Annotated in this window: 53 protein-coding genes (1 of these 53 cut by a window edge); 20 read left to right on the forward strand and 33 right to left on the reverse strand. The window is 69.6% G+C overall.

Annotated features, from left to right (window positions below; all coding sequences use genetic code 11):
• Positions 1–159: 159 nt before the first annotated feature.
• Positions 160–783 carry a bifunctional 4-hydroxy-2-oxoglutarate aldolase/2-dehydro-3-deoxy-phosphogluconate aldolase gene (gene eda, locus ACWCO2_RS16195; protein ID WP_450128527.1) on the forward strand — a complete coding sequence of 208 codons (624 nt, stop codon included), beginning with the start codon at positions 160–162 and terminating at the stop codon, positions 781–783.
• Positions 784–926: 143 nt separating this feature from the next.
• Positions 927–2276: a polysaccharide deacetylase family protein gene (locus ACWCO2_RS16200; protein ID WP_450128528.1), complete on the forward strand. Its 1350-nt coding sequence runs from the start codon at positions 927–929 to the stop codon at positions 2274–2276.
• 13 nt (positions 2277–2289) lie between these two features.
• On the opposite strand, the gene ACWCO2_RS16205 is transcribed toward ACWCO2_RS16200, so the two are convergent.
• Positions 2290–2946 carry an HAD family hydrolase gene (locus ACWCO2_RS16205; protein ID WP_450128529.1) on the reverse strand — a complete coding sequence of 219 codons (657 nt, stop codon included), beginning with the start codon at positions 2944–2946 and terminating at the stop codon, positions 2290–2292.
• A 71-nt stretch (positions 2947–3017) separates the two neighbouring features.
• The gene (locus tag ACWCO2_RS16210; RefSeq protein ID WP_450128530.1) at positions 3018–3668 is read right to left on the reverse strand and encodes a hypothetical protein; all 651 of its coding nucleotides are present in this window, start codon (positions 3666–3668) and stop codon (positions 3018–3020) included.
• Positions 3669–3734: 66 nt separating this feature from the next.
• On the opposite strand from ACWCO2_RS16210, the gene ACWCO2_RS16215 reads away from it, so the two are divergent.
• Positions 3735–4367 carry a TetR/AcrR family transcriptional regulator gene (locus ACWCO2_RS16215; protein ID WP_450128531.1) on the forward strand — a complete coding sequence of 211 codons (633 nt, stop codon included), beginning with the start codon at positions 3735–3737 and terminating at the stop codon, positions 4365–4367.
• Between the two features lie 61 nt (positions 4368–4428).
• Here the strand turns inward: ACWCO2_RS16215 and ACWCO2_RS16220 are convergent, their stop codons facing one another.
• Positions 4429–5037: a regulatory protein RecX gene (locus ACWCO2_RS16220; RefSeq protein WP_450128617.1), complete on the reverse strand. Its 609-nt coding sequence runs from the start codon at positions 5035–5037 to the stop codon at positions 4429–4431.
• Positions 5038–5055: 18 nt separating this feature from the next.
• Positions 5056–6099, reverse strand: a complete 1044-nt coding sequence (gene recA / locus ACWCO2_RS16225) for a recombinase RecA (RefSeq protein WP_450128532.1) — start codon at positions 6097–6099, stop codon at positions 5056–5058.
• Positions 6100–6357: 258 nt separating this feature from the next.
• Between recA and ACWCO2_RS16230 the strand changes: the two genes are divergently transcribed.
• Complete coding sequence (locus ACWCO2_RS16230) at positions 6358–7107, forward strand: DUF4383 domain-containing protein (protein ID WP_450128533.1); 750 nt, start codon at positions 6358–6360, stop codon at positions 7105–7107.
• Positions 7108–7332: 225 nt separating this feature from the next.
• Here the strand turns inward: ACWCO2_RS16230 and ACWCO2_RS16235 are convergent, their stop codons facing one another.
• Positions 7333–7527 (reverse strand): DUF3046 domain-containing protein, encoded by a 195-nt coding sequence (locus ACWCO2_RS16235; RefSeq protein WP_270953040.1) that lies wholly within the window; start codon positions 7525–7527, stop codon positions 7333–7335.
• Between the two features lie 37 nt (positions 7528–7564).
• Here ACWCO2_RS16235 and ACWCO2_RS16240 point away from each other — a divergent pair, with 37 nt between their 5' ends.
• A complete protein-coding gene (locus ACWCO2_RS16240) occupies positions 7565–7696 on the forward strand; it encodes a hypothetical protein (protein WP_450128534.1) in 132 nt (43 codons plus the stop codon).
• A gap of 9 nt (positions 7697–7705) precedes the next feature.
• On the opposite strand, the gene ACWCO2_RS16245 is transcribed toward ACWCO2_RS16240, so the two are convergent.
• The gene (locus ACWCO2_RS16245; RefSeq protein ID WP_450128535.1) at positions 7706–9514 is read right to left on the reverse strand and encodes an Hsp70 family protein; all 1809 of its coding nucleotides are present in this window, start codon (positions 9512–9514) and stop codon (positions 7706–7708) included.
• Positions 9515–9696: 182 nt separating this feature from the next.
• Between ACWCO2_RS16245 and ACWCO2_RS16250 the strand changes: the two genes are divergently transcribed.
• Positions 9697–14247, forward strand: coding sequence for an ATP-dependent helicase (locus tag ACWCO2_RS16250; protein WP_450128536.1), 4551 nt, complete (start codon positions 9697–9699; stop codon positions 14245–14247).
• A gap of 47 nt (positions 14248–14294) precedes the next feature.
• On the opposite strand, the gene ACWCO2_RS16255 is transcribed toward ACWCO2_RS16250, so the two are convergent.
• The 3 genes from ACWCO2_RS16255 to ACWCO2_RS16265 are packed head-to-tail and all read right to left on the reverse strand — an operon-like array spanning position 14295 to position 16082.
• A complete protein-coding gene (locus tag ACWCO2_RS16255) occupies positions 14295–14813 on the reverse strand; it encodes a GNAT family N-acetyltransferase (protein ID WP_450128537.1) in 519 nt (172 codons plus the stop codon).
• A 55-nt stretch (positions 14814–14868) separates the two neighbouring features.
• Positions 14869–15639, reverse strand: a complete 771-nt coding sequence (locus ACWCO2_RS16260; RefSeq protein WP_450128538.1) for a maleylpyruvate isomerase N-terminal domain-containing protein — start codon at positions 15637–15639, stop codon at positions 14869–14871.
• The gene (locus tag ACWCO2_RS16265) at positions 15636–16082 is read right to left on the reverse strand and encodes an SAV_6107 family HEPN domain-containing protein (RefSeq protein ID WP_450128539.1); all 447 of its coding nucleotides are present in this window, start codon (positions 16080–16082) and stop codon (positions 15636–15638) included. The genes ACWCO2_RS16260 and ACWCO2_RS16265 overlap by 4 nt, the downstream gene beginning before the upstream one ends.
• A gap of 356 nt (positions 16083–16438) precedes the next feature.
• Here ACWCO2_RS16265 and ACWCO2_RS16270 point away from each other — a divergent pair, with 356 nt between their 5' ends.
• Positions 16439–17020: a GNAT family N-acetyltransferase gene (locus ACWCO2_RS16270; protein WP_450128540.1), complete on the forward strand. Its 582-nt coding sequence runs from the start codon at positions 16439–16441 to the stop codon at positions 17018–17020.
• An 86-nt stretch (positions 17021–17106) separates the two neighbouring features.
• Here the strand turns inward: ACWCO2_RS16270 and ACWCO2_RS16275 are convergent, their stop codons facing one another.
• On the reverse strand, positions 17107–18789 hold the full coding sequence (locus tag ACWCO2_RS16275) for a DUF885 domain-containing protein (protein WP_450128541.1): 1683 nt from the start codon (positions 18787–18789) through the stop codon (positions 17107–17109).
• 98 nt (positions 18790–18887) lie between these two features.
• On the opposite strand from ACWCO2_RS16275, the gene ACWCO2_RS16280 reads away from it, so the two are divergent.
• Positions 18888–19556 (forward strand): DUF3153 domain-containing protein, encoded by a 669-nt coding sequence (locus ACWCO2_RS16280; RefSeq protein WP_450128542.1) that lies wholly within the window; start codon positions 18888–18890, stop codon positions 19554–19556.
• Between the two features lie 9 nt (positions 19557–19565).
• On the opposite strand, the gene metF is transcribed toward ACWCO2_RS16280, so the two are convergent.
• Positions 19566–20435: a methylenetetrahydrofolate reductase [NAD(P)H] gene (metF, locus tag ACWCO2_RS16285; protein ID WP_450128543.1), complete on the reverse strand. Its 870-nt coding sequence runs from the start codon at positions 20433–20435 to the stop codon at positions 19566–19568.
• A gap of 110 nt (positions 20436–20545) precedes the next feature.
• Between metF and ACWCO2_RS16290 the strand changes: the two genes are divergently transcribed.
• Together ACWCO2_RS16290 and crtI are read left to right on the forward strand one after the other, a co-directional pair.
• Positions 20546–21673, forward strand: a complete 1128-nt coding sequence (locus ACWCO2_RS16290; RefSeq protein WP_450128544.1) for a polyprenyl synthetase family protein — start codon at positions 20546–20548, stop codon at positions 21671–21673.
• Positions 21673–23139, forward strand: coding sequence for a phytoene desaturase family protein (gene crtI, locus ACWCO2_RS16295; protein ID WP_450128545.1), 1467 nt, complete (start codon positions 21673–21675; stop codon positions 23137–23139). The genes ACWCO2_RS16290 and crtI overlap by 1 nt, the downstream gene beginning before the upstream one ends.
• 43 nt (positions 23140–23182) lie before the next feature.
• On the opposite strand, the gene ACWCO2_RS16300 is transcribed toward crtI, so the two are convergent.
• Positions 23183–23548, reverse strand: a complete 366-nt coding sequence (locus ACWCO2_RS16300) for an Rv2175c family DNA-binding protein (RefSeq protein ID WP_450128546.1) — start codon at positions 23546–23548, stop codon at positions 23183–23185.
• A gap of 169 nt (positions 23549–23717) precedes the next feature.
• Here ACWCO2_RS16300 and pknB point away from each other — a divergent pair, with 169 nt between their 5' ends.
• Both pknB and mptB read left to right on the forward strand, forming a co-directional pair.
• Positions 23718–25697, forward strand: a complete 1980-nt coding sequence (gene pknB / locus ACWCO2_RS16305; RefSeq protein ID WP_450128547.1) for a Stk1 family PASTA domain-containing Ser/Thr kinase — start codon at positions 23718–23720, stop codon at positions 25695–25697.
• A 162-nt stretch (positions 25698–25859) separates the two neighbouring features.
• Positions 25860–27422: a polyprenol phosphomannose-dependent alpha 1,6 mannosyltransferase MptB gene (mptB, locus tag ACWCO2_RS16310; protein ID WP_450128548.1), complete on the forward strand. Its 1563-nt coding sequence runs from the start codon at positions 25860–25862 to the stop codon at positions 27420–27422.
• A gap of 191 nt (positions 27423–27613) precedes the next feature.
• Here mptB and ACWCO2_RS16315 read toward each other — a convergent pair whose 3' ends face one another.
• The 5 genes from ACWCO2_RS16315 to ACWCO2_RS16335 form a co-directional block, all read right to left on the reverse strand.
• Positions 27614–29002: a class II 3-deoxy-7-phosphoheptulonate synthase gene (locus ACWCO2_RS16315; protein WP_450128549.1), complete on the reverse strand. Its 1389-nt coding sequence runs from the start codon at positions 29000–29002 to the stop codon at positions 27614–27616.
• 167 nt (positions 29003–29169) lie between these two features.
• Positions 29170–30642, reverse strand: coding sequence for an MFS transporter (locus ACWCO2_RS16320; protein ID WP_450128550.1), 1473 nt, complete (start codon positions 30640–30642; stop codon positions 29170–29172).
• 263 nt (positions 30643–30905) lie between these two features.
• The gene (locus tag ACWCO2_RS16325; RefSeq protein ID WP_450128618.1) at positions 30906–31931 is read right to left on the reverse strand and encodes a 6-phosphofructokinase; all 1026 of its coding nucleotides are present in this window, start codon (positions 31929–31931) and stop codon (positions 30906–30908) included.
• A 388-nt stretch (positions 31932–32319) separates the two neighbouring features.
• A complete protein-coding gene (locus tag ACWCO2_RS16330) occupies positions 32320–32820 on the reverse strand; it encodes a polyadenylate-specific 3'-exoribonuclease AS (protein WP_450128551.1) in 501 nt (166 codons plus the stop codon).
• A gap of 42 nt (positions 32821–32862) precedes the next feature.
• Positions 32863–33612: a lysophospholipid acyltransferase family protein gene (locus tag ACWCO2_RS16335; protein ID WP_450128552.1), complete on the reverse strand. Its 750-nt coding sequence runs from the start codon at positions 33610–33612 to the stop codon at positions 32863–32865.
• A gap of 183 nt (positions 33613–33795) precedes the next feature.
• On the opposite strand from ACWCO2_RS16335, the gene ACWCO2_RS16340 reads away from it, so the two are divergent.
• Entirely contained in the window at positions 33796–34563 is a 768-nt protein-coding gene (locus ACWCO2_RS16340) for an alpha/beta hydrolase (protein ID WP_450128553.1), read from the forward strand.
• Positions 34560–35039: a DUF308 domain-containing protein gene (locus ACWCO2_RS16345; protein WP_450128554.1), complete on the forward strand. Its 480-nt coding sequence runs from the start codon at positions 34560–34562 to the stop codon at positions 35037–35039. The genes ACWCO2_RS16340 and ACWCO2_RS16345 overlap by 4 nt, the downstream gene beginning before the upstream one ends.
• A 100-nt stretch (positions 35040–35139) precedes the next feature.
• Here ACWCO2_RS16345 and ACWCO2_RS16350 read toward each other — a convergent pair whose 3' ends face one another.
• From ACWCO2_RS16350 to ACWCO2_RS16370, 5 genes are all read right to left on the reverse strand, one after another.
• Positions 35140–36096: an ROK family protein gene (locus ACWCO2_RS16350; protein ID WP_450128555.1), complete on the reverse strand. Its 957-nt coding sequence runs from the start codon at positions 36094–36096 to the stop codon at positions 35140–35142.
• On the reverse strand, positions 36090–36470 hold the full coding sequence (locus ACWCO2_RS16355; RefSeq protein ID WP_450128556.1) for a hypothetical protein: 381 nt from the start codon (positions 36468–36470) through the stop codon (positions 36090–36092). The genes ACWCO2_RS16350 and ACWCO2_RS16355 overlap by 7 nt, the downstream gene beginning before the upstream one ends.
• Positions 36467–37684: an ArsA family ATPase gene (locus ACWCO2_RS16360; RefSeq protein WP_450128557.1), complete on the reverse strand. Its 1218-nt coding sequence runs from the start codon at positions 37682–37684 to the stop codon at positions 36467–36469. The genes ACWCO2_RS16355 and ACWCO2_RS16360 overlap by 4 nt, the downstream gene beginning before the upstream one ends.
• Before the next feature lie 4 nt (positions 37685–37688).
• On the reverse strand, positions 37689–38132 hold the full coding sequence (locus ACWCO2_RS16365; protein ID WP_450128558.1) for an SRPBCC family protein: 444 nt from the start codon (positions 38130–38132) through the stop codon (positions 37689–37691).
• A gap of 258 nt (positions 38133–38390) precedes the next feature.
• Entirely contained in the window at positions 38391–39179 is a 789-nt protein-coding gene (locus ACWCO2_RS16370) for a metallophosphoesterase family protein (RefSeq protein WP_450128559.1), read from the reverse strand.
• A gap of 232 nt (positions 39180–39411) precedes the next feature.
• Here ACWCO2_RS16370 and ACWCO2_RS16375 point away from each other — a divergent pair, with 232 nt between their 5' ends.
• Positions 39412–41220, forward strand: a complete 1809-nt coding sequence (locus tag ACWCO2_RS16375) for an AMP-dependent synthetase/ligase (RefSeq protein ID WP_450128560.1) — start codon at positions 39412–39414, stop codon at positions 41218–41220.
• Between the two features lie 77 nt (positions 41221–41297).
• On the opposite strand, the gene ACWCO2_RS16380 is transcribed toward ACWCO2_RS16375, so the two are convergent.
• From ACWCO2_RS16380 to ACWCO2_RS16390, 3 genes are all read right to left on the reverse strand, one after another.
• Positions 41298–42566 (reverse strand): basic secretory protein-like protein, encoded by a 1269-nt coding sequence (locus tag ACWCO2_RS16380; protein ID WP_450128561.1) that lies wholly within the window; start codon positions 42564–42566, stop codon positions 41298–41300.
• 107 nt (positions 42567–42673) lie between these two features.
• Entirely contained in the window at positions 42674–43645 is a 972-nt protein-coding gene (locus tag ACWCO2_RS16385; protein ID WP_450128562.1) for an NlpC/P60 family protein, read from the reverse strand.
• Positions 43646–44097: 452 nt separating this feature from the next.
• Positions 44098–45414, reverse strand: coding sequence for an NYN domain-containing protein (locus tag ACWCO2_RS16390; protein ID WP_450128563.1), 1317 nt, complete (start codon positions 45412–45414; stop codon positions 44098–44100).
• A gap of 131 nt (positions 45415–45545) precedes the next feature.
• Here ACWCO2_RS16390 and ACWCO2_RS16395 point away from each other — a divergent pair, with 131 nt between their 5' ends.
• Complete coding sequence (locus tag ACWCO2_RS16395) at positions 45546–47264, forward strand: DEDD exonuclease domain-containing protein (RefSeq protein ID WP_450128564.1); 1719 nt, start codon at positions 45546–45548, stop codon at positions 47262–47264.
• Positions 47265–47444: 180 nt separating this feature from the next.
• On the opposite strand, the gene ACWCO2_RS16400 is transcribed toward ACWCO2_RS16395, so the two are convergent.
• The 5 genes from ACWCO2_RS16400 to ctaE all read right to left on the reverse strand — a co-directional run bounded on the left by ACWCO2_RS16400 (position 47445) and on the right by ctaE (position 52266).
• Positions 47445–47870, reverse strand: coding sequence for a PPOX class F420-dependent oxidoreductase (locus ACWCO2_RS16400; protein WP_450128565.1), 426 nt, complete (start codon positions 47868–47870; stop codon positions 47445–47447).
• Positions 47871–47968: 98 nt separating this feature from the next.
• A complete protein-coding gene (qcrB, locus tag ACWCO2_RS16405; protein WP_450128566.1) occupies positions 47969–49645 on the reverse strand; it encodes a cytochrome bc1 complex cytochrome b subunit in 1677 nt (558 codons plus the stop codon).
• Positions 49642–50763, reverse strand: a complete 1122-nt coding sequence (gene qcrA / locus ACWCO2_RS16410; RefSeq protein ID WP_450128567.1) for a cytochrome bc1 complex Rieske iron-sulfur subunit — start codon at positions 50761–50763, stop codon at positions 49642–49644. Before qcrA ends, qcrB begins: the two co-directional genes overlap by 4 nt.
• Positions 50760–51566, reverse strand: a complete 807-nt coding sequence (gene qcrC / locus ACWCO2_RS16415) for a cytochrome bc1 complex diheme cytochrome c subunit (protein WP_450128568.1) — start codon at positions 51564–51566, stop codon at positions 50760–50762. The genes qcrA and qcrC overlap by 4 nt, the downstream gene beginning before the upstream one ends.
• Positions 51567–51654: 88 nt before the next feature.
• The gene (ctaE, locus tag ACWCO2_RS16420) at positions 51655–52266 is read right to left on the reverse strand and encodes an aa3-type cytochrome oxidase subunit III (RefSeq protein ID WP_450128569.1); all 612 of its coding nucleotides are present in this window, start codon (positions 52264–52266) and stop codon (positions 51655–51657) included.
• A gap of 95 nt (positions 52267–52361) precedes the next feature.
• On the opposite strand from ctaE, the gene ACWCO2_RS16425 reads away from it, so the two are divergent.
• The 3 genes from ACWCO2_RS16425 to trpD all read left to right on the forward strand — a co-directional run bounded on the left by ACWCO2_RS16425 (position 52362) and on the right by trpD (position 54547).
• On the forward strand, positions 52362–52799 hold the full coding sequence (locus ACWCO2_RS16425; RefSeq protein ID WP_450128619.1) for a hypothetical protein: 438 nt from the start codon (positions 52362–52364) through the stop codon (positions 52797–52799).
• 114 nt (positions 52800–52913) lie between these two features.
• Positions 52914–53321, forward strand: coding sequence for a hypothetical protein (locus tag ACWCO2_RS16430; RefSeq protein WP_450128570.1), 408 nt, complete (start codon positions 52914–52916; stop codon positions 53319–53321).
• A gap of 179 nt (positions 53322–53500) precedes the next feature.
• Positions 53501–54547 (forward strand): anthranilate phosphoribosyltransferase, encoded by a 1047-nt coding sequence (trpD, locus tag ACWCO2_RS16435; RefSeq protein WP_450128620.1) that lies wholly within the window; start codon positions 53501–53503, stop codon positions 54545–54547.
• 9 nt (positions 54548–54556) lie between these two features.
• Here the strand turns inward: trpD and ACWCO2_RS16440 are convergent, their stop codons facing one another.
• From ACWCO2_RS16440 to ctaC, 3 genes are all read right to left on the reverse strand, one after another.
• A complete protein-coding gene (locus ACWCO2_RS16440; RefSeq protein WP_270949448.1) occupies positions 54557–54841 on the reverse strand; it encodes an Lrp/AsnC family transcriptional regulator in 285 nt (94 codons plus the stop codon).
• A gap of 95 nt (positions 54842–54936) precedes the next feature.
• Positions 54937–55335: a cytochrome c oxidase subunit 4 gene (locus ACWCO2_RS16445; RefSeq protein ID WP_450128571.1), complete on the reverse strand. Its 399-nt coding sequence runs from the start codon at positions 55333–55335 to the stop codon at positions 54937–54939.
• A gap of 42 nt (positions 55336–55377) precedes the next feature.
• A complete protein-coding gene (gene ctaC / locus ACWCO2_RS16450; RefSeq protein ID WP_450128572.1) occupies positions 55378–56334 on the reverse strand; it encodes an aa3-type cytochrome oxidase subunit II in 957 nt (318 codons plus the stop codon).
• Between the two features lie 406 nt (positions 56335–56740).
• Here ctaC and asnB point away from each other — a divergent pair, with 406 nt between their 5' ends.
• Positions 56741–57112, forward strand: the beginning of a protein-coding gene (gene asnB, locus ACWCO2_RS16455) for an asparagine synthase (glutamine-hydrolyzing) (protein WP_450128573.1). The gene runs 1557 nt beyond the window's last position; 372 of the gene's 1929 nt are visible here — the first part of the coding sequence; it begins with the start codon at positions 56741–56743; the stop codon falls past the right edge of the window.

Below are 57112 nucleotides of genomic sequence, written 5' to 3' on the forward strand. Positions count from 1 at the left end.
GTCGTGAGTGCGTAACGGTCTTCGAGCACTGTTACGCACTCACGACCCCACCGCCTCACAGCGAGGTGCCGCAAATTCAACGGAAACTGGATGTCTGATTTCCATTGAAATTGCGTGCCACGAGCCCCCGGCAAGCACCGAGAACGGATGAACTACCTGATGAACACTGCAGCTGACGTGCTCGAACTCTCGCCAGTGGTGCCGGTCGTGGCGCTGGACGACGTCGAGCACGCGGTTCCGCTGGCCGAAGCACTGCTGCGCGGCGGGATCCGGACCATCGAGGTCACCCTGCGCACCGCGGCCGGGCTGCCCGCGATCGAGCGGATCGCCGCCGAGGTCCCCGAGATGGTCGCCGGGGCGGGCACCATCACCGAGCTCGGCCAGGCCAAGCGGGCCGCCGACGCCGGGGCGCGCTACCTGGTCACCCCGGGCACCACGGACCGGCTGCTCGACGACGTCAATGCCTCCGGTGTGCCTTACCTAGCCGGGGCGGGCACCGTGTCCGAGGCGATGCGGCTGGCCGAGCGCGGGGTGACCGCGATGAAGTTCTTCCCCGCCGAGCCCAGCGGCGGCGTGCCGTTCCTCAAGGCGATCGCCGGGCCGCTCCCGCAGCTGCGGTTCTGCCCGACCGGCGGGATCAGCCCGCAGACCGCGCCGAACTACCTCGCGCTGCCGAACGTGGGTTGCGTCGGCGGCTCGTGGCTCGCCCCGAAGGACCTGCTCGCCGCGGGCGACTGGGCGAAGGTCGAGCAGCTGGCCCGCGAGGCCGCTGCCCTGGGTTGATCTGCCGCGCGGAGGTGGTGGCCGCCCATCACCTCCGCACGACGGAGTACCCCCTCCACCTCAAGCGCTGGATCCAGCACGTCCGCCACCAGCCGTAACGTGCCGGGAGTCAGGTCGATCGACCCCCGTTTGGCGGTCAGGTGATGGATGCGCGGAAGCTGCTGAGCCTAGCTCTCACCTGCACCGGGGTCGTGCTGCTGGTGCTGTTCCTCAGCGCCCCGGCCAACGCCGCACCGACGCCCCGGACCGTGGTCAGCTTCACCGTCGACGACGGCACCGCCTCGCAAACCGCCGGCGCCCGAATCCTCAGCCAGCACCGGATGCGCGGCACCTTCTACGTGGTCTCCGGTTCCATCGGCCAGCCCGGCTACCTCAGCCTCGACGACCTGCGCGGCATGGCCGCCGCCGGCCACGAGATCGGTGGGCACACGGTCACCCACCCGGGCCTCGGCACCATCGGCCCGGACGAGCTCCGGCGCGAGATCTGCCAGGACCGCGCCAACCTCACCCGTTGGGGATTCCGCACGACCTCGTTCGCCTACCCCTTCGGCATCGCCAACCAGGCCGATGAGCAGGCCGTGCAGGACTGCGGCTACAACAGCGCCCGCATCACCGGGAGCATCCGGACCGCGCGCGGCTGCGACAACTGCCCGTCGGCCGAGAGCATTCCGCCGCGGAACCCGATGGCCGTGCGCGGCACCGGCATGATCGATCCGAGCTGGACGTTGGAGGAGCTCCAACAGGTCGTGCTGAACGCCGAGGCCGACGGTGGCGGCTGGGTTCCCGTTGTGCTGCACCAGATCTGCGACTTCTGCGGCCCGCTGTCCATCAGCCCCAGGGTGCTGGACCAGTTCGCGTCGTGGCTGGCCACCCGGGAGGCCAACGGCACGGTGGTGCGCACCGTCGACCAGGTGATGGGCGGTGAATCCGCACCGCTGGTCCGTCCGCCCGCACCTGCACCGCGCACCGGGTTGGTGAACGCATCGTTGGAGGAACCCGGACCGCGAGGCTGGGTGCCGAGCAGCTGGGGACGGAACAGTCCGAAGTGGACTCAGGTGCCGGACGCGCACAGCGGGCAGTCGGCGCAGCGGCTCGACCTGGCGGACTACATCAACGGCGACGCCAAGCTCCTGCAGCGGATGGACCAGGGCGAGGTGTCACCGGTCGCGCACGAGAACAACACCTACACGCTCAACGCCTGGTACAAGTCGACCGCGCGGACTCAGTTCGCCGTCTACTACCGCGACCGGGCCGGGGCCTGGCACTACTGGACGACCAGCCCGTTCTTCTCCCCCACCGCCGAGTGGACCGCGGCGACGTGGACGACCCCGGCAGCCCCGCCCGGCACGACAGGACTGAGCTTCGGACTCGCCCTGTCGGCGCCAGGTTCGCTGACCACCGACGACTACGATCTGCAGGAACACCCCAAGGTCAGCTACGAGCGCCTGTGCACCCATCTGCCTTGGGTGTCCCTGGTCAGCTGGCTGTGCTGACCGGCCAGGCGAGCTAGTTGAGGAGGGCCAGGGCTTCGGGAATCGAGTCGACGACCGGGCGGCCGGTCTTCTCCAGGGCCTCGCGGCTGGTTATGCCGGTGGTGACCAGCACGCAGCGCGTTCCGGCTTGCTCCGCCGCGTGGGCGTCGTCGAGGACATCACCGATGAGGACCGCGTCCCGGGCGTCGAGTTCCTGCGCTGCCAGGTGGCGGCGCAGGTGTTCGGCCTTCGAACCCCCGCCGACCTCCGCGCGCAAGCCGTCGACGCGCGCGAACATCTCGTACAAGCCTCGGTCCGTCACCAGCTCGACGAGCTCGCCGTGGAACCACATGGACAGCAGGGACTGGCTGCGGCCGGGTTTCGCCCAGTCCTGCAAGGCGTTCGGCACGCCCTTCGCCAAACCGCAGGTGTCCAGCAGCTTTCGGTACGCATCGTGGTAGAGCATGTCGATGCGGGCCCAGTCCCGGTCGTCCAGCGACCTCCGCAGCAGGCGCTCGTAGCACTGCAGCAGCGGTCGTCCGAACACCGCGCGCCACTCGTCGATGTCGATGTGCTCGCGGTCGAATTCCGCGCAGACGGTGTTCACCGCTGATACCACGGCGTGGTTGTCGTCCAGGAGAGTTCCGTTCCAGTCCCACACGATGTGCCGAGTGTCCGCGAGAGTCGTCATGACTGGCGACTCTACGAGCCCGCACCGACTTTCCGGTACCGCCGTCCCCGGTTGAGAGACCTGGCCGACACTCAGCTGGCTCCCAGCAGGATCACGCTGCAGACGACGATCCAGGCTGCCCAGCCGAGCCAGCCGATCAGGCCGGTCACCGCGATGCGGTTCGTGCCGTCGGTGTTGTAGGGGCTGGTCGACGACGAGACGAACAGCAGCGCTGCGCTGAGATAACCGAGCCAGGCATGCCATTCGGGGATGAACCCGACACCCACACCGGCGACGCTGAATCCGATCAGGGCCAGCGCCAGGAAGACCTGGTTGAATCCGAACAGGACGTTGTTCACCGTCCACAGCCCGACGATCGAGTCCCGGTTCTGGGCAGCGGCCGCCATTCCGAACCGCAACGCCTCCACCACCATGAACGTGGCGTTCTGCATGAGGACACCGGCGAAGCCGACGAGCGCCCACGCATCTGTTCCCGGTTCACCGCGCCACAACTCCGCGAGCAGTCCGGCGGCGAACACCGTGGTGAACAGCCAGGTAGCCGGCGCGACCACCGAGGGTTTCTTCAACCGACCGCCTAGCGCGGCCAGCGAGTCGGCTACCTCCGACGGGGACTGGCCCGAGTTCGGCATCGGGAGCCCGATGCGGATGTAGATGGCGTTGATGGCGAGGGCCAACAGGACGAACCCGATGCCTCCCACTCCCGCAAGACTGGCGACGGTCATCGCGCACCCCAATTAACTTAACTTAGTTTATAATCAATATAGGTCACGTTAGACGAAGGGGTGGTCATGGCGGAAGAGACCGGGCGGCGCCGGTACAACTCGCTGCGCCGCATGACGCAGGCGCACCAGACCAGGGCCGAGATCGCCGACGCCGCGCGTCGGCTGTTCGTCGCGCGGGGCTGGGCGGCCACCACCGTGCGAGATGTCGCCCGCGAGGCGGGGGTTTCCGCGCCGACCGTCTACGCGGCCTACCAGAACAAGACCGGATTGGTCTGGGCGCTGGCCGAAGCAGCCGACATCGCTGCTGACCTGCCACGGCAGATCGACGAGCTGGAAGCCACCACCTACCCTCGACAGCACCTGGCCGCGATGGCCGGCTACGACCGACGCGTGTTCGAGCGCGCCGGCGACCTCATCGCGCTGATCCGCGAAGCCGGTCGAACCGAACCCGAGCTCGCGAACTTCTACCGGCAGGCGCGAGAAGTGGCCGACCGGACTCGTTTTCAGACATTCACTTCCTGGCCCGAGGGCACGCTCCGCCCGGACCTGGACATCCCCACGGCCGTCGACATCTACGCGACCCTGTGCAACATCGACGTCTACACAACGCTCACCGCAGAGCGCTCCTGGTCACCTGACCACATCGAGCAGTGGTGGAGCGAAACCCTCGCCCGCGAACTGCTCGCCCAGCCCGCATAGAACGAAGCGGGGGCCGGTTCCGATACGGAACCAGCCCCCGCTTCGGGGAAACTGCTCGTGGTCACGGGGTTTCGAAGCCCAGGGATTCTTCTCCGGAGCGTTCGATCTCTTCGCGCACCACCCGGAAGGCCAGACCTTCGGAATAACCCTTGCGGGCCAGCATTCCGACCAGGCGGCGCATCTTCGTCGTGTGATCCAGCGAGCTCATGCTGCGGAGCTTGCGCTGCACCAGTTCGCGGGCCCGCTCCGCCTCCGCGTCAGAATCCACAGTGGACAGCGCCGCTTCCACCAGGTGTTCGTCGACGCCTTTGCGGCGCAGCTCGAAGCCCAGCGCCTTGCGCCCCAAGCCCTGCGTGCGCTGCCGCGCATGCACCCACTCGTCCGCGAAGGCGGCGTCGTCGACCAGACCCGCGTCGACGAACTTCTGCAGCACGCCGTCGGCGATGTCCTCGTCGATCCCCTTGCGCAGCAAGGCTTGACGCAACTCCCCGCGGCTGCGCGCACGCGCCGCCAAGAGCCGGTACACGATGTCGCGCGCCTGGCTCTCCGGGTTGTCGTCCTTGCGCCGCTTCGAATCCGTCGCTTCGTCCGGAGTCCCATCCGCCGGACGGGCATCGTCGGAGCGGCGGTTCTGCGCACCGCCGCTCCGACGCCTACCACCGTCGTTCATCCGCACCAACGTTCAGGATCAGAAGTCAACCGGAGCCGGCTCGGCGTCCTCCCCGTCCAGGGTGGCACCAATGCCGAGCTTCTCCTTGATCCGCTTCTCGATCTCGTTGGCGACGTCCGGGTTCTCCCGCATGAACCGGCGGGCGTTCTCCTTCCCCTGGCCCAGCTGGTCGCCCTCGTAGGTGTACCAGGCACCGGACTTGCGGATGATGCCCTGCTCGACGCCCATGTCGATCAGCGAGCCCTCGCGGCTGATGCCGATGCCGTAGATGATGTCGAACTCGGCCTGCTTGAACGGTGGTGCGACCTTGTTCTTGACCACCTTGACGCGGGTCCGGTTGCCGACCGCGTCCGAGCCGTCCTTGAGCGTCTCGATCCGCCGCACGTCCAGCCGTACCGAGGAGTAGAACTTCAGCGCCTTACCGCCGGTGGTGGTCTCCGGGGAGCCGAACATCACGCCGACCTTCTCGCGGAGCTGGTTGATGAAGATCGCGGTGGTCTTGGCGTTGTAGAGCGCGGAGGTCAGCTTTCGCAGCGCCTGACTCATCAGCCGGGCCTGCAGACCCACGTGGCTGTCACCCATGTCGCCCTCGATCTCGGCGCGCGGCACCAGCGCGGCCACCGAGTCGATGACGATGACGTCCAGCGCGCCGGAGCGGATCAGCATGTCCGCGATCTCCAGCGCCTGCTCACCGGTGTCCGGCTGGGACACCAGCAGTGCGTCGGTGTCCACGCCGATCGCCTTGGCATACTCGGGATCCAGCGCGTGCTCGGCGTCGACGAACGCCGCAGTACCGCCCAGCTTCTGGGCGTTGGCCACCGCGTGCAGGGCAACTGAGGTCTTACCACTGCTCTCCGGGCCGTAGATCTCCACGATCCGGCCGCGCGGCAGACCGCCGATCCCGAGCGCGACGTCGAGCGAGATGGAGCCGGTCGGGATGACCTCGATCGGCGCGCGCGACTCGTCGCCGAGTCGCATGACCGACCCCTTGCCGAACTGCTTGTCGATCTGGGCGAGCGCCAGCTCCAGCGCCTTGCCCTTGTCCGGTGTCGCTGCTGCCATCGGGGTCCACCTCGGTCGAATCGTGCTTCGTCGTTGTTCGGTTCAGACGCTACGGGCAGGGACCGACAATTCCGGCCGCGGGGCTCGCCGCCCTCGATCCCGTGCCCCCACATCTTAAGCGAACGGATGTTCGATCAACCTCCCGACACGCCAGTCACATCACCCGGTCGTGTGACGGTGCGATCACCTCGGTCCGGGTGGACACTCGGAGAGCTACTTGGCGCTCGCTCATCGCGACCCGAGGAGGAGGTGCCGATCATGCGCATGGACCGATACCTTCCGCCGGACCACCCGCTCAGCCGGTTCTACCGGATGGCGGCGGCCGTCTTCGGCGCCTGCCTGCTGGCCTTCGGCGTGCTGGGCGTGGCCAACCGGGTGCCGCTGTTCACCACCAGCGGCATCGACATCCTCGGGCTGTCCAGCAACGGCCTGCTCGCGGTGGTCTCGATCGTGGTCGGCGCGATCCTGGTCTGCGCCGCCGCCTGGGGCGGACCGGTCGCCTCCACCACCACCGCCGTGATCGGCGTGCTGTTCTTCCTGTCCGGGCTGATCAACCTCGGGCTGCTCAACACGCCCTGGAACCTGTTCGCGTTCAAGCTGCAGAACGTCGTGTTCAGCCTGATCGCCGGCATGGTCCTGATGTTCTTCGGGCTCTACGGCCGGGTCAGCGGCGGACTGCCGCAGGACAACCCGTTCGTCCGCTACCGGCACCACGAACCACCCGCCGAGGAAGTCCCCGAGCAGCGCCTGGCCGATGAGCAGCGCATCGCCGAGCTCACCCCGCTGGCCAGGGACGAGATCGCGGTGGCCGAAGGCCACCCCACTCCGGAACAGGCGCGACGAGTGCGCGCCGAGGCCTGGCGGCACATGCAGGAAGAGCGCCGCCGCGCCTACCAGCACTACGCGAACGCCGGGCGCACGCCCGAGCAGCAGCTCAGCGCCCAGAACCTCTGGGCCGACTTCGAAACCCCGGAGCAGTCCAAACCCAACCGGGAACCGGAGTCCTGACCCATCGCTCCCCCAGGAGGACGCGAGTTCAATGGAAATCAGACGTCCGATTTCCATTGAACTCGCGGAAGTTCTCCACAGGTCGGACGACCTGTCCACAGTCGTCGGCGTGTCGGGCGGACGACGTGCCGGTGGACCACAGTTTCAATTGAAACTGTAAATCCCAGGCACGACGGAACACAGTTTCAATTGAAACTGTAGTTGATCATGGCAGGGGCCGGAGGGTCAGCGGCGTTCCGGGGGGACTTCGAAGGCTTCGCAGATCGCCTGCCAGACCTCTTTCGTCGACATCCCGGCTTCGAGGGCTTGGTCGACGGTGCGCCCGTCGAGCGACGAGAAGACGTGGTCCTGGGCCAGCATCTCGGCGCGAACCCGACCGAATTCGTCGGCCATGCGTTGGCGGAAAGCTGTGTGGCGCATCGCCCGTCAGCCTACGCGCCTCCAGTACCCTGGTGGTGTGCTGCTCCTGATGCAGGCCGATCTGACGGGCCTGTCCAGCCCGCTCGGCAAGGTCGTGATCGCCCTCAGCCTGCTGGCCGCGGTCGTGGTCGCGGTGCGGTTCCTGTGGGAGAACCGCAATCGCCGCTGAACCCTGCCGTCAGGCCAGGCCCGGCTGGACGGTCTTCTCGAACTCGTCGGCCAGGGCGTCGGGGCTCAACTTCCGGTCGGGGTTGGGCATGAGCACCATGCCGACCAGCGGCCGGTCGTCGACGGTGAACACCAGGGTGCCGAAGTCGACGCCGGTCACCGCGCGGTAGCTGCCGGACAGCCCGTTGCCGGTCCAGTCGGCCTCGACCTGCTTGCTGTGCACCCCGTTGAACGACAGCAGCAGATCGGCCCGCGCGGCCGCCGCTTCCGGCGAATCCAGCTGGGTGTAGATGATCTGGGTGCCCTCGTTGGGGTTTCCGACCGAGCAGGACACCACGGTGCCGCTGAGCTCCCGCAGTCCCGGCATGACCCGCTGCCAGCCGGGCGCGCAGTTGGCCTTCTCCGGGACGCTGCCCGCGAGGTTCCGCATGCACGAGGTGAAGCCCTTGTCGTCCTTGGGGCCGGGCTGGAAGCACTCCGACGCGCTGGGCGCGGGCGAGTCGCCGTTGAGGCGCAGCACGACCGCCACCACGGCGACGATAACCGCGACGGCGGCGAAAGCGCCCAGCCCGATCAGGAGGTTGCGCTTGGAACCGGAACCGGTCGGCTGCGGGGCCTGCTGCGGCAGGACGACCGGGTGGGTGCGCACCGTGTCGGGCTCGCGGTAGCCGGGTTGCGCGACGGGCGCCGGCTGGGCGGGGGGCGGCGCGACCTGGGTCGGCCGGATGTCGTTGGTCCACATCGCCGCGCCGTCGCGGGCCACGTGGTGGGCGCCGAACGCGACCGCGGTCTCCGGCTGGTCGAGTGTGGTCGGCACGACCCGCAGCTGCTCCCCGATCAGGCTCGCGACCAACGGCAACCGGCTGGAGCCACCGACCAGGTAGATCCCGGCGAGCTGCTCGGGCGCCATGCCGTTGGAGCGCAGCACCGAGGCCAGCAGCTCGACGCTGCGCAGCATGGTGGGCCGCACCAGGCCTTCCAGCTCCGCGCGGGTGACCAGCACGTCATCGAAGGGCTCGGGCATCGGCACCTCGGTCTGCGGGTGCCGGGACAGCGTCTCCTTCGCCGCTCGGACATCCTCGTGCAGCGCGCGCTGGGCGCGGCGGTCGGCGGTGGTGTCCGGCCGCAGCAGGTGCTGCCAGCGCTGCGGGTCCTTGTTGGAGATCTGCCGCCCGACGTGCTCCAGCAGCGCCTGGTCGACGTCCAGACCGCCGAGGTCGCCCAGGCCGTCCTCGGCCAGCACCACGAACCCGGCCTGGCCGGCGCCCACGATCGCGCAGTCGAAGGTGCCCGCGCCGAGGTCGTAGACGGCCAGCACCTGGCCGTTGCCGAGCGCTCGGTCCGGGAACGACGCGAAGTGCGCGGCGGCCGCGACGGGTTCGGGTACCAGGACGAGGTTGCAGCTGAACCCGGCCAGCCGCGCGGCCGAGAGCAGCACGTTGCGCCGGACGGTGCCCCACTGCGCGGGGTGGGTGAGGCGGACCTCGTCGGGCTGGACGCCGCCGAGCTGGCGGGTGGTCTCCTCGGCGACGCGGTGCAGGACGGCGGCGAGCGCGTCGGTGACCGTGATGACGTTGTCGCCGAGCAGGAGGGTGCTCTCGTCGACGCGGCGCTTCGGGTTCGGCTCGAACCGGGACGGGTCCAGTCGGGCCCGGCGTTCGGCGTCCCGGCCGACGATGAGCCCGCCGTCCTCGGTGGCGAACACCGCCGAGGGCATCGTCGCCGATCCGTCCACCTCGATCACGCGCGGTGGCCGACCGTGCGCCGACAGCACCGCGACGGTGTTCGAGGTACCGAGATCCACTGACAGGACGCGCACCCGTCCCCCTCCCAGAAATAGGACCTTGCAACCGGAATGCTGCCACGTGCGGGCGCGGCGGAAGCACGGATCCCGACCATTGGGCCGAGATCCGCCGTCCGGCAGCCACTTTGGACAGTGCTGATCTCGGCTCCGCGCGGCCTCGGCGGCGCGATGTCGGACTGTTGGTCCAGCATGGAGGGGTGCGCGATGTGCTGGACACCTTCTCCGCCGCGACCCGCGACTGGTTCCGCGGCGCCTTCGCTGCGCCCACCGAAGCGCAGCGCGGCGCGTGGGAGGCCATCGCCGAGGGTGAGCACGCGCTGGTCGTCGCCCCGACCGGTTCCGGCAAGACGCTCGCGGCGTTCCTGTCCGCCCTGGACAAGCTGGCCGTCGAAGGCGCGCCCGCCGACGCCAAGCACCGCTGCCGGGTGCTCTACGTCTCGCCGCTGAAGGCGCTGGCCGTCGACGTGGAGCGCAACCTGCGCGCGCCGCTGGCCGGGATCCGGCAGGCCGCGCAGCGACGAGGCAGCGCACCACCGGACATCGCGGTCGGCATCCGCACCGGCGACACCCCAGCTGACCAGCGACGATCGTTCAACCGAACGCCGCCGGACGTGCTGGTGACCACACCGGAGTCGCTGTTCCTGCTGCTGACCTCGGCCGCGCGGGAGTCGCTGCGCGGGGTGGAGACGGTGATCATCGACGAGGTGCACGCGGTGGCGGGCACCAAGCGCGGGGCGCACCTGGCGCTGTCCTTGGAGCGGCTGGACGAGCTCCTGCCCCAGCCCGCGCAGCGCATCGGGTTGTCCGCCACGGTCCGGCCGGTCGAGGAGGTGCGCACCTTCCTGGCCGGCGGGCGGCCGGTTCGCACCGTCCAGCCTGCGCACCCGAAGGAGGTCGAGGTCCGGGTCGAGGTGCCGGTGCCGGACATGGCCGAGCTGGGCGCGTCCACCGGCGAGACCGACGACCAGCACACGTCGATCTGGCCTTCGGTGCAGGACCGGATCCTGGAGCTGATCCGGCAGCACCGGTCGACCATCGTGTTCGCCAATTCCCGGCGACTGGCCGAGCGGCTGACCGCCGGGCTCAACGAACTCGCCGAGGAAAATCCGGCGCCGATGGCGCGGTTCCCGGCTGAAGCGGTGGGCGGTTCCGGGGTGACGACCGGAGCGCTGCCGGTCATCGCCAAGGCGCACCACGGCTCGATGTCGAAGGAACAGCGCGCCGTGGTCGAGGAGGAGCTCAAGTCCGGGCAGCTGGCCTGCGTGGTGGCCACCTCGTCGCTGGAACTCGGCATCGACATGGGCGCGGTGGACCTGGTGGTCCAGGTGGAGACACCGCCGAGCGTGGCTTCCGGGCTGCAGCGCATCGGACGTGGCGGGCACCAGGTCGGCGCGGTGTCGCGCGGCGTGGTGTTCCCGAAGTTCCGCGGCGATCTCGTCGGATGCGCGGTCGTGTCGGAGCGGATGGCCGACGGGCTGATCGAATCGATCGCCTTCCCGCGCAATCCGCTGGACGTGCTGGCGCAGCACGTGGTGTCGATGGTCGCGATGGACGCCTGGCCGGTGCCGCAGCTGGCTTCCGTGGTGCGCCGCGCCGCGCCGTTCGCCGGGTTGCCCGACTCTGCGCTGAACGCGGTGCTGGACATGCTGGCGGGCCGCTATCCGAGCGAGGAGTTCGGCGAACTGCGTGCGCGGATCGTCTGGGACCGGGTCAACGACGAGCTGCGCGCGCGGCCGGGTGCGCAGCGGCTGGCGGTCACCTCCGGTGGCACGATCCCCGACCGCGGCCTGTTCATGGTGACCACGCCCGGCGACGACGCGGGCAGGGGCGGCGTGCGCGTCGGCGAGCTCGACGAGGAGATGGTCTACGAGTCGCGGGTGGGCGACACGTTCCTGCTGGGCACCTCGGCGTGGCGGGTGGAGGACATCACCCACGACCGGGTCGTGGTGACCCCGGCGCCGGGCCAGCCCGCCCGGATGCCGTTCTGGAAGGGCGATTCACCGGGCCGCCCGCTCGAGCTGGGACGTGCGCTCGGAGCGTTCGTCCGGGAGCTGACCAGCGCGGACACCGAATCCGCACGGGAGCGGATCGCCTCCGCCGGGCTCGATGAGTGGGCGCAGGACAACCTGGTGTCCTATTTGGACGAACAGCGGCGGGCCACCCGGCACGTGCCCGACGACCGCACGATCGTGGTGGAGCGGTTCCGCGACGAGCTCGGCGACTGGCGGCTGGTGGTGCACTCCCCGTTCGGGGCGAAGGTCAACGGGCCGTGGGCGCTGGCGATCGGGGCGCGGATCCGGGAGCGGCGCGGCATCGAACCGCAGGTCGCGTCCTCCGATGACGGGATCGTGCTGCGGTTGGCCGACGCGCTGGACGATTCCGGCGCTGAGGTGCTGCCGACCGCCGAGGACGTGCTGCTGCCACCGGAGGAAGTTCAGCAGGTGGTGACCGACGAGGTCGGCGGCTCGGCGCTGTTCGCCGCGCGGTTCCGGGAATGCGCGGCGCGGGCGCTGCTGCTGCCCCGCCGCGACCCGCGTCGCCGCACGCCGCTGTGGCAGCAGCGGCAGCGAGCGGCTCAGCTGCTGGCGGTGGCGGCGCAGTACGAGCAGTTCCCCATCGTGCTGGAGGCGATGCGGGAATGCCTGCAGGACGTCTACGACCTGCCCGGGTTGACCGAGCTGATGTCGCAGGTGGCCGCGCGGAAGGTGCGGGTGGTCGAGGTCGAGACCCCAACGCCGTCGCCGTTCGCGCGCAGCCTGCTGTTCGGCTACATCGGCATGTTCCTGTACGAGACCGACGCGCCGCTGGCCGAACGGCGATCGGCCGCGTTGAGCCTGGATTCGACGCTGCTGGCCGAGCTGCTCGGGTCGGAAGCGCTGCGGGAGCTGCTCGATCCCGAGTCCCTCCAGGAGATCGAGCAACAGCTGCAACGGCTCGCCCCGGACCGGCACGCCCGCGACACCGAGTCCACAGTGGATCTACTGCGGTTCCTCGGTGATCTGTCCACATCAGAAGCTGAAGCGCGGGGGGTGCGCGCTGAATGGCTTGCCGACCTCTTTGAACAGCGGCGCGTGCTGCATGTTCGCATCGCTGGGCAGGAGCGCTGGATCGCCATCGAGGACGCGGGCAAGGTTCGCGACGCGCTGGGTGTCGCGCTGCCGGTCGGGGTGCCCGAGGCGTTCACCGAACCGGTCGCCGATCCGCTGGGCGATCTGCTGATCCGCTACGCGCGTTGCCGCGGGCCGTTCACCGCCGATACCGCGGCGCAGCGCTTCGGGCTGGGAGTCGCGGTGGTGCACGGCGTGCTGGACAGGATGACCGGTTCCGGCCGGCTGGTCCGCGGCGAGCTGCGACCGCTGGAGGCCGGGGGCGGCCGGGCGTTGGAGTACTGCGACGCCGAAGTGTTGCGGCGGCTGCGGCGGGCTTCGCTGGCGCGGTTGCGCGCGGAGGTCGAACCCGTCGAACCCGCCGCGCTGGGACGGTTCCTGCCTGCTTGGCACGGCATCGGCGCGCGACTGCGCACCGCGCCGACCGTCGACGACGTGTACTCCGTCGTCGAGCAGCTGGCCGGCGTACCGGTCCCGGCCAGCGGCTTGGAGTCGCTGCTCCTGCCCGCGCGGTTGCCCGGCTACTCCCCCGCGCTGCTCGACGAGCTGACCGCGACCGGGGAGGTCACCTGGGTGGGATCCGGCGCGTTGGCCGGTGGTGATGGCTGGATCGCGCTGGCGCCCACCGATGTCGCCGACCTGCTGCTGCCGGATCTGCCTGAGGAGCCCGGCACCGATTCGCCGCTGCACCGAGCCGTGGTGTCCGCATTGGACGGTGGGGCGTTGTTCTTCCGGCAGCTGGCCGACCGCGCGGGGGCGTTGTTGCTGGAGCAGGAGGAGAACGCGCCGGCGGATGACGAGGTCACCTCGGCGTTGTGGGATCTGGTGTGGTCCGGCGCGGTCACCAACGACACGCTCGCGCCGTTGCGGTCCTTGGTTTCCGGGCGCGGCGCTGCGCACAAGCCTCGCCGCAGTGCGCCTCGTGGCCGTTATGCGCGGCTGCGGGCGGGGCGTCCGTCGATGCCGAGTCGGAGTGGTCCGCCGACGGTTTCCGGGCGTTGGTCGCTGGCACCGCAGCCGTCGAGCGAACCGACGCGTCGCGCGCATGCCCGCGCTGAGGCATTCCTGGAGCGGCACGGGGTGCTCACTCGCGGAGCATTGGACATCGAGCGCGTCACCGGCGGGTTTTCCGCCGTGTACAAGGTTCTTCGGGCGATGGAGGAATCCGGGCGTTGCCGTCGCGGGTACGTCGTCGAAGGGCTCGGGGCCGCGCAGTTCGCGGTGCCCGGTGCGATCGACCGCCTGCGCGCGCTGTCCCGCGACGAGAGCGACGGCGATGCCGTGGTGCTGGCCGCGGCTGATCCGGCTCAGCCGTACGGCGGGGCGTTGGAATGGCCTGCTGTGATGGGTGAAACCCGGCATCGACCTGGACGCAAGGCGGGCGCGCTGGTGGTTCTCGTGTCCGGTGGGGCGGTGTTCTACATCGAGCGCGGCGGGAAAGCACTGCTGTCGTTCACCGAGGACGAGTCGGCGCTGCGAGCAGCCGCAGCGGGGCTTGCGCGCGTCGTCCGCGACGGCTGGCTGGAGCAGCTCTCGGTGCAGCGCGCAGATGGCGAAGGCGCGTGGGGATCACGGCTCGCGGCGGTGCTGACCGAAGCAGGATTTCGCGCCACCCCGAAGGGTCTGCGCCTACGCGCCTGACGTCCGGAGTTCGGCGAAGGTTCCCAAATTTAGGGAAATTTGGGACTCTACAGCTCCATGAACGGCTTCGGGTAGGCGAATTCGCCGCGGATCGCGGGGGTGTAGGACGCCAGGGTTCGGGCCTGGAAGTGCGAGGCCCAGTCCGGCACCTGCGGCGTGATTCCGTACTTCTGCGCCGGCTCGAACCCGAACTTCGGGTAGTAGTCCAGGTGCCCGAGCAGCACCACGACCGGCTCGCCGAGAGCGTCAGCCGCACCGAGAACCGCGTGCATCAACGCCGCACCGACGCCGCTGCGCTGGACATCCGGCAGCACACCGATCGGCCCCAGCGCCAACACCGGAGCGTCGGCGACGTGGCCACGGGTGCACACGACATGCCCGACCACCTTCCCGTCCTGCTCGGCGACCATCGACAGCTCCGGCAGCCAGGCGTCGTCCGCGCGCAGGGCGTCGACGAGCCCGGCTTCCGCCGGAACCGCGTCCGGGCGGTCGGCATCGGCGAAGGCAGCCGTATGCACCTCGTGGATGGCAGCGACGTCGGCGGGTGTCTCGCGTCGGATCAGCACCCGACCACGCTGCACCGATTGCGCTTGTGCCGCAACCGAATTTTCCCCGCCGCGGTCAGCGAGTGGCGAGTTGCAGCAACCCCCACAGCTGAGCCACCGCGTTCGGATCCCCACTGGTCTCCACCGCTCGGTTCGGCAGTCGACCCCACATCCACAGGTAGACCGCCGCCGCGTCACCGCCCACCACCGCATCCGGCGTCGTGGTCGCCACGTCGTCCGAACTGACCACGGCGGTCCCGTGCTGATCCGCGGTGACCAGCCAGTTGCGGCCGTCCACGTACACCCCCACCGAGCAGGGATGACTCGCGGTGATGCCCAGCGCGCGCAGCCGGTAGTCGAACCACGCCCGCAGCACTTCGTCGATGCCGTCGGTCGCCACGTCGGGCTCGATCGCGGTCCGCTCCACGCCCGCCGCGGTCTGCACGTCCACCCGGTGCACCGTGGTGGCGTGCAGCATCCGGCGCAGCCAGAACCGCACCTCGTGCTGCTCCGGCCACCAGGTCGGGCACGGGTCGTGCGGTGGTCGCGCCCCGAACTCCGCCAGCAGTCCGGCCAACCGGACCGCGAACCGGCTCGCCACCTCGCGGAGTTCGGGCTGTTCCGGCAGCTCCCACTCACGTTCCATCTCCGCGGAACCGAGCCAGCACAACACGTCCTCGCACAGGTCCCCCACGTGCCGCACGGTCTGCCCCAACGTCCGCCCGGACGCGCTCCACACCGGAGCGTCCGGGTGCGCGTCGTGCGTCGCCGCGGTCAGCAGCTGCGCCTCGATGCCGAGCAGGTCCAGCATCCGCCCGTAGTCCAGTCCCACTTCAGTGCCGTTCACCGCGCCACCCCCAACAAGCTGCGCCCAACGATGTCCAGGAATTCCCGGCTGCGCGCCAAAAGTCCGTCGGCGTCGAGCCAAGTGATCGTCGGCACGCCGGCCTCGGCGACCGCGCGCCGGTCCGATCGCGCCGCGAAGTAGGCCGCCCACTCCCGCAGTTCCGGGGCGGCCCCGGTTAACAACGTCCACACGCTGACCGGACGCCCCCGCTCGCGCTGCCAGGAACGGGCCACCACCACCGCTGTGGCCGCGCGCAACGCAGCCACGTGGGCGGACACGTACCGCTCGCCCGGGTGTTTCGCCTGCGCCGCTTCGTGCAGGCAGGTCCGGGCGTTTAGCAGCAACGACAGCGAACCCGCCGGCGTTTCCGCCTCGGGGGTCGGGCCTTGGTTCTCCACGGAGCTCCGCGGAGCGGGAATCGAGAGATCGGCGGAAAAAGACATCGGCGCTCTCCTCTGCACGACGAAGCCGTCCACACCGCCCGGGGACCGCGCTGCCCAGCGACGACACGTCCCCGAGCAGCTGCTCTCCGAGGCGGCAGGCCCGGTGGCGGAGTGCTTCCCCCACTCCACCACCGGACCCGGTGTTCGAACTCAAGTTCATCGAACCTTCGTTCGAACATCTTCAGATTAGCGCGCTCGGCCGATCGACTCAAGCACTGCGCCGTAGCTCACCTGTTCGAGTCATGGCCAGCGAAGATGACCACCCGAAAGGACGAATCGAACACGAGGTGACCGCGCCGACACCCGGAGGGCACGCCAGGAAGGACCTCGCACCGCGAACCGGCTAATGTTCGGCCGTGACCGCCGCACCCTCGCCCCGCTGTGACCGGATCGCCGAGCTGACCACCGACCAGCTGCGGGCCCGCCTGCCCGAGGCCCTGCAGGTCTACGTCACCGCGATGGGCTACCCGCCCAGCACCGCACAACAGCGCGCCCCGATGTGGTCGGCGCACATGCTGCGCGCTGGCTGGCGCTGCATCGGCGCGTTCAGCGAGCAGGACCAGCTCATCGGCATCGGCTACGGCTACCTCGGTGCCCCCGGCCAGTGGTGGCACGAGCAGGTCCGCCGCGGCCTGATGGCCAGCGAGGTCGCGATCGGCGACTGGCTGGACGACTACTTCGAGCTGACCGAGCTGCACGTGCACCCGGCCGCGCAGGGCGCCGGCCTCGGCGAGAGCATCCTGCGCCGCCTGCTGACCGACGCGCCGGGCAACAAGGTCCTGCTGTCCACCCCGGAAGGCCCGACGCGCGCCTGGAAGCTGTACCGGCGGGTCGGCTTCACCGACGTCCTGCGCAACTACCGCTTCACCGGCGACCCGCGTCCCTTCGCCGTCCTCGGCCGCCCGCTCCCCCTCGAAGAGCTGCCCGAAGACGCGTGACGGGCACCTCCGACCGGAGCGAACCGATCGGAGGCGCCCTTCACGCTGAGCTCAGCGCCCGTCTTTGATCCTTGACTTCACCGAGATCAGAGCTGAGCGAGTTGCTCTCGGAGGGTGTCGAGGCCCATGCCGCCCATGCGGAGGGCCGTGGTGTGGAACTGCTTGACGTCGAAGTTCGCGCCGTGGCGCTGCTTCGCGTCCTCGCGGGCCGCGCGCCAGAGGCGTTCGCCGAGCTTGTACGACGGCGCCTGGCCGGGCCAGCCCAGGTAGCGGTCGATCTCGTCGCGGACGTGCTGCGGGTCGGTGATCGTCCGGTTGAGCATGAACTCCAGGCCCAGCCCCGGGGTCCAGCGCTCGCCCTCGTGGAATCCGGTGCCCGCCGGGATCTCCAGCTCCAGGTGCATGCCGATGTCGACGACCACTCGCGCCGCGCGGAACAGCTGGTCGTTGAGCATGCCCAGCAGATCGCCGTCGTCCTCGAGGTAGCCCAGCTCGCGCATCAGGCGCTCGGCGTAGAGCGCCCAGCCCTCGCCGTGGCCGGAGACGAAGCAGGCCAACCGCTGGAACTTGTTCAGCCGCTGCGCTTCGTGCACCGCGGTCGCCACCTGCAGGTGATGTCCCGGCACGCCCTCATGGTACACGGTGGACACTTCGCGCCAGGTCGGGAAGTCCTGCTTGTCGGCGGGCACCGACCACCACATCCGGCCCGGCCGGGAGAAGTCGTCGGTCGGCCCGGTGTAGTAGGCACCGACGCCGCCGCCCGGCGGGGCGATCCGGCACTCCAGCTCCATCAGCGGGTCCGGGATGTCGAAGTGCGTGCCGCGCAGGTCCTGCAGGGCCTGGTCGGACAGCCGCTGCATCCACTCCTCGAAGGCCTGCTGGCCGTGGACCTGGTAGCGCGGGTCGGCGTCGAGCGCCGCGGCGGCCTCGGCCAGCGTCGCGCCCGGCTTGATCCGGTTCGCGATCTGCTTCATCTCCGCCTCGATGCCGGCGAACTCCGCCCAGCCCCACTCGTAGGCCTCGCGCAGGTCCAGCCGGGCGCCGGTGAAGTACCGCGACCACAGCCGGTACCGCTCCTCGCCGACGGCGTCCTTCTCCGGCGCCTTCGGCAGCAGCTCGCCGCGCAGGAAGTCCGCGAGCCCGGCGTAGGCCTCGGCCGCGGACTCCGCCGCCGTGTCCAGGTCGCGGCGCAGCGACTCGTCCACGCCGTCAGCGCGCTCCACCATCGCCGCGAAGAACGACGACTGCCCACCGCGACCGGACCAGGTGTCGCACTGCTCAGCGACCTTGCGGACCTGCCGCGCCGCCGACAGGTTGCCGTCCGCGGCCGCCGTCAGCAGGCCGACGCGCAGGCCCAGCAATGCCTCGGGCATCTTCGACAGCCGGCGGGCGATGGTCCGCCAGTGATCCGGGGTGTCGGTCGGCATCAGGTCGAAGACCTGCCGCAGTTCCTGCGCGGGAGAGGCGATCACGTTCAGCGCGGACATGTCCGCACCGATCTCGTGCAGTTCCAGGTCCAGCCCCACCCGTTCGGAGAACACCGCTCGGGCGATGCGCTCCGAATCGTCGCGCGGCTCGGCGGCTTCCACCGCCGCCAGGCTGCGGCGGGACAGCTCGGCGCGGGCCCGGTGCCCGTCCGGCGAGTAGTCGGTCAGTTCTTCTTCTCCACCTGGCACACCCAGGTACGTCGCGGTGATCGGGTCGAGCGCGGCCAGCTCGTCGACGAACCGATCGCTGATCTCGTGCACGCCGTTGTGGTCAACTCCCATGGCAGCCACGCTATCGCGGGTGCCCAGTCCCCACCCGCACTACGACGAAGGGGTCTCGCGGTCGGCGAAATCGGCTGCTGGATGCGAAGATCTCGCAGGTGGAGGCCAAGAAACCGCGTCGCCGCGCAGCATCGCTGCTGGTGCTGATCATCGTGCTCGGCACGCTGCTCGGCGGGTGCCTGCGCGTCAACGCCTCGATGAACGTCTCCGGCGACGACCTGGTGTCCGGCGAAGTGCTGGTGGCCACCGAAACCCCCGACGGCCAGGTGCCGTTCCAGCTGCACCCGCCGGATTCGCTGGCCGACCGGGTCGAGGTCGCGCCGTACCGCGGCGAGGGTCGCGTGGGTTCCCGGTTGTCCTTCCACGACTTGAACTTCGAGGAAGTCCAGGAGCTGGCTGCCGGACTGAGCCAGTCCGACTCCCGGTACCAGCTGAAGCTGTCGCGGTCCGGCTCGCTGGTGATCTTCGACGGTTCAGTGGACCTGACCCCGCTGGCCGACACCGATTCCGCGGTGGACCTGAAGATCAGCGCGCCGGGCGAGATCACCAACACCAACGGCCAGGAGTCGGCGGGCACCGTCAGCTGGACGCTGCAGCCGGGCGCGGTCACCCAGATGTCGGCGATCTACCAGTTCTCGAACTCCGCGGGCGCGGACTGGGTCGGCTGGGCCCTGCTGGTCGTGATCCTCACCTTCGTCGCCGCCGCGCTGGTCGCCGTCCTCGCCCTGCGAAACCACCTCCGCAACCGCGCCGACCAGGCCGCCTGACGAGCTCCGTCACAGGCCCAAGTCGGCGACGACTTGGCGCGTCGCTTTGGAGCGGTTGAGGGTGTAGAAGTGCAGCGCAGGAACGCCTTCGGCGATCAGGCGGGCGCAGAGTTCGGTCACCACGTCCACCCCGGCTTGGCGGAATCCGGCCGGGTCGTCGGCCAGCGGGAGCAGCCGGTCCTCGATCGCCCTGGGCACCGGAACTCCGGCCAGTTCGCCGAACTTCGACAGCACCCGCGGCGTCGTGATCGGCATGACGCCAGGCAGCAGCGGCACGTCACAACCGCGCGCGGCCATCCGATCGCGCAGCCGCAGGAAGTACTCCGGTTCCAGGAACAGCTGGGCGACGGCGAACCCCGCACCCGCGCGGACCTTGCGGACCAGGTGATCCGCGTCGACGTCCAGATCGGCCGAGCGCGGATGCCCGTGCGGGAACGCCGCCACCCCGACGCAGAAGTCGCCGAGCTCGCGGATCAGCCGCACCAGCTCGTCGGCGTACTCCAGCCCGTCCGGGTGACGGACCCACTCGCCGTTCAGGTCGCCCGGCGGGTCGCCGCGAACCGCCAGCACGTTGCGCACGCCGGATGCGGCGTACCATCCGATGACGTTGCGCAGCTCGGCCACCGAGTGGTCGACGGCGGTCAGGTGCGCCATCGGGGTCAGGGTGGTCTCCTGGGCGATGCGCCCGGTGGTGCGGATCGTGCGGTCCCGGCTGGAGCCGCCCGCGCCGTAGGTCACCGACACGAACGCCGGGTCCAGCGGTTCCAGCTCGCGCACCGCCCGCCAGAGGACGCGCTCCTCGTCGTCGTTGCGCGGTGGGAAGAACTCCACCGAGAAGGTCGTCCGCTTGGTGCGCAACCGATCCACCACCACTGCCATGCCACTCAGCATAGGGACAAATCGACTACGCTCCGAAGTCTTCCCAATGACTGGGAGCTAACCGGTAGCCCGGGCAGCCGAACGCGGAGGGCATCGCGGAGGATGGAGCCGTGACCACATCACATTCGGTTACCGCAGAAGCAACCAGCAAGGACACCGTCGTGGAGTCGAGCCTTCCCGATCAGGTCCAGCAGAAGCTGACCGAATTCCTGCAGTCCCGCCGGTCCGAGGCCCTCGACCTCGACCCGGCCTTCGGGGCTGCGGTGGCCGAGCTGGCCGGTTTCGTGCTCAACGGCGGCAAGCGGATCCGCCCCACGTTCGCCTGGTGGGGCTGGCGCGCGGCCGGCGGCAGCGCCGAGGGCCCAGCGGCGGTGGCGATGCTGCGCGCCGCCAGCGCCCTGGAACTGATCCAGGCGTGCGCGCTGGTGCACGACGACCTCATCGACGAGTCCGACACGCGGCGCGGCAATCCGACCGTGCACCGCAAGTTCGAGCAGGTCCACCAGGAGTCCGGCTTCACCGGCGACGCTGAGCAGTTCGGCATGGCCAGCGCCGTGCTCCTCGGTGACCTGGCGCTGACCTGGGCCGACGACATGCTGCACAGCGCGGGCATTCCGCCGACGGCGCTGAACCGAGCGCTGCGGCCGTGGCGCGCGATGCGCACCGAGGTCCTCGCCGGGCAGTACCTGGACGTGCTCGGTCAGGTCCGGGGCGACGAGACCCCGCAGGCCGCGCTGCGCATCTGCCAGCTCAAGGCCGCGTCCTACACGGTGCAGCGCCCGCTGGAGCTGGGTGCCGAGATCGCCGGCGCGAGCCCGGAGGCACTGGAGGCGCTGCGCCGGTTCGGCTCCGACATCGGCGTCGCCTTCCAGCTGCGCGACGACCTGCTCGGCGTCTTCGGCGACCCCGAGGTGACCGGCAAGCCCGCGGGCGACGACCTGCGCGAGGGCAAGCGGACGGTGCTGATCGCCGAAGCCACGGCCACCGCCCGCGAGCAGAACGACCAGGAAGCGCTGGGCCTGCTGCACAGCGTCCTCGGCGACCCCGAGCTGGACGAGCAGCGCGTCGAGCAGGCGCGGCAAGTGCTCACCCGGCTCGGCGCGGTGGCCGCGGTGGAGAAGCGGATCACCGACCTGACCGGATCGGCGCTGCTCGCGCTGCACGGCGCGAACCTGGCCGAACCCGCAACGTCGCGGCTCGCCGAGCTGGCGGTCGCCGTCACCGACCGCACCCGCTGATGCGCACCACCACCGGCCCCAGCGACCACGTCCTGGTCCTCGGCGCCGGGCTGGCCGGGCTCGCCACCGCGCTGCACCTGGCCGGGGCCGGCCGCAAGGTCACGTTGGTGGAGCGGGCGTCGCTGCCGGGCGGCCGCGCCGGGCTGCACCGGTTGGACGGCTACCGCATCGACACCGGCCCGACCGTGCTGACCATGCCCGAGCTGGTCGACGAAGCGCTGCACGCGGTCGGCGACTCGCTGGCCGACCGCCTCGACCTGATCCCGCTGCACCCGGCGTACCAGGCGCGCTTCGCCGACGGCTCGACGCTGGACGTGCACACCGACGCCGAGGCCATGGAGCAGGAGGTCCGCCGCTTCGCCGGACCGGCGGAGGCGGCCGGGTACCGGCGGCTGCGGCAGTGGCTGACCGAGGTGTACCGGGCGGAGATGCACCGGTTCATCGACGCGAACTTCGACTCGCCGCTGGACCTGGTGTCGCCGGAACTGGCCCGGTTGACCGCGCTGGGCGGCTTCGGCCGCCTGGGCCCGGCGATCGGCCGTTTCCTGCACGACGAGCGGCTGCTCCGGGTGTTCTCGTTCCAGGCGCTCTACGCAGGCCTGGATCCGCGCCGCGCGCTCGCGCTGTACGCGGTCATCTCCTACATGGACACCATCAACGGCGTGTGGTTCCCGCGCGGCGGGATGCACGCGGTGCCTCAGGCGCTCGCCGACGCAGCTGCGGACGCGGGTGTTGTTTTCCGGTACGACACCGAGGTCACCGATCTGGAGCGGCGGGGCGACCGGCTCACCGCAGCGCGCACTGCGGCTGGTGAACGCATCGAGGCCGACGCGTTCGTGCTCACCCCAGACCTGCCGGTCGTGCACCGGCTGCTCGGACTGCGGCCGCGGCGGCGTCTGCGCTGGTCACCGTCGGCCGTGGTGCTGCACGCGGGGACCACGCGCAGCTGGTCCGACGCGCACCACACGATCTCCTTCGGCGATGCCTGGAACCGGACGTTCACCGAGATCATCCGCGACGGCTCGTTGATGAGCGACCCATCGCTGCTGGTCACGCGGCCGACCACGACCGATCCGACGCTGGCTCCGGAGGGCCGCGAGCTGCACTACGTGCTCGCGCCGTGCCCGAACCTGGCGACCGGTGATTTCGACTGGGACCGCATCGGCCCCGCATATCGCGATGAATTGCTGCGCGCTCTGGAGCGTCGCGGCTTCACCGACTTCGGCTCCTCGATCGAGGTGCAGGAGCTGGTCACGCCCGCGGACTGGGCAGCTCAGGGGCATGCCGCCGGGACGCCGTTCTCGGCCGCGCACACCTTCCCGCAGACCGGTCCGTTCCGGCCGCGGAACCTGGTTCGCGGCCTGGGCAACGTGGTGCTGGCAGGCTCCGGGACAACGCCGGGAGTCGGCGTTCCACCGGTCCTGATCTCCGGGAAACTCGCAGCTCAGAGGATTGTCGGGCCGTGAGCGGCGATGGTCGCTCGCACCACCGTCGCCGCTCACGAGCAGATCAGAAGCCCATTGCCTGAGCCCGGCGCTTGACCTCCCGGCCCCGGTCGCCACGCAGGGCGTCGATCGGGGTTCCCGGCAGCGAGTCGTCCGGCGTGAACAACCAGCGGAGGATCTCGTCCTCGTGGTAGCCGGAGTCCCGCAGCAGGGTGATCGTGCCGGGCAAGCCCTTCACGATCTCGTTGCCGGTGAGGAACGCGTCGGGAACGCCGAGCACGGCGTCGCGGCGCAGAGCCAGTAGATGTCCATCACGAATCAATTGGTGCACCCGGGTCACGGACCGCCCGAGCCGTTCAGCAACGGCGTCCAGCGGAACGACCTCCACATCGGGAGCGAGCACATCCGGGGCAGCGGGGATCGCACTCACATTACATACCTTGCCACATCGCAGGGTCCGACGCCGAGTGCCACCGGCCAGAAGATCCACGCACCCCGCCATCCGATCAAGATCATGACCCATCCCACGGCCTGGCCCCGGCGTGTCGTCCGCACCTGCCACAATCGGGGAGGAACGGTTACCCGGCGGTTGGCGGAATATGACTTCTGAGACACGGCGAGAACGCGGCGCGAGCCTCGTCGGAGCCATGCTCGAACGCCGGTACCGGGTCGACGCGCTGATCGCCCGCGGTGGCATGTCCACCGTCTACCGAGGCCTGGACACCCGGCTGGACCGGCCGGTGGCGATCAAGGTCATGGATGCGCAGTACTCCGGCGACCGGTCGTTCGTGGAGCGCTTCGAACGCGAGGCCCGGGCAGCGGCCAAGCTGCACCACCCCGACATCGTGGCCGTCTACGACCAGGGCGTGGACCACGGCACCGGCGAGGAGCACGTCTTCCTGGTGATGCAGCTGGTCGAGGGCTGCACGCTGCGCGACCTGATCATGGACGAGCGCGGGCCACTGCCGCTGGCGACGGCCCTGAGCGTGATCGAGCCCGTGCTCTCCGCTCTGCAGGCCGCGCACCAGGCCGAGATGGTGCACCGCGACGTCAAGCCGGAGAACGTGCTGATCGGCACCGACGGCTCGGTCAAGGTCGCCGACTTCGGGCTGGTCCGGGCGGCCGCCGAGGCCGGGACGACCAGCGGCAGCGTCATCCTCGGCACCGTCGCCTATCTCTCCCCCGAGCAGGTCACCACCGGCGCCGCCGACGCGCGCACCGACGTCTACGCGGCCGGGATCGTGCTCTACGAGATGCTCACCGGCCGGCCGCCCTACGTCGGCGACACCGCGCTCTCGGTGGCCTACCGGCACGTCAACGACGACGTCCCGCCGCCGGCCGAGCAGATCCCCGACCTCCCGCCGGTCGTCAACGACCTGGTGGTGCGCGCCACCCGCCGCGATCCGGCGCAGCGCCCGCAGAGCGCTGAGGCGTTCCTCGCCGAGCTGCAGCAGACGCGCGACGAGCTCGGCATCTCGCTGGTCCCGGTGCCGGTCCCCGAGTCGGCCGAGAACACCACCCTGATGCCCGCTGTCGCGGGTGATCCGCCGACCGTACAGTTCCCGACCGTCCAGGCCGCACCGCCACCGCAGCAGCCGAATCCCACCCGGGCGATGTTGCGTCCGACCACCGACGACGACTTCACGCAGGAGATGGCGCGGGTCCCGGCGGGACCGGTCCGCGAGCGCAAGAACGGGCGGCGGACCGTCGCGATCTGGACCGCGATCGTCCTGGTGCTCGCCGCTCTCGTGGGAGGTGCGGCGTTCTGGCTCGGTCTGGGCAGCTACATCGACGTTCCCAAGCTCGTCGGCGAGCCGGAGGCGGCTGCGCAGAAGGCGCTCTCGGATGTCGAGCTGACCGGCAACGTGACCCGCGAGAACAACAACGACGTGCCAGAAGGCGTCGTGATCAGCTCGAACCCGCGCGAAGGTTCGCAGGTGCGCAGCGGCAGCAGCGTCGACCTCGTGGTGTCGCTGGGCAAGCCCAAGGTGCCGGAGATCGCCGAGGGCACCCCGCTGGCCGAGGCCGAGAGCATCATCCGCAACGCGAAGCTGAAGCCCAAGCACGACGAGTCGGCCGACCAGTTCCACACCAGCGTGCCGGAAGGCCGGGTCATCAGCGTCGACCCGGCGCCCGGCACCCCGCTGAACATCAGCGGCGAGGTGTCGCTGATCGTCAGCAAGGGTCCGCCGCCGGTGCCGGTGCCCGACGTGCGCGGGATGAGCCGCGACGACGCTTTCACCACGCTGACCAACGCCGGTTTCGAGCCCTACGAACTGGACCGCGAGTTCAACTCGGACGTGGCTGCCGACCACGTCATCGGCACCGATCCGGAGATCGGCACCGAGATCAAGCTGGTCGGCAAGCCCCGCATCGGGGTGAAGCTGTCGAATGCGGTGACCGTGCCCAGCCTCAACGGGGTCAGCGTGGAGGAAGCGCAGCAGCAGGTCGCGGCGCTGGGGTTGACGCTCAACGTCAACGCCATCTTCCACCGGGAGAACATGATCATCTTCGGCCAGTACCCGCTGCCGGGCTCCAAGGTCGAACCGGGAAGCGAGATCCACGTCACGGCGCTGTGATGCACTGTGATCCTGATCTCCATCGGGTTGCGTAACGTTTTCCCGATGTGGGATCTACCTGCGGCTACCAGCCTCTCGAACTCACCTGATCGGCGTCGACTCGGACAATCTCGCCTGGTCACAGCCGAGACGCAGGCCGGTTGTGGAACTATTGCGAGCACGATGCCCCCGAGTGTTTCCACCGAGTCGGCACCCGACTGGCCCGAGCAGGCCAACAACACGACAGCCGACCAGGCCGCTGGCGAACGGCACGAGAGCCGTCCGCTGCCCTTGCGCACCATCGCGTTGGGCGCGATCGGTTCCGTGCTGCTGCTGATCGGTTCCTTCGGCGCTGCCGGAACGCTCGTGCACGACCCGGTCCTGGACACCGGTCCGCTGTTGGTGCTGCGCCACGGGCACGGCCGCGACGTCGCGGTCGCCGTCGTCTACATCGGGTTCGCCCTGCTGGTGTGGGCGTGGGTGCGGCTCGGCCGCGGCGTGCTGGCCCACCTGGTGACCTCCCGCGGCGTGCTGTGGGCGACGGTCGCCTGGCTGGTGCCGATCCTCATCGCCCCGCCGCTGTTCACCCGCGACGTCTACAGCTACCTCGGCCAGGGCTTGCTGGCGCTGAACGGTCTCGACCCCTACGGCGTCGGTCCGGCCGCGCTCACCGGCCCGATCCCGGAGAACGTGCACCCGACCTGGCAGACCACGCCCGCGCCGTACGGGCCGCTGTTCATGGGCGTGGCCAAGGGCGTGATCCTGCTGGCCGGGCACGACATCATCATCAGCGTCGTCGTGATGCGGCTGGTGCTGCTGGGTGGTCTGGTGATGCTGATCTGCGCGCTGCCCGGACTGGTTCGCCACCTCGGCGGCCGGCTGCCGGTAGCGCTGTGGTTGGTCGCGGCCAGCCCGATGACGGTGGTGCACCTGGTGGGCGGCCCGCACAACGACATGCTGATGATCGGGCTGCTGTCGGTCGGCACGCTGCTGGTGCTGGAGGGCCGTCACGTCAGCGGAATGGCGCTGGCCTCGGCGGCGATGGCGATCAAGGCCACTGCCGGTCTGGCGCTGCCGTTCCTGGTGTGGATCTGGGCGTCCCGGCTGACCGGTCCGCTGTGGCAGCGGTTCCTGCGCGCGGTGGCCCCCTCGCTCGGGATCTTCGTGGTGATCTTCGGCGGGTGCACGCTGCTGGCCAAGGTCGGCTTCGGCTGGCTGGGCGCGCTGTCGGCGCCCGGCATGATCGTCAACTACCTGTCGGCGCCGACGGCCGTGGGCCAGGCGGTGCACAGCTTGGTGTCGCTGTTCGGCGAGGTCAACATCTGGCCGTTCGTGGGCGCCACCCGCACGCTCGGTTCCCTGCTGCTGGTGGCGATCCTCGCCTGGAACTGGTGGCAGGCGCGCGACGGCGGTCCCGAAGCGGTGCGTCGCGCGGCGATCGTTCTGTGCTTCGGCGCGTTCCTGTCGCCGGTCCTGCTGCCCTGGTACACGACCTGGGGCCTCGCGCTGGGCGCGGCGTTCGCCTGGACTCCGCGAGCCCTGTCCTACGTGGTCGGGGCGTCGATCGCGCTGGTGCTGGCGTACTACCCCGACGGCGAGCAGGCGATGTACAACTGGCCGTTCGTCGCCGTGGGCATCGGCGCCGCGGTGCTCGGCGCCCGATCGCTGGTCCATTACGACCCGCTGGGACTCAGCGAAGCGTTCGGCCGCCTCTCCCGCACGCCCGTGCATCAACGGCAGGCCTGAGTGCCTGTTTCTGATCCTTTGTCTTTGATGCGCCTAGGCGCATAGCCCACCCTCGGCGCTCGCACCGCCACGGGTTCTGAAAACGCTGGTCAGCAGCAGTGAGCACTTCGGGCTGCTATGACGACCCAAAACGCTCACGGCCACAGAAGGCCCGGAACCTCGTGGGTTCCGGGCCTTCTGCTCAGCTGGTGTCAGCCGCGGAGCATCTCAGCGACCAGGAACGCCAGTTCCAGCGACTGCTGGGTGTTCAGGCGCGGGTCGCAGGCCGTCTCGTAGCGGCCCGAGAGGTCGGCGTCGGAGATCTCCTGCGCGCCGCCCACGCACTCGGTGACGTCCTCGCCGGTCAGCTCGATGTGGATGCCGCCGGGGTGGGTGCCGAGGCGGTGGTGGACCTCGAAGAAGCCCTGCACCTCGTCCACGATCCGGTCGAAGTGGCGGGTCTTGTAGCCGGTGCTGGCCTCGTGGGTGTTGCCGTGCATGGGGTCGCACTGCCAGATCACCTGGTGCCCGGAGGCGGTGACCTTCTCCACGATCTCCGGCAGCACGTCGCGGACCTTGCCGTTGCCCATCCGGCTGATCAGCGTGAGCCGGCCCGGCTCGTTGTTCGGGTCCAGCCGCTCGACGTACTCCACGGCCTGCTCCGGCGTGGTGCCGGGGCCGATCTTGACGCCGATCGGGTTGGAGATCATCTCGGCGAAGGCGACGTGCGCGCCGTCGAGCTGGCGGGTCCGCTCCCCCACCCACAGGAAGTGGCCGGACAGGTCGAACAGCCGCGGCTTCTCACCGGTGGTGTCCAGGCGCAGCATGGCGCGCTCGTAGTCCATCACCAGCGCCTCGTGGCTGGCGTAGAACTGCACCGAGTGCAGGCTGGAGTCATCGACCCCGCAGGCCGCCATGAAGCGCAGGCCGCGGTCGATCTCGGCGGCCACCGACTCGTAGCGCTCCCCGGCCGGGGAGTTGAGCACGAAGTCCTTGTTCCAGTCGTGCACCTTGGTCAGCGCGGCCATCCCCGCGCTGGTCAGGGCGCGGGAGAGGTTCATCGCGGCGCTGGCGTTGGCGTAGGCGCGGATCAGCCGCGACGGGTCGTGGCGGCGCGCCTCCTCGGTGGCCACGATCGAGTTGACCATGTCACCGCGGTAGGACGGCAGGCCCAGCGCGTCGGTGTCGCTGGAGCGCGGCTTGGCGTACTGCCCGGCGAGGCGGCCGAGCTTGACCACCGGCATGCTCGCGCCGTAGGTCAGCACCACCGCCATCTGCAGCAGGGTGCGGATGTTGCCGCGGATGTGCGGCTCGGTGTTGTCCGCAAACGTCTCCGCGCAGTCACCGCCCTGGAGCAGGAAGGCTTCGCCCCTAGCGACCGCTGCGAGATGCTGGCGCAGCTGGTCGACCTCGGAGGGGACGGTCACCGGAGGAACGCTCTCCAGCACCTTCCGGACGTTGTTCACCTGTTCCTGGTCCGGCCACTTGGGCTGTTGGGCGGCCGGACGCGCCAGGGCGTCGTCGAGCCGGGCGCGCATCTCAGGCGGCAGCGGCGGCAGTTCGGGCAGGTCGTCCACGGGGACGTCGACGGTCCAGTTCACGTTCCCAGAATAGGCGGTCGGCGCCAGTGGTTTTACTCCGGGAAGCGCGTCCCACGATGCGGAAGCCCAGCAGGTCTCGATTCAGTAGGTGCCGCCGAGCTTGCGGTGATCCCAGCTGAGCGTTCGGGGGCTGCTCCGGGGTCTCACGGGTGCCGGGAACCCGATCTTCAGCCGCGGGACGGCACCTCGTCAACGACTTCCCGCTGCCACTCGGCCTCGACCGCATCGGCGTCGTAGCCGACCGGTTCCCAGCGCTTGGCCAGCAGGGCCACCAGCCCCATCAGCGGGGCGAGGGCGATCACCCAGAACACTCCGCTGCCGAGGGCGGCGCTGAGCACCGGGAAGAAGAACAGCGCCATCGTGGAACCGACCCGCAGGGTCCCCTGGTTGAAGCCGATGCCGGTGCCGCGCATCTCCGTCGGATAGCTCAGCGAGGCGAAGCTCATGAAGTGCGCACCCGGTCCGGATGCCTGGGCGAACATGAACGCGCCCAGCGCGAAGATCGCGAACAGCACGTACGCGGTGGCCGAGGGCTTGCCGATCAGCGCCAGCACCACCAGCGACGCCAGCTGCACCGCGAAGCCCAGGAACGTCAGCTTCCAGGCCCCGGCCTTGTTGGCCAGCCGGATGCCGAGCAGCCCACCGGTGACCGCGAAGACCAGGTTGAGCACCAGCGATGCGGTGATCGTGTTGAGCGCGCCCTGGGCGAGGATGCTGGTGATGATGATCGGCAGGCCGTAGGCGACCGCGTTGTAGCCGAAGGTCTGGGCCAGGCCGATGGCCAGCGCCTGGAACGTCCGGCCGCGGTAGCGGCGCTCGAAGAGCCGTGCGAAGTCTCGCAGGCCGCTGCGATCGGCCTTCGAAACAGCCACCTCCGCGTCGGGGGCGACCACGGCGTTGACGCCGTAGGACTTGCGCAGGATCTTCGCCGCCCGCTCCAGGTCGCCCTGGTTGGCCGCCCAGGACGGCGACTCGTTCATGTACTTGTTGCGCACCAGCAGGATGACCAGCGCGGGCACCGCGCCGAAGCCGACGGTGAACCGCCACAGCAGGTCGTGGTGCTGGTCGGGCAGCACGAAGTACAGGCCCATGATCACCAAGTAGCAGGCGCTGGTGGCCACGTACCAGGCCGGCGACCAGGCAGCGGTGCGCGAGCCCTTGCTGCCCTTGCCCCGCAACTGGGAGAACTCGGCCAGGAACGCCATGGCCACCGGGATGTCCATGCCGACGCCGAAACCCATCAGGAACCGGAAGACGATCAGGACCTCCATGTTCGGCGCGAGCGCGCAGCCGAGCGCGGAGACCACGAAGAACAGCATGTCCGCCATGAACACGCGATAGCGGCCGAGTCGGTCCACCAGGATGCCGCCGAGCCAGGCGCCGAGGATCGCGCCGACGCTGATCGAGGCGGTGACCGCGCCCGCCCCGACCGGGGACAGGCCGAACTGCTCCTTGATGTCGGTGATGCCGTAGGCCAGCGAGGTCAGGTCGTAGGCGTCGAGGAAGATGCCGCCGAGCGCCAGCAGCACGATCATCTTCGCGTGGCTGCCCCGCGCAGCGCCCGAGTTGACCAGATCGGTGACGTCCCGAGCCGAGCGGATGAGCACCTGCTCCCCGCTGGCGACCGGTTGCGTGGACACTGCATCCCCTTCGCGTTGAACGATCTTGCGCGGGTGTGAAGGGAGCATGGTGTGCGGGAGTGGCCCGCGTGCGGCCCCAACGCCCAGTCGCGAGCGGTCAGCCTAACTAGTGAAACAGGTGCGTCCACATGCTGAAACAAAGCACCGTCGTGCGGCTGAGCCCGGGTTCGGGAAGTCGTCCACAGGTGTCGTTGTGTCGGGGTCTGACACGCCGGTTGGACCGCAGTTTCGCTGGAAACTGCGGTCCAACCAGGACGGACAGGTCAGCCGAAGAGGACTTCGGCTTCGGCGTAGCGCTCGCGCGGGACCGTCTTGAGCTGGGCCGTCGCTTCGCGCAGTGGGACTCGGACGATGTCCGTGCCGCGGAGGGCGACCATCTTCCCGAAGTCGCCCTCGGTGATCGCATCGATGGCGTGCAGGCCGAAGCGGGTGGCCAGGACTCTGTCGTACGCCGTCGGGGTGCCGCCGCGCTGGACGTGGCCGAGCACCACCGCACGGGATTCCTTGCCGGTGCGCTTGGCGATCTCGTCGGCCAGCCAGGTCCCGACCCCGCCCAACCGGACGTGCCCGAAGGCGTCGCGCTCACCGGTGACCAGCAGTTCCTTGCCGCCCTCCGGCACCGCGCCCTCGGCGACCACGATGATCGGCGCGTACTGGCGCTCGAAGCGCCGCTCCACCCACTCGCAGACCTGCTCGACGCTGAACTGCTGCTCCGGCACCAGGATCACGTTGGCGCCGCCGGCCAGACCGGAGTGCAGGGCGATCCAGCCCGCGTGCCGGCCCATCACCTCCACCACCAGCGCGCGGTGGTGCGACTCCGCCGTGGTCCGCAGCCGGTCGATGGCCTCCGTGGCGATGTGCACCGCCGTGTCGAAGCCGAAGGTGTAGTCGGTGGCGTCCAGGTCGTTGTCGATCGTCTTGGGCACCCCGACCACCGGCACCCCGTCGTGGGTGAGCTGCTCGGCGACACCGAGGGTGTCCTCGCCGCCGATCGCGATCAGCGCGTCCACCCGGTTCTCGGCCAGGGTGGCCTTGAGCCTGGCGATCCCGTCGTCGACCTTGTACGGGTTGGTCCGCGACGAGCCGAGGATGGTGCCACCGCGGTTGAGGATGTCCTCCACGCGGTCCAGGGTGAGCGGCGCGACCAGGCCCTCCACCGGGCCCAGCCACCCGCTGCGGAAGCCCAGAATCTCGTGCTGGTGCACGGAAATCCCCTTGCGGGTCACCGCCCGGAGCACCGCGTTGAGACCAGGGCAGTCGCCGCCACCGGTGAGCACTCCGACACGCATTCCTGCGGGCATGGTTTTCGCCGCCTCCTCCGTGAGCAAGATGTGATCGAGGTCTCTTCAACCACAGCCTGGCATGAACTGGATCGTTGCAGCAAGTAACCGCGAAATTACCGGCAAACAGACCAGCGGCGGGAACGGGTCTACCGCCTGCAGCGAGCCCCGGACGGTACCCAGCAGGCACCGCGTCGTGTTCAGGGTCATCAAAGAAGACCTGGCGAAACTAGGCCTCGAGACGCCCGTCGAGTTCGAATTTCAGAAGCTGTGGGGCCTACGCAGCAGCGAAAAGGCTGTCGCCTACCGGCCCGTCATGGAGCGGATCCACGAGCTCGAACCCGATGCGAGCGCCCTTGCCCACGCGTGGCTCACCTTCCAGCCCCGTGACACTCGTCTACCAGACGAAGCCGCGCTTGCGGCGGACCTCTTCGATGACCTTCCAGCGCTCCAGGTTGTGCTTGGCGTCGGCGAGGGCGTCGTGGGCGTTGTCCGGGGCTGCGGGCAGCTTCGGCTTTCCGACGTCCTCCCAGCGCTGCCGGAGGTCGCGGGTGAACTTGGGGATCCGGGAGGGCAGCATCGGCATCGCGCCCCACAGCTGGGCCAGCGCCACGTGGTCGTAGGCCGCGAACCAGGCCCACAGCTCGGGGTTCGAGCCGCGCGCGGTCATGAAGCTGTAGAGGTCTTCGCGGATCCGGGCGCGGGAGCGCCAGCTCTTGTCCGAGGGCGGCGGGAGCTGCGGCAGCACGTGCTGCCGGACCCAGGCGCCCGCGCGGGACGCGTCGAACTCGGTGGACACCGCGTAGAACTCGCGACCGTCCTCGCCGACCATTCCGATCGACACCAGCTCGATGGTCTGCCCGTCCTCGATGAACTCACAGTCGTAGAAGAACCTCACCTGGTCAGCGTAGGCGGGTAATCCCAGGGCTGATGTTGCGGGTCAGCCCGCCTTCGACTCGGGCACCCGACCGCTGGAGTTCGCGGGCTTCCAACCCGCGACCTGCTTGCCCTGCGCGGTCAGCTCGTCCTTGACCTTGGCCGCGTAGACGTCGACGTACTCCTGGCCGGACAGCTCCATCAGCGCGTACATGATCTCGTCGGTGATCGAGCGCTCCACGAACCGGTCGCCGGCCATCCCCTCGTAGCGGGAGAAGTCCAGCGGCGGCCCGACCTTGACGACGACCTTGTGCGGGTACCACATCTTCGAGCCGATGGGGTTGACCTTGTCGGTGCCGAACATCGCGATCGGGATCACCGGCGCACCCGACTCCAGCGCCATCCGCGCCACACCGGTCTTGCCCTTGTACAGCCGGCCGTCCGGCGAGCGGGTGCCCTCCGGGTAGACGCCGAGCAGCTTGCCCTCGCGGAGCAGCCGGACCCCGGTGTCCAGCGCGGCCTGCGCCGCGGCGCCGCTGGAGCGGTCGATCGGCACCTGTCCGACACCGGAGAAGAAGTACTTCTTGAACTTGCCCTTCAGGCCCTTGCCGGTGAAGTACTCGCGCTTGGCCAGGAAGGTGACCCGCCGCGGCATCATCAGCGGCATGAAGAACGAGTCGGCGACCGCGACGTGGTTGCTGACCAGGATCGCGCTGCCCTCGGCGGGCACGTGCTCGACGCCTTCGATCTTCGGACGGCAGAACAGCTTCATCAAGGGCCCGAGCAGAATGTGCTTCATCACCCAGTACAACACCGCGCCGCCGCCTCCCCTGCCAGCAAGATTTCGCTGCTCAGCCTACGGAGCGTGCGCGAGCAGCACAACGCGACCGCACCGATGGTGATCTACCGGACGCCGAGATCGACGAGGCCGTCCCGTTTGTCGGTCTCGCATGCGACCATGAACCGTACAGGCACGCCGATGCTTTGGGAGGCTGCAGTGCCCGTGCTCTCCGGCGCCGAACCGTTCTCGCACGACGGATCGGATGACATCGGCGTACTGCTCTGCCACGGCTTCACCAGCACCCCGCAGAGCATGCGGGCCTGGGGCGAGCACCTGGCCGCGGAGGGGTTGACCGTCCGCTGTCCGTTGCTGCCCGGCCACGGAACCCGCTGGCAGGACTTGAACAAGACCGATTGGCAGGACTGGTACCGAACGGTCGCGGGCGAGTTAGCCGAGCTGCGCGAGCGCTGCTCGTCGGTGTTCGTGTTCGGCCAGTCGATGGGCGGCACGCTCACCCTCCGGCTGGCACAAGAACACCCGGACATCGCTGGCATCGTGCTGGTCAACCCGTCTGTTCTGACGCAGCGCAAGGCCGCGCGGATGCTGCCGCTGATCAGCCGGGTGCTGCCATCGCTCGGCGGCATCCCCGGCGACATCGCCAAGCCCGGCGGATTCGAACTGGCCTACCAGCGACTACCGCTGCGGGCGATGGCGAGCCTGCAGCAGCTGTGGGGAGTCGTGCGCCCCGACCTCGGACGGATCCGGCAGCCGGTGCTGCTCTACCGCTCCGAGGTCGACCACATCGTCGAACCGGTCAACGCCGCGGTCGTGCTGGACGGGGTGCGCAGCGAGGACCTCACCGAGGTCGTGCTGACCGACAGCTTCCACGTAGTGACGTTGGACCACGACGCACCGCGGGTGTTCAGCGGTAGCGTCGAGTTCCTGCAACGGATCCACCGCGATCGGGCCGAGGAAGTCGTATGAGCACGCGCCGCGACAACGCCGACGGGCCAGAGGACATCGATGCGGCCTTCGCCGAGATCGTCGCCGACCTGGAGCGGGACGAGAACTTCGCGCGCTGGCCCGAAGACCGCGAGCCGGTCGACGAGGGCGAGCGGCCGGATGCGCCCCCCGCCGTCGAACCCACCTCGATCGAGCCCGCGCCGACCAAGCCGGCGGACAGCGGCCCGCGCGACTGGACGCCGACCACCGCGGAGGAGGACGAGCACTACGTCCCGCCGGAACCCCCGCCGCTGCCGACCCCACGCGCGACGACCCTGATCGGTATCGCGGTGATCATGGTCGGCGTGCTGTTCGCGCTGGTGCCCGGCCTGGCCGGACTGTCCAGCACGGTCACCCTCCCGCTGGGCCTGGTCCTGATCAGCGGCGGCATCGGCTGGCTCCTCCTCCGCCTCCGCCAACCCCCGCGAAGCTCCGACGACGACGGCGCCCAGGTCTGACCCGCCGTCACCCGGGTCTGGATGACAGCGGCGCGTAGCGCCACCGCAGGGATGGCGGTCGGGCGAAGGGCTGGCCCAATTTCTCGCGAAATTGACGCCCTCAGCCGCCGGTCGGAGCTTTTGGCGTGGTGGTGAGGGCGTGTTCTCGGGCGAGGGTTGCGGCGCCGATCATGGCCGCTAAATCACCGTGGTGGGCGACGACTACCTCGGCCAGGGGACGGTGGCCCGCGCCGGTCATCATCGCTGCGTAGTGCTCGCGCGCTGCGTCGAGGTAGAGGTGCGCGGAGCTCGAGACGCCGCCTGAGATGACCACGACTTCCGGGTCGTAGACGTCGGCGACCAGCGCCAAGCCCTCCCCCAGCCAGCGCGCCAAGTCGTCCATCGCGCGCCGGGCCAGCGGATCCCCGGCCTCCGCCGCGCGTGCAACGTCCACACCGGTCAGTTCGACCAGATCCCGCAATGCGCTCGGCTCGCTGCTGCCGCGCAGCATCTCGCCCGCGGTGGCGGCCAGCGCGGTGCCGCTGCAGTAGCGCTCCAGGCATCCGCGCTTGCCGCACGAGCACTGCCGACCGTCCGGAACCACCCGCAGGTGCCCCAGCTCCGGCGCCACGCCGTGGGCGCCGCGGAAGACCTGGCCGTCGATCACCAGCGCAGCGCCGATGCCCGTGCCGATGGCCACCAGCGCGGCCACCCGCGCACCGGCCGCAGCTCCGAAGCGCTGCTCCGCGATCGCCGCGGCATTCGCGTCGTGCTCCAGCACGACCGGGAGTCCGAGCTGTTCAGCGAGTTCGTCGGCGACGGCGACCTGTCGCCACGCCAGGTGCGGCGCGAAGCGCACCACCCGCCGGTCCTCGCTGACGAATCCCGCCACGGCGAGCCCGACCGCGGCCACCGGATACCGGTCGGACAGGGTTCGCACGGTTTCCGCGATCGCCGCGTTCAATTCCGGGCCGCTCTTCGGCGTGGGAACCCGGTGGGTTTCCAAGATCTCACCGTGCGGGTCGACGACACTGGCGCGCACGCTGGTGCCGCCGACGTCCACTCCGATGGTCAGCACCGCGCCTCAGCTTCGTCCAACACCGTTCCACCGACCCGCTGCACGCGGATGCGCTGCACCTTGGCAGACGCGTCCGGTTCGGGCTCTTCTTCCTCGGGCTGCGACGCCGGTTCTGCCATCGCCTGCCGCAGCAGCTGCACGATCCCAAGCAACTGGTCGTTGAGATCCGGACGGTGTCCGCGCACCAGCGCCACCGCCGCGCACAGCGGGCACCAGCCGCAACCGCGCTCCCCGGACTCCGAAGCCCCGGAAGACTCCGCGCTCTGGTCGCAGCCGCGCAGGTACTCCTCGGCCTTGCCCGCCAGGGCGTCGAGCAGCAGTCGCAGCTCCTCGACCAGTTGCTCGTGCTTGCGCGTTTCGTCCAACACTCTCACCGCATCCACTGTTCCGGATCGGGCCGGAACCGCACGGTCAGCCCGTCGTCGCCGGCGATCGCCGAGGTCACGACGCACCGCCGGAGCACCGCGGGCAGCGCGACCAACCGGCGGCGACCGTCCACTGTGATCGCCAGCTCGTCACCGATGCGGGCCATGTCCAGCTCCGCCGCGGGGTGCAGAGGCAGCGCGATCTGCAGGGCGTACTCCGCGTCCAGCGACCGCCCACCACCGGTGACCCGCATGCTCGGCGCAGCCGAACCGTTCTCCCGCGGATCCTCGTCGCCGTAGAGCTCGGCACCGAGCTCCCCCAGCGCGTCCGCGCCCACCGGCTCGGCGGCGCGGTGCTCCACGACTCGCAGGGGCAGGTCGGTCGCGGCGCGCAGGGAATCGAGGACGTCGTCCTGCTCGCGGCGGCGGGTGCGCAGCCACTGCGCCGCCGCGCCCCGCGCCGATCCCGGGTGCGGCACCACGCGGTTGGCGATCAGGCCGTCCAGCCGGATCTGCTGCAACGCCAACGCGGTCACGGTCCGGCGGGTCTCCGCGGCGACCACCGACTCCGGGGTCAGCACCAGCCGTACGCTGGTGCCCGGATCGGTGAGCATGTCCTTGAGCGCGGCGAGGCGTTCGGCCAGCCGCCCCAGTCCGTCGGCTACTGCGTCCCAGCGCTGCACCTGATCGCTGCCCGCGATGCCGGCCAGCAGTCCGCGCACCGCGCGTCGATGCGCCGGGAACAGCCGTTCCAGGTAACCGGCCAGCGATTCCGGCAGCGCGAGCAACCGCAGGGTCTCCGCCGTCGGGCCGCAGTCGACGAGCACGGTGTCCCAGATCCCGCTGGCGGCGAGCCGGTGCACTTCGGTGAGCCCGAGGAGGTCCTCCACCCCGGGCAGCACGGTCAGCTCTTCGGCGTCGACCTCGTCCACCCCGGCGCCCTGCAGCATCGTCCGAAGGTGTTCGCGCAGCTCCCGCCAGGTGCCGTCGACGAGCGCGCGGGTCTGCACCTCGGCCGCGTGCAGCGCGACGCGGGAGCCGTCCACCCGCACCTCCGCGGGCTCCGCGCCGAGCTCGACGCCGAGGGCGTCGCCCAGCGAGTGCGCCGGGTCGGTGGAGACCACGAGCACCTTCCCACCAGCCCCGGCCGCGCGGGCGGCGGTGGCGGCGGCGAGGGTGGTCTTGCCCACCCCGCCCTTTCCGGTGAACAGCAGGATCCGCAACGGCTTACTCGGCGTGCTCGACCCGGCGCTTGAGCTCCTTGAGCGCCGTGTCCATGATCATCTTCTCCGCCTTGCGTTTGAACAGCCCGATCATCGGGATCGCCAGGTCCACCGCCAGGCTGTAGGTGACCTCGGTGCGGCGGTCGGACACCGGGTTCAGCCGGTAGCTGCCGCGCTGCGCCTTCTGCACCTGGCCTTCGGTGAGCTCCCAGCTGACCGACAACCCGTCGGCCGCCCAGTCGTAGACGTTGACGTAGGTGTCCTTGACCACTCCCGCGTCCAGGACGAAGCGCACCCGCTCGGCCTTGCCGTCCGAGGTTTGGGCGAGCACCTCGGTCTCCTTCACCGCTTCCGCCCACTCCGGGTAGGCGGCGAAATCCCCGATGACGTCCATGATCCGCGCGGCGGGGGCCTCGATCACGATGGACTGGGTGGACTGATCGACCATGCGCTGCAGGCTACCGGTCGCGGCCGACCCCAGTGCCGCCGAGGATGCAGGTTTCCCCAGAGAAGTGTTCTCCGCACTCATTTTGCGTGACGGTGCGGGTAGCGGAACCTCAGACGCCGTCTGAGCTGCGGGATCCCCGACTCATGCATGGCCTGATGCACAGCGCTGGGACCGTCCTCACCAGACGCCGTCTGAGAACCCGCGGCAGGGCAAGCGCCGCGGGCGGGCCAAATGCCTTCGGCGTTTCAAAAAACGTCTTCACCACCGGATGACGTACGGGCGTCCGGTGCGCTTGAAATGCCCGACGTTGACGCATTCGGTCCGGCCGATGCGGACCCGCTGCGCCAACGGCTGGTGGACGTGCCCGAACAGCGACCAACGCGGCTGGTCGGCGGCGATCCGCTCGGCCAGCGCCGTCGAGCCCAGCTCCGATCGGCGGGCCATGACGTCGTAGAGCAGCTCCGGCACTGCGGGCGGCAGGTGGGTGCAGAGAACGTCCACTTCGGGCAGCTGTGCCAGCGCCGCGTCGTACTCCTCAGCGGGCCGCAGGTACGGCGTCCAGGCCGCGTTCTTGCGCAGGGTCGCGCCGGGCGGAAGCACGGTGCCACCAACGAAACCGAAGGTCAGGCCGTCGATCTGCACGCTGTCGCCGTCCAGCACCTGCACCCCGGAACCGGCGAACTCCGACCACAGGTGCGGCGCGTCGACGTTGCCGGGCGTGGCGTACGTGGGGGCGGTCAGCGCGCCGAACAGCTCGGCGTACTGCTCGCGCACCGCCTCCTCGACCACCTTCGCCGGGTCGTCCAGGCTCCCCCAGAGAGAGCGCACGTAGGCGCCGAACTCCGCGAGCTGCGGACCGCGCCGCAGCTCGGCGAACCGGGCTACCTTCTCCGCGCCGAACACGCGGCCCAGGATTCCCCGGCCGTGGTCGTGGTAGTCCACGAAGTCGATCAGGTCGCCGAGCACCACGAGCGCGTCGGCGCCATCACCCGCGCGCTTGAGCGCCTCGACGTTGCCGTGAACATCCGAAACGACGTGGACGCGCATCCGTCTCCCATCCCCCTGCGGCTGCTGACCGAATCTAGCCCGTTCCGAAACCTCCGCCCACCACCCGTGACCCGGACAGCGCAGCGGGCATCACCGACCGGAGTCGCTGGACCGATTCGGGGGGGTTCTAGGCTGTGTTAGCTGCTGCGGCGGGGACAGAGGGGACTACCGCTCAGTAACTATCAGCGTTAGGTTGTGCCCCACGGACTGGCGTGTTTTCGGAGGTTTCGACGTGCGAGAGTTCAGCGCACCAGCCACCACGGCGGTGGCCGATGACGAGAACCTCACCGACATGGTGTGGGCCAACGCGGAGCGCTTCGGGAGCACGGTGAGTTTCCGGCGCCGAGCGGACGGCACCTGGGTCGACGTCACCGCCGCTGACTTCGCTGCGCAGGTGCTGGCCGTGGCGAAGGGCCTGATGGCCAGCGGCTTGCAGCCGGGTGACCGGGTCGGGCTGATGTCCCGGACCCGCTACGAGTGGAGCCTGCTGGACTTCGCGATCTGGACCGCTGGCTGCGTCACGGTCCCGATCTACGAGACCTCCTCGGCTGACCAGGCCGAGTGGATCCTCGCCGACTCCGGCGCCAAGGCGGTCTTCGTGGAAACCGAGACGCACCGCGCCGAGGTGGACAGCGTCGTGGACCGGCTGCCCGAGGTGTCCCACGTGTGGCAGATCGAGGGGCCGAGCAGCGGCGGCGCGGCGGCCGCGGTGGACGAGCTCACCGCGCTCGGTGCCGAGGTGGAGGATCGCGACGTGCATCTGCGGCGTCGCGCGGTGGGTGCCGACGACGTCGCCACCCTGATCTACACGTCGGGCACCACCGGGCGCCCCAAAGGTTGCGTGCTGAGCCACCGCAACATGCTCGCCGAGGTGCGGGCCGACATCGAGGCGTTCCCGCAGCTGACCAAGTCGGGCAACTCGCTGCTGATGTTCCTGCCGATGGCGCACGTGCTCGCCCGCGCGATCACCGTGATGTGCATCTACGGCCGCGTCACCCTCGGGCACACCGGCGACGTCAAGGACCTGGTCAACGACCTCGGGTCGTTCCGGCCGACGTTCGTGCTCGCGGTGCCTCGGGTGTTCGAGAAGGTCTACAACACCGCCAAGCAGAAGGCGCACGGCAGCGGCAAGGGCAAGATCTTCGACGCCGCCGAGGAGACCGCGGTCGCCTACAGCCGCGCCGTCGACACCGGCAACGTCGGGCTGGCGCTGAAGCTCAAGCACCTGGTGTTCGACAAGCTGGTCTACGGCAAGCTGCGGGCCGCGCTCGGCGGTCGGTGCATCGCGGCGGTCTCCGGTGGCGCTCCGCTGGGCGAGCGGCTGGCGCACTTCTTCCGCGGCATCGGCGTACCGGTGCTGGAGGGCTACGGGCTCACCGAGACGACCGCGGCTGCCACGGTCAACGTGGAGGGCGCGTTCAAGGTCGGCACCGTCGGCAAGCCGATTGCCGGGACCACGGTCCGCATCGCCGAGGACGGCGAGGTGCTGGTCAAGGGCGACGTGGTGTTCCGCGAGTACTGGAACAACCCGCAGGCCACCAAGGAATCCCTCGAGGAGGGCTGGTTCCACACCGGTGACCTGGGTTCGCTCGACGAGGACGGGTTCCTGCGGATCACCGGCCGCAAGAAGGAGATCATCGTCACCGCGGGCGGCAAGAACGTCGCCCCGGCGGCGCTCGAGGACGCGATGCGGGCGCACCCGCTGATCAGCCAGTGCATGGTGGTCGGCGACAAGAAGCCGTTCATCGGCGCGCTGATCACCCTCGACCAGGAGTTCCTGCCGTCCTGGCTGGCCAACAACTCCCGCCCGGAGAACACCTCCCCGGCCGACCTGGTGGACGACCCGGACGTGCGCGCGGAGGTGCAGAAGGCGGTGGACGAGGCGAACAAGTCGGTGTCCCGGGCCGAGCAGATCAAGCAGTTCCGCATCCTGCCGACCGACTTCACCGAAGCCAGCGGCGAGATGACCCCGAGCCTGAAGCTCAAGCGCAACATGGTGGCCCAGAACCACGCGGCCACCATCGAGGCGATCTACTCCTGATCCCAGACGGAGTCTCAAGGACCCGTGAGCGTTTTCGGTTGCTGCAGCGACCCGAAGTGCTCACGGGTCCTTTTGCGTCAGCCGAAGGTTCTGGGGAGAGCCCTGGCCCAGTCGGCTTGGAGCTGGGCCGTCGTCAGGCCGGTTTCCTCGCGGAGGGCTGCGTCCACTTCGGCCGATGAGTCGATGGCCGCGATTCGGCGGTAGAGGCGCACCACGTGGTGTTCGCCGAAGCGCTGGACCAGGTGGCGGACGAACGACCAGGACTGCTGGTAGGCCAACTCCCGGCTGCGGTCGGCCTGGTGGAAGTCGTCGTTGTCCGGCAGCTGCTCGGGCAGTCCACTGGCGCGCACGTGGCGGACCAGCTCCGGTGCCACCTCGCGCGGCGGCACCCCGCTGCCGCGGTAGCCGACGTAGTCGGCGAAGCCCTCGCGCATCCACATCGGCGCACCATCCACTGTGTACGCGCGTGTGGCGATGTGGGTGATCTCGTGGCGCAGCAGCACCTTCAGCGCGGCGTCGGACAACTCATCGGCGGCGCGCGGATTCAGCACCACACGTTGCCCCTCCACCCGACGCGACGCGGTGTCCACCCGATCCGCCACGGCGACCGCCGCGATGCCGTCCAGCGCGAACTCAGGGCCCACCATGGCCCGCAGCTCCTCGCGCGAGTCCGCGATCAGCACCCCGGCCCGCTGGGACCAGCCGGTCCCCCACACCTCGGTCACATCGCGGATCACGGCGTCGAGCTGCCGCGCCACCCGCTCGACCGGTTCCCGGCGGTGCCCGATCACCAACCCGCCCGGGGTACGCACCGCGTGGCACGGGCCGAAGTCCCAAGGACCGCGCCACCGGTGCGCTCCCGCGTCGTCGGCCACGTACCAAGAACCGCCCCGGCGCACGAAGGAGTGCTCGATCGGCTGCTCGGTCGGGACGCTGTCCACCCCGGCCAGCGCGTAGCGCAGCGAAACACTGGGAGCCCAGGTCGCACCGGTTCCGGTGGCCAGCGGCTCGATCTTCGCCTCCAGCCCGTACGACCACTCGGTGAACGGGATTGCCGCCAGGTTCCGGAACCACCGCAGTTGCTGCTGCCGGAAGTCCGCCAGAGCCTGCGGGTCCACTGTGGCCGCGAACGCCGACTCGTCCCGGGCCCGGATCGCGGCGGCGCGCTGCGCCAGCAGCTGCCGCACGGCGGATTCGTGCGCCGGCACGGGACTCGCCAGCTGGACCTGCCCCATGACGTGGGTCGTCCCCGGTGTCGCGGGCAGTCCGATCGCCATCACCCCGGCCAGCACCGCACCGGAGGCGGCGGCCGCCAGCCACCCGCGAAAGCTCCCCGAGCCCAGCACGGAGCGCATGTTAGGGCCGAGGACATTTCGGACATCGCCCGGGCCCCGCGGAAAAAGCAATCGGGGCCGACGCGCAGTGCGCGTCGGCCCCGATCAGGTCAGCGATCTCAGCCCGCGACGCGGCGGATCGAGCTCACCGGACCGATGGCCTGGTAGCTCGACACCTTGACGACGTCGCCCTCGGTCGGGGCGTGCACCGCCTTGCCGTTGCCGATGTAGATCGCCACGTGGCTGACCGGGCTGTAGTAGAAGATCAGGTCGCCCGGTTTCAGCTGGCTGGCGGACACCGAGCGGCCCTGGTTGACCTGGGTCTTGGTCGAGCCGCCGAGGCTGACGCCGGCCTGCTTGTAGGCCCAGTAGGTCAGCCCGGAGCAGTCGAACGACGACGGCCCCTTGGCGCCCCACACGTACGGCGAGCCTTGCTTGCCCAGCGCCGCGTTGACGGCCTGGATCGCCGCACCGGCACCCGCGATCGAGCCGACGTCGGTCTCGCCGTCGGACTTCAGCGAGTCCTGCTCGGCGCTGGAGAGCTCTTTGTAGCGCGCCTGGACCTTCTCGATCTGCGCCTGCATCTCGTCGGACTTGTTCTGGAAGTCCTCGAAGATGCGAGCGGAGTCGATCTCGGCCTGCGCGGCCCGGTCGCGGGCGTCCTTCGCGGCGCGCTCAGCGTTCTCGGCCTGACTGCGGGCCGAGGAGAGGGCCTTGACCGCCTCGTTGTTGTCCTTGGCCAGCGCGTCCAGCGCGGAAGCGCGGTTGAGGAAGTCCTCGGGGGTCTCGCTCACCAGCAGCGCGGACAGCTTGTTCAGCCGGGCACCCTGGTAGGAGGCGTGGGTCAACTGGTCGACCTGGCCGCGGAACTTCTCCTCGTCGACCCGGGCCTGGTTGGCGACCTGCTCCGCCTGCGCCGCCTCGTCGTTGGCGCGCTTGAGCTCGTCTTCCTTGGCCTGGTGGTCGTCCTCGGCCTTCTTCTTTTCCTCGGTGAGCTGCTCAGCTTGGTGCTGGAGATCGCGGACCTGCTTGGCCGCGTCCGAGGCGTTGTCGGGAAGTGGTGGGGTTGCGAGAGCCTGTCCGGAGGACATACCAACGACGGCGACGACCGCGGTCGCGGTCAGTGCTCCTCGCAGAGATCGCTTAAGTCGGTGCGACGCCACGTCGCGCACTGCTCCTTCTGCTTCTCCACCCGCTTACCTGCCGGATGCCCCCGTATCCGGCCTGGCCGACTCCCCGACAAGTCGTTCAGCGGTGCCCCGCGGGCCGCCCGTTCTGGACAACTGATCGCCGCGAGGTCCCGAGTAGGTTACGAAAGGTGAGGCCGGAGGTCCAGAAGCGGGGCCCAAATTTTGTGCATGTCGACACAAGACCTCTAACGGAGGAGAGTCGCTTGCTCACTGTGACGAACATTCCAGTCGCATAAGCTGGAATTGTGAAGGTCACTGCCACCCGATCGGGAGATCTACTTCACCGACGTGATCGATTATGAGATCGGCCACTCACGCCCGATCGCCGAGCGGTCGATCCTGTCGCCGAAGGGTCAGACCCTGTTCAACCGCGCCAGCAGCATCGCCGAGGGAACCGCGTAGGCACCGCGCCGCTGCACCGAGGTGACGACCGCGCGGTCCGAGGTCGCCACCACCACCTGGCGCCCCTTCGGCTCGGCCGAGACAAGGTCCCGGATCACGTCGTCGGCCTGCACGCCGGGTTCGCTGAACAGCACCCGCACCCCGCGCGGCCCGGCCGTCGGCACCGCCAGCACGTCGGCGCCGTCGAAGACGACCGTGACCTCCGCACCGGTCCGCGCGGACAACGCCGCGAGCTGGTGCGCCAGCCGGTCGCGCTGATCGGACAGCGGCAGCTCCGGATACCCGGTCTTGGTCACGTTGTAGCCGTCCACGATGAGGTGCACGGCGGGCAACCCCAGCAACCGGTCCAACGCGGCCACGTCCGGAACATCACCGGTCGCACCGGAGTGCGCCCGCACCCGCTGCACGACGTCCGCGGGCCGCGGCCCGCTCCCGCTCGCACCGAGCTCCCGCCGCAGGCCGCCTACGGCGCCCTCCAGCGTCTCCAGCAGCAGCGCCAAGCGCACCTCGTCGCCCTGACGGGCTTCTCGGGCGCTCTGCCGCGCCACCTCGACCTCGGCGCTCGCGCGCTCCGCGCGCCGCCGCTCCTCCTGCGCTCGCGCCCGCTCCCGATCGCGCTCCGCGGCGATCTCCGCGACTGCCACCTCGCGCTCCGCGCGCATCGCGCTCAGCTCGCCGTCCGCCCGCTCCGCGGCGTCCTTGGCCTCCTTGAGCCGCACGCCCTGTTCGCGGAGCCGCTTGCGCAGCCGGTCGGCTTCGGAACTGCTCTCCTCCCCCACCCGGTCCGCGGCTCGGCGGGCTTCGGCGAGTTCGCCGCGCAGCCGGTCCACTTCGGCGGTCAGGCGGTCGACCCGCGCCACCGCGGAGTCGCGCTCGCTGCGCAGTTGTCCCTGCTCGGTGCGGAACGCGATCAGCTCCGCGTAGTGCGGCGCGATCGGCGAGCCCTGCAGCGCCGCCGCAGCGGCCACCACGATCGGGTCCGAGTCGTGGAGGGCGAGCGCTTCCGGGCGGTGGTTGTGGCACCAGTCCACCACCGCGGTGCGGAACACCCCGGAATCGCGCAGCGCGGCGAGCAACGCCGGTTGCCCGAGCTTGGCGCGCTTGGCGGGGGCGAACTTGACCACCGGGCGCAGCTTCGCGGGGACGTCGGTGTGCCGCATCTCCCCCAGCGCACCAGCGGCCAGCTCGGCGAGCCGGGCGCGCAGCGGCGCGGGCAGCTCGTCCCACTCCACGGGCGACCCGCCGCCGGTCTGCTGTGCACTGTCCACAGCAGACTCCTCAGGTTCGGGGGTGTCTCCTGACCCCGGCATCGGTGGCGCCACCCCCACAGGCTAATGGCCGGGCGCCCGGGTGCCCGCATCCACCGCGCTGTCGGTAGCGGGACGTAACGTGACCGCCGATGTCCGCACACCCGCAGTTGTCCTTCGATGAGATCCTTACCAGCGAGGAAGTCCCGCTGCACGAGGTGACCTTCGTCGTCGTCGACCTGGAGACCACCGGCGGTGATCGCGGGCAGGACGCGGTGACCGAGATCGGCGCGGTCAAGATCCGCGGCGGTGAGGTGCTCGGCGAGTTCGCCACCCTGGTCAACCCGGAGCGCGGCATCCCACCAGCGGTCGTGACGATCACCGGCATCACCGAGGCGATGGTCGTCGACGCGCCCCGCATGGACTCGGTGCTGCCCGCGTTCCTGGAGTTCTGCCGCGGCTGCGTGCTGGTGGCGCACAACGCCCCGTTCGACATGGGGTTCCTGCGCGCCAACTGCGAACGGCTCGGACTGCGCTGGCCGAAACCGCAGGTCGTGGACACCGTCCGGCTGGCCCGCCGGGTGCTGACCAGGGACGAGACGCCCAACTACAAGCTCGGCACGCTCGCCCGCGTGCTCAACGCCCGGACCGAACCGGTGCACCGGGCGCTGGACGACGCCCGCGCCACCGTCGACGTGCTGCACTCCCTGCTGGAACGCGTCGGAGCGCTCGGCCTGCGGACGCTGGACGACCTGCTCAGCCACCTGCCGGACGTCACCCCGCAGCAGCGCGGCAAGCGCGGGCTCGCCGACGGCCTGCCGAACGCGTCCGGGGTGTACCTGTTCCGCGGCCCCAAGGACGAGGTGCTCTACGTGGGCACCGCGACGGACCTGCGGCGCCGGGTCCGCCAGTACTTCACCGCGGGCGAGCGGCGCAGTCGCGTCAAGGAGATGGTGGCGATAGCCGAGCGCGTCGACCACGTCGAATGCGCGCACCCGCTGGAAGCCGAAGTCCGCGAGCTGCGGCTGCTCGCCGCGCACCAACCGCGCTACAACCGCCGCTCGAAGAATCCGCAGCGCTCCTGGTGGGTGGTGCTGACCGACGAGCCGTTCCCCCGCCTGTCGATCGTGCGCACCCCGAAACCGGACGCGCTGGGCCCGTTCAACTCCCGCAACGCCGCCAGCGACGCCGCCGAAGCGCTCCAGGAGGTGACGGCGGTGCGCCGGTGCACAGACCGCATCTCCGCGCGCGATCCGCGAGGGCGGCCGTGCGCCTTGTACGAGCTGGGGCGCTGCGGTGCACCCTGCGCCGGCCGTCAGAGCGCTGAGGAGTACGAGCCCGAGGTGATCTCCATCCGCGAGGTCATCGGCGGCCACAACTCCGTTCTGCTCGAACGTCTGCGGGACGAGCTCGACCGCCTCTCAACCGCCCAGCGCTTCGAGGACGCCGCCGCGCACCGCGACCAGCTCGCCGCGCTGGTGCGATCGCTGGACCGCGGACAGCGGCTATCCGCTCTGACCGCCGTCGAGGAGCTGATCGCGGCCCGGCCGGACGGCCGCGGGGGCTGGCACCTGTCGGTGATCCGCCACGGCAAGCTGGCGGCCGCAGGCAACGCACGACGCGGCGTGCGCCCGATGCCCGTCGTCGATCTGCTGCGGGCATCGGCGGAAACCGTCATCCCCGGCGCAGGACCGCTCCGCGGCACCACCGCCGACGAAGCCCGGGTCGTCTACCGCTGGCTGACCACCGGCGGCACCCGCATGGTCCGCTGCTCCACCCCGTGGCACGAACCCGCAGGCGCGGCCGGCTCCTGGCAGACCTGGCTGGACAAAGCCATCAACGGCCGAACCGCCTACGCCGCGATCGACTAATCCCCCAGCCGACCGAGGTGACGCAATTTCAATGGAAATCAGACGTCCAATTTCCATTGGTTGCGGAAGAACTCCACAGGACGGACGACCTGTCCACATCCGTCGGCGTGTCGGGCACTCAACACGCCGTGGGACCACAGTTTCAATTGAAACTGTGGATCTCCGAGCCCCGATCGGGGGTCAGGCGGTCATGTCGAGGCTTGCGATGACCTTGGTCGGGCGGATGCGGACCACCAGCTCGCCCGGCACGCCGTTGCGACGGCCGAACTCCTCGGCCCGGTCCTGGCCCATGTAGCGGCCACCGAGGCGAGTCGCGGTGCGCAGCAGCTCCGCCGGGTCCTCAGAAGTCTCCGCGATGCCCTGGACCTGGACGAAGCCGAACGGCGGCTCGGGCAGGTCCGCGCACAGCACCACCCGCGGATCTCGGGCGATCGCCCGGCCCTTCCCGGTTTCCTTGCCGGTGTTGAAGACGATCTCGTCGCCCTCCAGCACGAACCACACCGGCGCCACCAGCGGGCGCCCGTCGCTCGCGGTGAAACCGAGCATGCCGGTGCGGGTGCCGGCTTCGAGGAAGGCGCGGATTTCCGGATCGCTGATCGAAGTCACCCGGCCAAGGTAGGCGCCGGGCCCGACATCCGCGCAACGAAGAGGCCCGGCACCCCATCGGGGTACCGGGCCTCGTTCGGTGACTAGCAGCTAGTGCCTCACTCGGTGGGCTGCTGCGGCTTTCCCGCCGTGAGCTCGCGCTCCTCGGCTGCCTCGGCCTCAGCCGCGGCCTGGCGCTCGATGGCTTCGTGCCGCGCGCGCTCCAGGGCCGTGGTCTCGTCGACCGGGTCCGGACGGAGCAGGCTGCCCTCGACCGGGCTACCGGCCGCGCCGAGCTTGTTCATCTTCTTCGGCACCGGAGCACCCTGGTAGGGCAGTTCCTCCGGGTGACCGTGGTCGTCCACCGGGCCGAGCGGCTGGTGGACCTCGATGAACTCACCGTGCGGCAGGCGCTTGATGATGCCGGTCTCGATGCCGTGGTCCAGCACCTCGCGGTCGCTGTGCTGCAAGCCCAGGCAGATCCGGTAGGTGATGTAGTAGGCGATCGGCGGCAGCACCAGCAGACCGATGCGGCCGGCCCAGGTCATCAGGTTCAGCGAGATGTTGAACTGGAACGCCACGATGTCGTTGGCACCCGAGATGAACAGCACCGCGATGAACGTCAGCGCCATGACACCCAGCCCGGTCCGGACCGGCACGTCGCGGGGCCGCTGCAGCAGGTTGTGGTGCGCGTTGTCCTTGCTGAGCTTGCGCTCGATCATCGGGTAGACGATCAGCGTGGTGAACAGGACGCCCATGCCGATGACGCCCGCGAAGAACACCGGCGGCACCGTGTACGGACCCAGGTACAGCTCCCAGGCCGGCCAGACGCGCAGGATGCCGTCCGCCCAGATCATGTACCAGTCGGGCTGCGAGGCCGCCGAGACCTGCGAGGCGTTGTACGGACCGATGTGCCAGATCCCGTTGATCTGGAAAACACCCGCCATGATCGCGCAGACGCCCGTGACCAGCGCGAAGAACGCACCGCCCTTGAGCGCGAAGGTCGGCATGATGCGGACGCCGACGACGTTGCCCTCGGTGCGCCGCACACCCGGGAACTGGGTGTGCTTCTGGTACCAGACCAGCGCCAGGTGCGCCGCGACCAGGCCGAGCATGATGCCCGGGATGATCAGCACGTGCAGGATGTACAGGCGCGGGATGATCTCGGTGCCGGGGAACTCGCCACCGAACAGGGCCCAGTGCAGCCAGGTGCCGATCACCGGGATCGACAGCACGATGCCCGACAGGGTGGCGCGGAGACCGGTACCGGACAGCACGTCGTCCGGCAGCGAGTAGCCGAAGAAGCCCTCGAACATGCCCAGCATCAGCAGCATCGCGCCGATGGTCCAGTTGGCTTCACGCGGGCGCCGGAACGCACCGGTGAAGAACACCCGGAACATGTGCAGCATCATCGCGGCGACGAAGATCAGCGCCGCCCAGTGGTGCAGCTGCCGGACGAACAGACCGCCGCGCACCTCGAACGAGATGTCCAGGGTGCTCTCGAACGCGCGGGACATCGGGATGCCCTGCATGTTCTGGTACACGCCGTTGTAGACGACCTCCTCCATGGAGGGGTCGAAGAACAAGGTCAGGTAGACGCCCGTGACGATCAGGAGGATGAACGTGTAGAGGCAGATCTCCCCGAGCAGGAACGACCAGTGCGTGGGGAAGACCTTGTTCAGCTGCCGCCGCATGCCCTTGGCCATCTGGTAGCGCGAGTCGAGCTCGTCAGCTGCCGTGGCGATCTTGCGGTACGCGGCGCTCTCCGATTTCGTCGGTTGGGTGATCGAGCTCATGCGTTACGCTCCCAGTAAGCCGGACCCACCGGTTCGATGAAGTCGCCCTTGGCCACGAAGTAGCCGTCCTCATCCACCACGATCGGCAGCTGCGGCAGCGCCCGCGTCGCCGGACCGAAGACCGGCTTGGCGTAGGTGTTGACCACGTCGAACTGCGACTGGTGGCACGGGCAGAGCAGGCGCCCGGTCTGCTGCTCGAACAGCGAGGTCGGGCAGCCGACGTGGGTGCAGATCTTCGAGTAGGCGTAGTAGTCGCCGTAGTTGAAGTCCTCTTGCCCCTTGCGCTTGATCGGCTTGCTGCCAGGGCGAAGCCGGATCAGCATGACCGGCGCGTCACCCTTGCGCAGCGACGTCTCCAGCTCCTCGGTGTCCCGCATGGACTCCCGGAACGGGAAGACCGTCTCGAAACCACCCGCGTCGATGTCCTCCGGGCGCAGCAGCGAAACCTCGTGCTTGTTGCCGGTGTCGCGGCGCAGGTAGGTCTTCTCGCCGGTTTCCGACAGCCAGCCGGTGTGCTGCAGCGACTCCGGACCGGTGGTCGCCCACGGGTTGCGGACCAAGCCGCCGACCGCGAACACACCGGCGCCGAGGCCGAACGCGCCGACGCCGAAACCGGCGGTGCGCTTGATCATCGACCGGCGGGCGATGCCGCTCTTTTCGCCGGCGTCGGCGAGCACCGCGGCGGTCGTCTGGCGGTCGACCTCGTCCGAGCCGTGCCCGTCGTGGCGCTGCTGGACGGCGACCTCGTGCGGGATGAACTTCTTCTGGTACTGCACGACGCCGATGCCGACGGCCAGGATCGCCAGGCCGAAGAAGAAACCGATCAGCGGGTTGTACAGCGAGTAGATGAAGTACCCGCGCTCGTCCGACGGAGCCACGTAGCTCCACGGCCAGAAGACGAAGACCGCGATGAACGCGAGCGCAGACAGGCCGGACAGGACGAACCAGCCCGCGACGTTCCGCTCCGCGCGGCGCTCCGCGCGGGTCCCCTTGACGGGGAATCGCTCCGTGTACTCGACGAGCTCGACGTCGTCGAGCGCCAGGCCGAGCCGCATCTTCTCGTCGCGGCTCATCTCGGCCAGTTCAGCCTCTGTGTATTCCTTGTTCTGCTCACTCATGCCCTGGCTCCGATCCACAGGGTGAGGCCGATCAGCGCGCCGAGGCCCACCACCCAGGCGATGACGCCTTCTGGTCCCGGACCATAACCACCCAGGTCGTTGCCGCCGGGGTTGTTGTTCCCGTGGGACACGGACTTGACGTAGGCGATGATGTCCTTCTTCTCCTCCGGGGTGAGCTGCCGGTCCGAGAACTTCGGCATGTTCTGCGGCCCGGTGAGCATCGCCTCGTAGATGTCCTGCTCGGTCGCCTCGCTCAGGTTCGGCGCGAACTTGCCGGAGGACATCGCGATGCCCCGTCCGGTGAAGTTGTGGCACGAGGCGCAGTTGAGACGGAACAGCTCAGCGCCACGGGCGGGGTTCTGACCCTGCAGCGCCTCGCCAGCCTGCTTCGGCGACTCGGGTCCGCCGCCGTAGGTCTCTACGTACGCGCTCAGCGCGTCGATCTCCTCGGGCTCGAACTTCGGCGGCTTGCGCATCGCCTGCGCCTCCTGGCGCGCCATCGGCATCCGGCCGGTGGAGACCTGGAAGTGCACAGCGGCCTCGCCGACGCCGACCAGGCTCGGCCCGCGGTCCTTGACGCCCTGAAGGTTGGTGCCGTGGCAGCTGATGCAGGCGTTGTTGTAGAGCTGCTCGCCCTGCCTCACCAGAGCCGGCTCCGCAGCGGCGTGCGCGGTCTGCGGCTCGGGAGTCACGACGGTGTACAGCCCACCGGCACCCACTAGCGCGATGCCCAGCGCCAGCACACCGGAGATCCGCCGCTTGAGCTTCGAGCCCGCGCGGTTCCGTTTCTTGTTGGTGGTCATGAGAGCGGCAACCCTTGCTGTCCGGTTCGGGGTGTTCAGTTTCGACCTCGGTCGAGGAAGCCGATCGTGGAGACTCGGCCCCTAGCCATCACGGGACGAGGTAGATCACGGCGAACAGGCCGATCCACACGATGTCCACGAAGTGCCAGTAGTACGACACCACGATGGCTGCGATGGCCTGCGCGGGCGTGAACTTGCTCAGCTTCGTCCGGATGATCAGGAAGACGAAGGCGATCAGCCCGCCGATGACGTGCAGCCCGTGGAAGCCGGTCGTCATGAAGAAGACCGTGCCGTAGGCCGACGACGAGATCGTGGTCGCGTGTTCGGTGACCAACGTGTAGTACTCGCCGGCCTGACCGAGCACGAAGATCGTGCCCATGATCAGCGTGAGGACGTACCACCGTCGGAGACCGAACACGTCGCCCCGCTCGGCCGCGAACACGCCCCACTGGCAGGTGAACGAGGACAAGACCAGGATGACCGTGAACGGAAGGGCGTAAGCGAGGTTCAGCTCGGTGGGCGGTGGTGGCCACGGGCCCTCGTTCTGCGCCTTCACCGTGAAGAACATGGCGAAGAGTCCAGCGAAGAACATCAGCTCGCTGGCCAACCAAACGATGGTGCCTACGCTGACCATGTTCGGTCGGTTCAGCGAGTGCACGCGTTGACTGATTGAGGGCGCTGCCGTTGTCACGCGACGCATTATGTCTTGCAGCTTTTCCGGTCGCGCCCTCGGGTCCACCAGGTCCGCAACGGGGTAATCGGATCGCAATCCGGAGGTGACGCACCGTGAACGGCATCCGCGCCCGATGGTCGGCTTTCCTGGCCGCCCGACGAGACCGCCACAAGCCCGTGATCAGCGCCGATGACCCCGCTCTCCGGGTCGTGGTGATCGCCTACGACGAGACCGAGGCGGCATCGACGGCACTAGCCCGAGCGGATGAATGGCAACCCGGACTACCTGCGGTGCTGCGTCACCACCTGACTCTCCCTGATCACACGATCGAGGAGGCCCGCGTCCTGCTGGCCGCCGACGGCTGGGAACTGCGTCCCGGCGGGCGCGGAGCGGAGGACGGCGGCCCCGAGCTGACCGCGATGATCGCGCTGCGTGTTCAAGAACTCGACGCGTTGCATTGCTCACAGGAGAGCTCGCGGATGGCCGGGCTGGCCCAGCGGCACGGCGGGCAGGTCCACGGCTGGGATGCGCTGCAACCCGAGCCGGGCGCGCCGAGCTGATCGATTTCGCCGGGCGACTACTGTTCGCCCCGGTCCGGCCGATAGCATCCGGGGAAGTTCGCGACCTCGCCAGGCCCACCGCCCGGGCGTCCCGCAGACACCGAGGAGTCGTCGATGAGCGCACCGACCACCAACGTTCTCGTGTTCAGCCACCGCCCCGAGGTCCGGGAGGCGATCATCACAGCGATCGGTCGGCGCCCGGCGCCGGATCTGGGCCGGCTGAGCTACGTGGAGGCGGGCACCGTCGCCGACGTGCTCAGCGAGGTCGATGCGGGCAACGCCGACCTGGTGATCCTGGACGGCGAGGCGCAGCCGACCGGTGGCATGGGCGTGTCCCGGCAGTTGAAGAACGAGATCGACGACTGCCCGCCGGTGGTCGTCTCAGTGCGCCGCAAGGACGACCGATGGCTCGCCACCTGGTCGCAGGCGGACGCGGTGCTGGTGCACCCGCTCGACCCGCTGGCCGCGGCCGAGACCGTCGCGGAGGTGCTGCGCACCCGCGGCAAGCCGGTCCCGGCCTGACCCTCTCCCCCGCGCGGCTGAGGCCCCGGAGGAGGACCGGACCGTTCGGAGCACCGCCCGGATTACCGGCGGCGCGGTCTGGGTATCGAAACTCCAGACGACGACGCACCGGCGAGCCCTCGGGCCCCGGCGACGTTGGAGGTCGTCGCTGATCTACACGGAGAAGAAGCGTGGGAACCATGGCGGGAAACTGGGCGGGACTGCTGGGCCACCTGGTCGCGGGTGAGGACCTCTCCGCGGAGGACACCGCCTGGGCCATGGACCTGATCATGGCCGGGGAGGCGACCCCAGCGAGGGTCGCGGCGTTCGTCGTCGCGCTGCGCGCCAAGGGCGAGACCCCGACAGAGGTCCGCGGCATGGCCGACGCCATGCTCGCGCACGCCCGCCAGCTCGACATCACCCAGCGGGCGGTGGACATCGTCGGCACCGGTGGCGACCGCTCCGGCAGCGTGAACATCTCCACCATGGCATCGATCGTGGTCGCCGCCTCTGGCATCACCGTGGTCAAGCACGGCAACCGGGCGGCGTCCTCGAAGTGCGGCACGGCCGACGTGCTGGAGGAGCTGGGCGTGGCGATCGACCTGCCGCCAGCAGGCGTGCGGCGCTGCGTCGACGAGGTCGGCATCGGGTTCTGCTTCGCGCCGGTGTTCCACCCCGGCTTCAAGCACGCCGGCAGCGCGCGCCGCGAGATCGGCATCCCGACGGCGTTCAACCTGCTGGGTCCGCTGACCAACCCGGCCCGCCCGGTCGCCGGCCTGATCGGCTGCGCCGACCGCCGGATGGCGCCGGTGGTGGCCGAGGTGTTCGCCGCCCGCGGCAAGTCCGCCCTGGTGGTCCGCGGCGACGACGGCATGGACGAGATCACCACCACGACGCCCAGCACGGTCTGGGTGGTCAACGACGGCACGGTCCGCGAGGACCGGATCGATCCGCAGACCTTCGGCATCCCCTACGCCCGCCCGGAGGACCTCCAGGGCGGCGACGCGACGGTGAACGCCAAGGCGGTCCAAGATCTTCTGGCAGGCACCAAGGGGCCTGTGCGCGACGCTGTGCTCCTGAACGCCGCCGGGGCGATGGTTGCCTACGAAGGCCCCGGAGAGCGCCTCAACGACCAGCTCAGCGCCGCGTTGAAGCGCGTCGGGGAATCGATCGACTCCGGCGCCGCAGCGGACCTCCTGGTCCGCTGGGCCGCGCGTTCGACGGCGCTGCGCGCCGAGCTCCGCTGACCGGAACGGTCACTCCTCCTCGAGGCCGATGGAGAAGGCGGCCTCCGTGTCCCTGCGCGAGTAGGAGCGGAAGGCGATGTGGGTGTCGGTGTCCAGGACGCCCCGCACCTTGTTGATCCGGCCCGGGACGATGTCGGCCAGGTCCTCGTGGCGGCGGACGCGCAGCATGGCGATCAGGTCCACGTCACCGGCGCAGGAGTAGACCTCGTCGACCCCGTCCAGGTCAGCGATCTCCTGGGCCGCTTCGGCGAGGCGGTCGGCGGCGGTCTGGATCAGCACGATCGCGGTGATCACGGGAAGAACCTCCTGCTGCTGGGTGCGGAAACGATGCTAGACCGACGCAGGCCCCCGAGTCCGGAGACTCGGGGGCCTGCGTCTGAAGTACTTCGTCAGTGGTGGCTCTTGCCGGTGTGGTACTCGAACACCAGCCCGGCGACCATGATCAGCACGAAGCCGACGGCCAGGACGATCATCCACACGTGGAAGAACGCCAGGGCCACGCCAGCGAACGCGGCGGCAGCCGCCACGCCGACCGGCCAGTAGCTGCCCGGGCTGAAGAAGCCCAGCTCACCAGCACCGTCGCTGATCTCCGCGTCCGGGTTGTCCTCCGGACGGTCCTCGATGCGGCGCGCCACGAAGGAGAAGTAGCTGCCGATGAGCAGCGAGAGACCGCCGACCAGGACCAGCGCCACGGTGCCCACCGGCTCCTTGGACCAGAGCCCGTACACGATCGCGGACAGGAAGAAGAAAACGGTGATGATGTTGAAGATCCGGGATTCGATCTTCATGGAGTCCTCGCTCTCACGCCGTACGCCCTGTCGAGGGCACCACTACTTGGTCCCGACCTGCTGACCGGAGGGTGCTCCGCCGGTGCGTTCGGTGTTGAACGGAACGCCGGTCACCGCGTACGGCTCGCACACCTCGCCGCAGTCCTGCCGCTCCTGACCCAGCTTGGTCAGGGCCTCGGCCGTCGTGTAGGGCTGGCTGGTCTGCGGGTTGACCTGCGTGCGCAGCTGCATGTACCGGTCGAACTTGTCCGGCGACAGCGCCCGGACCTCGAAGTTCATCATCGCGTGGTAGGTACCGCACAGCTCGGCGCAGCGGCCGACGAACGAACCTTCCCTATCGATGGTGTTCTGGAAGACGTTGTCCTGGTTGTTCTTGTCCGGGTTCGGGAAGGTGTCCCGCTTGAAGTGGAACTCCGGAACCCAGAACGAGTGGATGACGTCGGTGGAGCTCAGGTGGTACTCGATGCGCTGATCGGTCGGCAGGACCAGCAGTGGGATCTCGCTGCTGCTGCCGACGGTGCGCACCGGCTGACCGTCCGGCGTCTTGTAACCGGGGTAGTTGAACTCCCAGTTCCACTGGAACCCGACCACGTTGACCTTCTGGTCCGGATTCGCGGGCTTGGCCAGCACGTAGTTCTGCGTGACCGCCGTGAAGTAGAACAACACGACGACCAGCACGAACGGGATGGCCGTGTAGATCATCTCCAGCGGAAGGTTGTACTGGAACTGCCGGGGCAGCTCCTCGTCACCCTTCTTCTTGCGGTGGAAGGCGATCGACCAGAAGATCAGCCCCCACACCAGCACACCCACCGCGAGTGCCGCGATGACCGACCAAGTCCACAGGGTCCGCATCGATTCGGCCTGCGGGGTGACACCCTCCGGCCAACCGAACCGCATGACCTCGTCAGTCGTGCAACCTGTGGCCGCGACACTAACCAGGCCGATCAGCCCAGCGACTTTGACCAGCCGTGGCACTCGGGTCCCCTCCTTCAGGCCCACTGCGCGACGCCTCCTCGTGCAAAACTCACCGGTGCGGCCAGATGAAATGTGCCCAGCTCAGGAGCTGGACACGCGGATCGGCCGCCGGAATCCTGCGCAGAGCCTAGCCCAGGTGTAGCCGCGATACTGCTCCGGGGGCGTCGAGCGACGGACTCGTTCGCGCGATCAGTCACGCAGCGGAACTCCGGACACCGCCTCCGCAACTGCATCCGGCGCCCGCGAACGGCTCGTCCCTGCGCAAACCCGCCGGTGGTCGCGAGGTGGGCCGCTTTGGAGGCCGGTCGGTTCGCCCGCGCCCTGCCCCGCGCGTGCAGCGCGCGGGCGAGCGGACGGCATACTGGAGCGAGCCTTCGGGGGGAGGCTTGGAGAAGACGACACCGCCGACTCGAAGAGGTGCACCAGACGCGTGTGCGGCCTGCTTGGACTGATCTGTCCCACAGAAGAGAACGCCGGATTCGCGGAGACCGCGGTGGCCAACGCGCTGCCGTGCCAGCGACACCGGGGACCGGACGAGAGCGACACCTGGCACGGCGGTGAGGTCGTCTTCGGCTTCAACCGGCTGTCGATCATCGACCTGGAGCACTCGCACCAGCCGCTGACCTGGGGCCCGCCGGAGACCCCGCGGCGCTACACCATCAACTTCAACGGTGAGATCTACAACTACCTGGAGTTGCGGGCCGAGCTGATCGAGCGGTTCGGGGCGCGGTTCACCACTGACGGCGACACCGAGGTGATCGTCGCCGCCTACCACTACCTGGGCACGTCCGTGGTCGGTCGG

This window comes from Saccharopolyspora sp. NPDC002376 (assembly GCF_053593195.1).

Coding starts and splice junctions, on each gene's coding strand:
- eda (WP_450128527.1), top strand. CDS start 160: ATGAACACTGCAGCTGACGTGCTCGAACTCTCGCCAGTGGTGCCGGTC.
- ACWCO2_RS16200 (WP_450128528.1), top strand. CDS start 927: ATGGATGCGCGGAAGCTGCTGAGCCTAGCTCTCACCTGCACCGGGGTC.
- ACWCO2_RS16205 (WP_450128529.1), bottom strand. CDS start 2,946: ATGACGACTCTCGCGGACACTCGGCACATCGTGTGGGACTGGAACGGA.
- ACWCO2_RS16210 (WP_450128530.1), bottom strand. CDS start 3,668: ATGACCGTCGCCAGTCTTGCGGGAGTGGGAGGCATCGGGTTCGTCCTG.
- ACWCO2_RS16215 (WP_450128531.1), top strand. CDS start 3,735: ATGGCGGAAGAGACCGGGCGGCGCCGGTACAACTCGCTGCGCCGCATG.
- ACWCO2_RS16220 (WP_450128617.1), bottom strand. CDS start 5,037: ATGAACGACGGTGGTAGGCGTCGGAGCGGCGGTGCGCAGAACCGCCGC.
- recA (WP_450128532.1), bottom strand. CDS start 6,099: ATGGCAGCAGCGACACCGGACAAGGGCAAGGCGCTGGAGCTGGCGCTC.
- ACWCO2_RS16230 (WP_450128533.1), top strand. CDS start 6,358: ATGCGCATGGACCGATACCTTCCGCCGGACCACCCGCTCAGCCGGTTC.
- ACWCO2_RS16235 (WP_270953040.1), bottom strand. CDS start 7,527: ATGCGCCACACAGCTTTCCGCCAACGCATGGCCGACGAATTCGGTCGG.
- ACWCO2_RS16265 (WP_450128539.1), bottom strand. CDS start 16,082: ATGTCTTTTTCCGCCGATCTCTCGATTCCCGCTCCGCGGAGCTCCGTG.
- ACWCO2_RS16275 (WP_450128541.1), bottom strand. CDS start 18,789: ATGGGAGTTGACCACAACGGCGTGCACGAGATCAGCGATCGGTTCGTC.
- metF (WP_450128543.1), bottom strand. CDS start 20,435: ATGGCAGTGGTGGTGGATCGGTTGCGCACCAAGCGGACGACCTTCTCG.
- crtI (WP_450128545.1), top strand. CDS start 21,673: ATGCGCACCACCACCGGCCCCAGCGACCACGTCCTGGTCCTCGGCGCC.
- pknB (WP_450128547.1), top strand. CDS start 23,718: ATGACTTCTGAGACACGGCGAGAACGCGGCGCGAGCCTCGTCGGAGCC.
- mptB (WP_450128548.1), top strand. CDS start 25,860: ATGCCCCCGAGTGTTTCCACCGAGTCGGCACCCGACTGGCCCGAGCAG.
- ACWCO2_RS16325 (WP_450128618.1), bottom strand. CDS start 31,931: ATGCGTGTCGGAGTGCTCACCGGTGGCGGCGACTGCCCTGGTCTCAAC.
- ACWCO2_RS16345 (WP_450128554.1), top strand. CDS start 34,560: ATGAGCACGCGCCGCGACAACGCCGACGGGCCAGAGGACATCGATGCG.
- ACWCO2_RS16365 (WP_450128558.1), bottom strand. CDS start 38,132: ATGGTCGATCAGTCCACCCAGTCCATCGTGATCGAGGCCCCCGCCGCG.
- ACWCO2_RS16370 (WP_450128559.1), bottom strand. CDS start 39,179: ATGCGCGTCCACGTCGTTTCGGATGTTCACGGCAACGTCGAGGCGCTC.
- ACWCO2_RS16385 (WP_450128562.1), bottom strand. CDS start 43,645: ATGTCCTCCGGACAGGCTCTCGCAACCCCACCACTTCCCGACAACGCC.
- ACWCO2_RS16395 (WP_450128564.1), top strand. CDS start 45,546: ATGTCCGCACACCCGCAGTTGTCCTTCGATGAGATCCTTACCAGCGAG.
- qcrB (WP_450128566.1), bottom strand. CDS start 49,645: ATGAGCTCGATCACCCAACCGACGAAATCGGAGAGCGCCGCGTACCGC.
- qcrA (WP_450128567.1), bottom strand. CDS start 50,763: ATGAGTGAGCAGAACAAGGAATACACAGAGGCTGAACTGGCCGAGATG.
- qcrC (WP_450128568.1), bottom strand. CDS start 51,566: ATGACCACCAACAAGAAACGGAACCGCGCGGGCTCGAAGCTCAAGCGG.
- ctaE (WP_450128569.1), bottom strand. CDS start 52,266: ATGCGTCGCGTGACAACGGCAGCGCCCTCAATCAGTCAACGCGTGCAC.
- ACWCO2_RS16430 (WP_450128570.1), top strand. CDS start 52,914: ATGAGCGCACCGACCACCAACGTTCTCGTGTTCAGCCACCGCCCCGAG.
- trpD (WP_450128620.1), top strand. CDS start 53,501: ATGGCGGGAAACTGGGCGGGACTGCTGGGCCACCTGGTCGCGGGTGAG.
- ACWCO2_RS16445 (WP_450128571.1), bottom strand. CDS start 55,335: ATGAAGATCGAATCCCGGATCTTCAACATCATCACCGTTTTCTTCTTC.